51 protein-coding genes and 1 pseudogene (2 of these 52 only partly in view) are annotated in these 57,671 nt (G+C 42.6%); 31 read left to right on the top strand and 21 right to left on the bottom strand.

What is annotated here, in order from left to right; genetic code table 11:
* Positions 1-559, bottom strand: the 5' end (the start) of a protein-coding gene (gene exaC, locus J1N51_RS08465) for an acetaldehyde dehydrogenase ExaC (protein ID WP_208830351.1). The gene continues 962 nt to the left of window position 1, outside the view; the window shows 559 of its 1,521 coding nt (coding positions 1-559); the start codon lies at positions 557-559; the stop codon falls past the left edge of the window.
* Positions 560-715: 156 nt separating this feature from the next.
* On the opposite strand from exaC, the gene J1N51_RS08460 reads away from it, so the two are divergent.
* From J1N51_RS08460 to tuf, 5 genes are all read left to right on the top strand, one after another.
* On the top strand, positions 716-1,627 hold the full coding sequence (locus J1N51_RS08460) for an AraC family transcriptional regulator (RefSeq protein WP_208830349.1): 912 nt from the start codon (positions 716-718) through the stop codon (positions 1,625-1,627).
* A gap of 183 nt (positions 1,628-1,810) precedes the next feature.
* Entirely contained in the window at positions 1,811-2,185 is a 375-nt protein-coding gene (gene rpsL, locus J1N51_RS08455; protein ID WP_208830347.1) for a 30S ribosomal protein S12, read from the top strand.
* Between the two features lie 78 nt (positions 2,186-2,263).
* Complete coding sequence (gene rpsG / locus J1N51_RS08450) at positions 2,264-2,734, top strand: 30S ribosomal protein S7 (RefSeq protein ID WP_208830346.1); 471 nt, start codon at positions 2,264-2,266, stop codon at positions 2,732-2,734.
* A 36-nt stretch (positions 2,735-2,770) separates the two neighbouring features.
* The gene (gene fusA, locus J1N51_RS08445; RefSeq protein ID WP_208830330.1) at positions 2,771-4,873 is read left to right on the top strand and encodes an elongation factor G; all 2,103 of its coding nucleotides are present in this window, start codon (positions 2,771-2,773) and stop codon (positions 4,871-4,873) included.
* A gap of 59 nt (positions 4,874-4,932) precedes the next feature.
* Positions 4,933-6,117 (top strand): elongation factor Tu, encoded by a 1,185-nt coding sequence (gene tuf / locus J1N51_RS08440; protein ID WP_208830321.1) that lies wholly within the window; start codon positions 4,933-4,935, stop codon positions 6,115-6,117.
* Between the two features lie 239 nt (positions 6,118-6,356).
* On the opposite strand, the gene J1N51_RS08435 is transcribed toward tuf, so the two are convergent.
* Entirely contained in the window at positions 6,357-6,596 is a 240-nt protein-coding gene (locus J1N51_RS08435; protein ID WP_208830319.1) for a PGPGW domain-containing protein, read from the bottom strand.
* 18 nt (positions 6,597-6,614) lie between these two features.
* Entirely contained in the window at positions 6,615-7,370 is a 756-nt protein-coding gene (locus J1N51_RS08430; protein WP_208830317.1) for a DUF4097 family beta strand repeat-containing protein, read from the bottom strand.
* Between the two features lie 214 nt (positions 7,371-7,584).
* On the opposite strand from J1N51_RS08430, the gene J1N51_RS08425 reads away from it, so the two are divergent.
* From J1N51_RS08425 to J1N51_RS08405, 5 genes and pseudogenes are all read left to right on the top strand, one after another.
* Positions 7,585-8,385, top strand: a complete 801-nt coding sequence (locus J1N51_RS08425; RefSeq protein WP_208830315.1) for a M48 family metallopeptidase — start codon at positions 7,585-7,587, stop codon at positions 8,383-8,385.
* A gap of 95 nt (positions 8,386-8,480) precedes the next feature.
* Positions 8,481-10,397: a bifunctional diguanylate cyclase/phosphodiesterase gene (locus J1N51_RS08420; RefSeq protein WP_208830313.1), complete on the top strand. Its 1,917-nt coding sequence runs from the start codon at positions 8,481-8,483 to the stop codon at positions 10,395-10,397.
* A 160-nt stretch (positions 10,398-10,557) separates the two neighbouring features.
* Positions 10,558-12,795 (top strand): hypothetical protein, encoded by a 2,238-nt coding sequence (locus J1N51_RS08415; RefSeq protein WP_232842771.1) that lies wholly within the window; start codon positions 10,558-10,560, stop codon positions 12,793-12,795.
* 75 nt (positions 12,796-12,870) lie between these two features.
* Positions 12,871-13,371, top strand: a complete 501-nt coding sequence (locus tag J1N51_RS08410) for a helix-turn-helix domain-containing protein (RefSeq protein WP_208830311.1) — start codon at positions 12,871-12,873, stop codon at positions 13,369-13,371.
* A gap of 2 nt (positions 13,372-13,373) precedes the next feature.
* Positions 13,374-14,213, top strand: a pseudogene (locus J1N51_RS08405) (IS3 family transposase); the annotation flags it as partial.
* A 60-nt stretch (positions 14,214-14,273) separates the two neighbouring features.
* Here the strand turns inward: J1N51_RS08405 and ahr are convergent.
* Positions 14,274-15,287, bottom strand: coding sequence for an NADPH-dependent aldehyde reductase Ahr (ahr, locus tag J1N51_RS08400; protein WP_208830309.1), 1,014 nt, complete (start codon positions 15,285-15,287; stop codon positions 14,274-14,276).
* A 179-nt stretch (positions 15,288-15,466) separates the two neighbouring features.
* Here ahr and J1N51_RS08395 point away from each other — a divergent pair, with 179 nt between their 5' ends.
* Positions 15,467-17,098, top strand: a complete 1,632-nt coding sequence (locus J1N51_RS08395; RefSeq protein WP_208830307.1) for a methyl-accepting chemotaxis protein — start codon at positions 15,467-15,469, stop codon at positions 17,096-17,098.
* Positions 17,099-17,128: 30 nt separating this feature from the next.
* On the opposite strand, the gene J1N51_RS08390 is transcribed toward J1N51_RS08395, so the two are convergent.
* The gene (locus J1N51_RS08390; protein WP_208830305.1) at positions 17,129-17,605 is read right to left on the bottom strand and encodes a Spy/CpxP family protein refolding chaperone; all 477 of its coding nucleotides are present in this window, start codon (positions 17,603-17,605) and stop codon (positions 17,129-17,131) included.
* A 177-nt stretch (positions 17,606-17,782) separates the two neighbouring features.
* On the opposite strand from J1N51_RS08390, the gene J1N51_RS08385 reads away from it, so the two are divergent.
* From J1N51_RS08385 to J1N51_RS08345, 10 genes are all read left to right on the top strand, one after another.
* Positions 17,783-18,472 (top strand): response regulator transcription factor, encoded by a 690-nt coding sequence (locus J1N51_RS08385; RefSeq protein ID WP_208830303.1) that lies wholly within the window; start codon positions 17,783-17,785, stop codon positions 18,470-18,472.
* A gap of 3 nt (positions 18,473-18,475) precedes the next feature.
* Entirely contained in the window at positions 18,476-19,846 is a 1,371-nt protein-coding gene (locus J1N51_RS08380) for an ATP-binding protein (protein ID WP_208830302.1), read from the top strand.
* A gap of 146 nt (positions 19,847-19,992) precedes the next feature.
* Positions 19,993-21,261 (top strand): efflux RND transporter periplasmic adaptor subunit, encoded by a 1,269-nt coding sequence (locus J1N51_RS08375; RefSeq protein WP_208830300.1) that lies wholly within the window; start codon positions 19,993-19,995, stop codon positions 21,259-21,261.
* A gap of 4 nt (positions 21,262-21,265) precedes the next feature.
* The gene (locus J1N51_RS08370) at positions 21,266-21,976 is read left to right on the top strand and encodes an ABC transporter ATP-binding protein (protein WP_208830298.1); all 711 of its coding nucleotides are present in this window, start codon (positions 21,266-21,268) and stop codon (positions 21,974-21,976) included.
* Positions 21,976-24,417 carry an ABC transporter permease gene (locus tag J1N51_RS08365; RefSeq protein ID WP_208830296.1) on the top strand — a complete coding sequence of 814 codons (2,442 nt, stop codon included), beginning with the start codon at positions 21,976-21,978 and terminating at the stop codon, positions 24,415-24,417. Before J1N51_RS08370 ends, J1N51_RS08365 begins: the two co-directional genes overlap by 1 nt.
* A 23-nt stretch (positions 24,418-24,440) precedes the next feature.
* Entirely contained in the window at positions 24,441-24,962 is a 522-nt protein-coding gene (locus J1N51_RS08360; RefSeq protein ID WP_208830294.1) for a hypothetical protein, read from the top strand.
* Between the two features lie 145 nt (positions 24,963-25,107).
* Positions 25,108-26,481, top strand: coding sequence for a sigma-54-dependent transcriptional regulator (locus tag J1N51_RS08355; RefSeq protein ID WP_208830292.1), 1,374 nt, complete (start codon positions 25,108-25,110; stop codon positions 26,479-26,481).
* Positions 26,453-27,742: a sensor histidine kinase gene (locus J1N51_RS08350; RefSeq protein WP_208830290.1), complete on the top strand. Its 1,290-nt coding sequence runs from the start codon at positions 26,453-26,455 to the stop codon at positions 27,740-27,742. The genes J1N51_RS08355 and J1N51_RS08350 overlap by 29 nt, the downstream gene beginning before the upstream one ends.
* Positions 27,743-28,154: 412 nt before the next feature.
* Positions 28,155-28,289 carry a hypothetical protein gene (locus tag J1N51_RS14775; RefSeq protein WP_269802003.1) on the top strand — a complete coding sequence of 45 codons (135 nt, stop codon included), beginning with the start codon at positions 28,155-28,157 and terminating at the stop codon, positions 28,287-28,289.
* Positions 28,290-28,361: 72 nt separating this feature from the next.
* On the top strand, positions 28,362-28,958 hold the full coding sequence (locus J1N51_RS08345) for a TlpA family protein disulfide reductase (RefSeq protein WP_208830288.1): 597 nt from the start codon (positions 28,362-28,364) through the stop codon (positions 28,956-28,958).
* A gap of 114 nt (positions 28,959-29,072) precedes the next feature.
* Here J1N51_RS08345 and J1N51_RS08340 read toward each other — a convergent pair whose 3' ends face one another.
* Complete coding sequence (locus J1N51_RS08340) at positions 29,073-29,639, bottom strand: PepSY-associated TM helix domain-containing protein (protein WP_208830286.1); 567 nt, start codon at positions 29,637-29,639, stop codon at positions 29,073-29,075.
* A gap of 18 nt (positions 29,640-29,657) precedes the next feature.
* Positions 29,658-30,122: a DUF4920 domain-containing protein gene (locus tag J1N51_RS08335; RefSeq protein WP_208830284.1), complete on the bottom strand. Its 465-nt coding sequence runs from the start codon at positions 30,120-30,122 to the stop codon at positions 29,658-29,660.
* A 162-nt stretch (positions 30,123-30,284) separates the two neighbouring features.
* Here J1N51_RS08335 and J1N51_RS08330 point away from each other — a divergent pair, with 162 nt between their 5' ends.
* Positions 30,285-30,833, top strand: a complete 549-nt coding sequence (locus tag J1N51_RS08330) for a SixA phosphatase family protein (protein WP_208830276.1) — start codon at positions 30,285-30,287, stop codon at positions 30,831-30,833.
* A gap of 104 nt (positions 30,834-30,937) precedes the next feature.
* Here J1N51_RS08330 and glmS read toward each other — a convergent pair whose 3' ends face one another.
* Both glmS and J1N51_RS08320 read right to left on the bottom strand, forming a co-directional pair.
* Complete coding sequence (glmS, locus tag J1N51_RS08325) at positions 30,938-32,770, bottom strand: glutamine--fructose-6-phosphate transaminase (isomerizing) (RefSeq protein ID WP_208830275.1); 1,833 nt, start codon at positions 32,768-32,770, stop codon at positions 30,938-30,940.
* An 11-nt stretch (positions 32,771-32,781) separates the two neighbouring features.
* The gene (locus J1N51_RS08320; protein WP_208830273.1) at positions 32,782-33,543 is read right to left on the bottom strand and encodes a DeoR/GlpR family DNA-binding transcription regulator; all 762 of its coding nucleotides are present in this window, start codon (positions 33,541-33,543) and stop codon (positions 32,782-32,784) included.
* Positions 33,544-33,708: 165 nt separating this feature from the next.
* Between J1N51_RS08320 and J1N51_RS08315 the strand changes: the two genes are divergently transcribed.
* Positions 33,709-34,713: a sensor domain-containing diguanylate cyclase gene (locus J1N51_RS08315; RefSeq protein ID WP_208830271.1), complete on the top strand. Its 1,005-nt coding sequence runs from the start codon at positions 33,709-33,711 to the stop codon at positions 34,711-34,713.
* A gap of 78 nt (positions 34,714-34,791) precedes the next feature.
* The gene (locus tag J1N51_RS08310) at positions 34,792-35,256 is read left to right on the top strand and encodes a hypothetical protein (protein ID WP_208830270.1); all 465 of its coding nucleotides are present in this window, start codon (positions 34,792-34,794) and stop codon (positions 35,254-35,256) included.
* Between the two features lie 57 nt (positions 35,257-35,313).
* Here the strand turns inward: J1N51_RS08310 and glmU are convergent, their stop codons facing one another.
* Together glmU and J1N51_RS08300 are read right to left on the bottom strand one after the other, a co-directional pair.
* Positions 35,314-36,675 (bottom strand): bifunctional UDP-N-acetylglucosamine diphosphorylase/glucosamine-1-phosphate N-acetyltransferase GlmU, encoded by a 1,362-nt coding sequence (glmU, locus tag J1N51_RS08305; protein WP_208830268.1) that lies wholly within the window; start codon positions 36,673-36,675, stop codon positions 35,314-35,316.
* Positions 36,676-36,744: 69 nt separating this feature from the next.
* Entirely contained in the window at positions 36,745-38,289 is a 1,545-nt protein-coding gene (locus J1N51_RS08300; protein WP_208830266.1) for a protein adenylyltransferase SelO, read from the bottom strand.
* 174 nt (positions 38,290-38,463) lie between these two features.
* Here J1N51_RS08300 and J1N51_RS08295 point away from each other — a divergent pair, with 174 nt between their 5' ends.
* Positions 38,464-38,745, top strand: coding sequence for a c-type cytochrome (locus J1N51_RS08295; RefSeq protein ID WP_408635901.1), 282 nt, complete (start codon positions 38,464-38,466; stop codon positions 38,743-38,745).
* A gap of 28 nt (positions 38,746-38,773) precedes the next feature.
* On the opposite strand, the gene recQ is transcribed toward J1N51_RS08295, so the two are convergent.
* Positions 38,774-40,681 carry a DNA helicase RecQ gene (recQ, locus tag J1N51_RS08290; RefSeq protein WP_208830262.1) on the bottom strand — a complete coding sequence of 636 codons (1,908 nt, stop codon included), beginning with the start codon at positions 40,679-40,681 and terminating at the stop codon, positions 38,774-38,776.
* 37 nt (positions 40,682-40,718) lie between these two features.
* On the opposite strand from recQ, the gene J1N51_RS08285 reads away from it, so the two are divergent.
* From J1N51_RS08285 to J1N51_RS08265, 5 genes are all read left to right on the top strand, one after another.
* Complete coding sequence (locus J1N51_RS08285) at positions 40,719-41,174, top strand: thioesterase family protein (RefSeq protein WP_208830260.1); 456 nt, start codon at positions 40,719-40,721, stop codon at positions 41,172-41,174.
* 3 nt (positions 41,175-41,177) lie between these two features.
* On the top strand, positions 41,178-42,071 hold the full coding sequence (gene rarD, locus J1N51_RS08280) for an EamA family transporter RarD (RefSeq protein WP_208830259.1): 894 nt from the start codon (positions 41,178-41,180) through the stop codon (positions 42,069-42,071).
* Positions 42,072-42,208: 137 nt separating this feature from the next.
* Positions 42,209-43,513, top strand: a complete 1,305-nt coding sequence (locus tag J1N51_RS08275; RefSeq protein WP_232842770.1) for an OmpP1/FadL family transporter — start codon at positions 42,209-42,211, stop codon at positions 43,511-43,513.
* A 14-nt stretch (positions 43,514-43,527) separates the two neighbouring features.
* Positions 43,528-43,941 (top strand): YeeE/YedE family protein, encoded by a 414-nt coding sequence (locus tag J1N51_RS08270; protein WP_208830257.1) that lies wholly within the window; start codon positions 43,528-43,530, stop codon positions 43,939-43,941.
* A 31-nt stretch (positions 43,942-43,972) separates the two neighbouring features.
* The gene (locus tag J1N51_RS08265; protein WP_208833376.1) at positions 43,973-44,383 is read left to right on the top strand and encodes a DUF6691 family protein; all 411 of its coding nucleotides are present in this window, start codon (positions 43,973-43,975) and stop codon (positions 44,381-44,383) included.
* Positions 44,384-44,445: 62 nt separating this feature from the next.
* Here the strand turns inward: J1N51_RS08265 and J1N51_RS08260 are convergent, their stop codons facing one another.
* The 4 genes from J1N51_RS08260 to prlC all read right to left on the bottom strand — a co-directional run bounded on the left by J1N51_RS08260 (position 44,446) and on the right by prlC (position 48,590).
* The gene (locus tag J1N51_RS08260) at positions 44,446-44,919 is read right to left on the bottom strand and encodes a peroxiredoxin (RefSeq protein ID WP_208830255.1); all 474 of its coding nucleotides are present in this window, start codon (positions 44,917-44,919) and stop codon (positions 44,446-44,448) included.
* A gap of 87 nt (positions 44,920-45,006) precedes the next feature.
* Positions 45,007-45,774 carry a class I SAM-dependent methyltransferase gene (locus J1N51_RS08255; protein ID WP_232842769.1) on the bottom strand — a complete coding sequence of 256 codons (768 nt, stop codon included), beginning with the start codon at positions 45,772-45,774 and terminating at the stop codon, positions 45,007-45,009.
* Positions 45,774-46,487 (bottom strand): DNA-3-methyladenine glycosylase I, encoded by a 714-nt coding sequence (locus J1N51_RS08250; protein WP_208830253.1) that lies wholly within the window; start codon positions 46,485-46,487, stop codon positions 45,774-45,776. Before J1N51_RS08250 ends, J1N51_RS08255 begins: the two co-directional genes overlap by 1 nt.
* Positions 46,488-46,523: 36 nt before the next feature.
* A complete protein-coding gene (gene prlC / locus J1N51_RS08245; protein ID WP_208830251.1) occupies positions 46,524-48,590 on the bottom strand; it encodes an oligopeptidase A in 2,067 nt (688 codons plus the stop codon).
* 260 nt (positions 48,591-48,850) lie between these two features.
* Here prlC and gorA point away from each other — a divergent pair, with 260 nt between their 5' ends.
* The gene (gene gorA, locus J1N51_RS08240) at positions 48,851-50,203 is read left to right on the top strand and encodes a glutathione-disulfide reductase (RefSeq protein WP_208830249.1); all 1,353 of its coding nucleotides are present in this window, start codon (positions 48,851-48,853) and stop codon (positions 50,201-50,203) included.
* Between the two features lie 79 nt (positions 50,204-50,282).
* Here the strand turns inward: gorA and J1N51_RS08235 are convergent, their stop codons facing one another.
* The 5 genes from J1N51_RS08235 to J1N51_RS08215 all read right to left on the bottom strand — a co-directional run.
* Positions 50,283-51,305 carry a cupin-like domain-containing protein gene (locus J1N51_RS08235; RefSeq protein ID WP_208830247.1) on the bottom strand — a complete coding sequence of 341 codons (1,023 nt, stop codon included), beginning with the start codon at positions 51,303-51,305 and terminating at the stop codon, positions 50,283-50,285.
* 15 nt (positions 51,306-51,320) lie between these two features.
* Complete coding sequence (locus J1N51_RS08230; RefSeq protein WP_208830245.1) at positions 51,321-52,064, bottom strand: SapC family protein; 744 nt, start codon at positions 52,062-52,064, stop codon at positions 51,321-51,323.
* A gap of 8 nt (positions 52,065-52,072) precedes the next feature.
* Positions 52,073-53,650, bottom strand: a complete 1,578-nt coding sequence (locus tag J1N51_RS08225; RefSeq protein WP_208830243.1) for a tryptophan halogenase family protein — start codon at positions 53,648-53,650, stop codon at positions 52,073-52,075.
* 13 nt (positions 53,651-53,663) lie between these two features.
* Complete coding sequence (locus tag J1N51_RS08220) at positions 53,664-56,627, bottom strand: TonB-dependent receptor (protein ID WP_208830241.1); 2,964 nt, start codon at positions 56,625-56,627, stop codon at positions 53,664-53,666.
* Between the two features lie 248 nt (positions 56,628-56,875).
* Positions 56,876-57,671, bottom strand: partial view of a LacI family DNA-binding transcriptional regulator gene (locus J1N51_RS08215; protein WP_208830239.1) — the 3' portion only. Its footprint extends 203 nt past the window's final position; the window shows 796 of its 999 coding nt (coding positions 204-999); its start codon lies off the right edge, out of view; the stop codon is at positions 56,876-56,878.

The following is a 57,671-nucleotide window of genomic DNA, read 5'->3' as shown; positions in this document are numbered from 1 at the left end:
ATACCACACAATTACCTGCTGCCAGTGCCGGACCTAACTTCCACGCGGCCATTAAAATTGGAAAGTTCCAAGGAATGATCTGGCCTACGACCCCCAGAGGCTCATGGATATGATAGGCCATAGTGTGTTCGTCAAGTTCGGCTAACGAACCCTCTTGAGCTCGAATACAGCCTGCAAAGTAACGGAAGTGGTCTGCTGCCAGGGGAATATCGGCAGCTAGGGTTTCGCGTACTGCTTTACCATTGTCCCAAGTCTCGGCTACGGCCAACAACTCATTATTACTTTCAATAATATCGGCAATTTTCAACAACAGGTTAGAACGCTCAGTGACGGAGGTTTTCCCCCAGCTTTCACGAGCCTGGTGGGCAGCGTCAAGCGCTAGGTTGATGTCTTTGTGATTGGAACGTGGTATCTGACAAAAAGCCTGTCCATCTACCGGACTGACGTTATTGAAATAATTGTTATCGACCGGTGGTACCCATTCACCACCTATGTAATTTTGGTACTGATTCTTAAAGGTTAAGATAGAGCCTTCGGCTCCGGGCTTTGCATAAATCATGTTGGTGTCCTGTGTCTAAATTTGACATTAATTTTGTTTTTATTATTTGTGATTGTTTTTTGAACAGATCCGAAATAAATTAACTAAAATCAAAAGGCACTGCTTTGCTTAAAGTTCAAAAGTGTTGCTCGTCAGTACGCGAACAGGGAGAAGACAATGATTATTAATAATCCGATAAAACGGCAGCCTTCGGTTTTGGTGGAAAATAAAGTCACGTTTGCGGCGGAAGAAAGTGAGCTTGGCATATATGATACGTACAGCGCTGCAACAGGTGTCGCACTACAATCGGATCAACTTTTGTACTGCGGTATGGTGTCGGGCAGAAAGATAATGCACCTTGGTGATCAAGGCTCAATATTTTTACCGCACGAATCCTTTGTTTTGGCGCCGGACCAAAAGGTAGAGATAGATTTCCCCGACGCTAAAATCAATGAACCGACGACCTGTATAGCGATTGAAATAGCAAAAGAGCGTGTTCAAAAGGTGGCTGATCACCTTAATAGCACAACGCCGCCCGAACCTATATTTGGCGAATGGCATTATCGACACCAAGCGGTACACGCCCACCATACAGATCAAACCCAGGCGCTACTGACCAGAATAGTAGAGCTGTATACGGAAAATGCACCCGATCGCCAGTATCTAATCGATCTGGCTATAAATGAATTAAGTGCACGGCTTTTGCGGCAACAGACACGTGACTTTATTATCGCTTACAGTGAGCGCGATCCAGAAGCAAATCATATAAACGCAGTCACTCGATACATTCTTGATAATTTGACCCAACCTTTGGACATTGAGTGTTTGTGCCGAATCGCAGTGATGGGAAGGACCAAGTTTTTTAGTGCTTTTAAGCGTCATTTAGGGTGTACCCCCATTGTTTTTCAACAACAAGAAAGGTTGAAAGTTGCCGCGCGAATGTTAGAGCAGGGCCATCAAATTACCGAGACGAGTTTTTCGGTAGGGTTTTTAAATGTCAGTCATTTTAGTAAGTCCTTTAAATCTCTTTTTGGCCAAGCCCCCACTCAATACCGCCACCACAAAATGATGAATCGACGGATAAATTAATAAAACTTCAGCCCAGAACTAAAAATTTCCAAGAATTGGCTCGGAAAGCCAGTATTTTCGCTAAACAAAATCACATATTGTTGACAGTTTAAAAACTGAACATTAGAATACCGCACCCCTAAATTTAGGGGAGGCGCAATAGTGCGCCAAAATGGGTAGTAACAACTAATCAGGAGCTTATTAATGGCAACTATTAACCAGTTGGTACGTAAGCCTCGTCGCCAAAAGACAAAACGCAATATGTCTGAGGCATTGGACGCTTGTCCTCAAAGACGTGGTGTATGTACTCGTGTTTATACAACAACACCTAAGAAGCCGAACTCTGCACTACGTAAAGTAGCTCGTGTTCGTCTAACTAATGGTAACGAAGTAACATCTTACATCGGTGGTGAAGGTCACAACCTTCAAGAGCACAGTGTAATCCTAATCCGTGGTGGTCGTGTTAAAGACTTACCTGGTGTACGTTTCCACACTGTTCGTGGTGCACTTGACTGTGCGGGCGTAGCTGACCGTAAAGCGGGCCGTTCTAAATACGGTACGAAGAAGCCTAAATCATAACGGTTCTCCGTTAGTAAGGCCAAGCAAACTTAATTTATTAGTTTTGGGTTATTCCTGAAGCAAATCGGAGAATTTAAAATGCCAAGAAGAAGAGTCGTAGGTCAACGTAAAGTTCTTCCAGATCCTAAGTTCGGATCTGAGTTATTGACCAAATTCATCAACGTAGTGATGTTAGATGGTAAAAAAGCAGTAGCTGAAAAAATCATCTACGGTGCACTAGACGTAGCCGCTGAAAAAACAGGTAAAGATCACCTTGTAGTTTTAGACGAAGCACTAGATAACGTACGCCCAAGCGTCGAGGTTAAATCTCGCCGTGTTGGTGGTTCTACTTACCAAGTTCCAGTAGAAGTACGCCCTGTTCGTCGTAACACTCTAGCCATGCGTTGGTTAGTTGAAGCTGCCCGTAAACGAGGTGAGAAATCAATGGCGTTGCGTCTAGCTAACGAAATCACTGATGCGATTGACAACAAAGGTTCTGCTGTTAAGAAACGTGAAGACGTTCATAAAATGGCTGAAGCTAACAAAGCATTCGCTCACTACCGTTGGTAAGCAACACACTAATTTTGGAACATCAAAGAGGAATATATGGCGCGTAAGACACCAATTGAACGATATCGCAATATCGGTATCGTGGCTCACGTTGACGCTGGTAAAACAACAACAACTGAGCGTGTACTATTTTATACAGGTCTTTCTCATAAGATCGGTGAAGTGCACGATGGTGCTGCGACCATGGACTGGATGGAGCAGGAGCAGGAGCGTGGTATTACCATAACCTCTGCTGCTACAACCTGTTTCTGGCGCGGGATGGATGCTCAATTTGAAGAGCACCGTATTAACATTATCGACACTCCGGGACACGTAGACTTCACGATTGAAGTAGAACGTTCTTTACGAGTGCTTGATGGTGCTACCGTAGTGTTGTGTGCATCTTCTGGTGTACAACCACAAACAGAAACAGTTTGGCGCCAGGCTGATAAATATCACGTGCCGCGTATGGTTTTCGTCAATAAGATGGACCGTGCCGGTGCTGACTTCTTGTCAGTTGTCGACCAAATCAAAAACCGTCTAGGCGCAACCCCAGTTCCTGTTCAGTTACCAATCGGTGCCGAGGATAACTTCCGCGGTGTGGTTGATCTTTTCAAAATGAAAGCGATCAACTGGAACGAAGCCGACAACGGTATGACCTTTACCTACGAAGACATTCCAGCAGATATGCTTGATGACGCTGAAAACTACCGCCAAGAGATGATCGAAGCGGCGGCTGAAGCGAATGACGAGTTGATGGATAAGTATCTTGAAGGTGAAGAGCTTACTGAAGAGGAAATCAAAGATGCGCTACGCCAGCGTACTTTGAGAAACGAAATTGTTCTTTGTGCATGTGGCTCAGCATTTAAGAACAAAGGGGTACAAGCAGTACTCGATATGGTGGTGGAATTTATGCCATCGCCAGTAGATGTTCCAGCGATTAAAGGTATCAATGATGATGAGTCAGAAGGCGAGCGTCATGCAGATGATGACGAACCTTTTGCGGCGTTAGCGTTTAAAATCGCTACCGACCCATTCGTTGGTACTCTCACGTTCTTCCGTGTTTATTCAGGTGTAGTAAAAACTGGTGACAGTGTTTATAACCCAGTTAAAGGCAAGAAAGAGCGTTTTGGGCGTATCGTACAGATGCACTCAAATAACCGTGAAGAAATCAAAGAGGTTCGTGCAGGGGATATCGCAGCCGCGGTAGGCCTTAAGCAAGTAACCACAGGTGACACTCTATGTGATACTGATAATAAGATCACGTTAGAGCGTATGGAATTCCCAGATCCTGTTATTTCTGTTGCGGTAGAGCCGAAATCACAAGCCGATCAAGAGAAGATGGGTATAGCACTAGGTAAACTAGCTGCTGAAGATCCGTCATTTAGAGTTGAGACAGACGAAGAGTCGGGTCAAACCATCATCTCGGGTATGGGCGAACTTCACTTAGACATTATCGTTGACCGTATGCGTCGCGAATTTAGTGTTGAATGTAACGTTGGTAACCCTCAGGTTGCTTATCGTGAATGCATTACTAAGCCTGTCGAAGTTGAAGGTAAATTTGTACGCCAGTCTGGTGGCCGTGGTCAATACGGTCACGTCTGGTTGAAGCTAGAGCCTATGAGCATTGACAATGATGAAACTTACGAATTCGTAAATGACATTGTTGGTGGTGTTGTTCCTAAGGAATACATTCCTGCGGTTGATAAAGGTATCCAAGAGCAGATGAAAAATGGTGTGCTTGCGGGTTACCCAGTTTTAGGCGTTAAAGCAACATTATTCGATGGATCTTTCCATGATGTTGACTCTAACGAAATGGCGTTTAAAATTGCCGGTTCAATGGCATTTAAAAACGGTGCCTTGGACGCTCAACCAAAGCTTTTAGAGCCAATGATGAAAGTTGAAGTTATCACACCTGAAGAATCTATGGGTGATGTAGTAGGTGACTTAAACCGCCGTCGAGGCATGATTGAAGGAATGGAAGAAGCACCAGCAGGCATGAAAGCCGTCAACGCACAGGTGCCACTAGCGGAAATGTTTGGTTATGCCACTGACTTGCGTTCGGCAACTCAGGGGCGTGCTTCGTACTCTATGGAATTCCTAAAGTACGCGGAAGCGCCTAACAATGTTGCTGAAAAAATAATGTCAGCACGAACTTAATTATATTTTTAATATATAGGTCTACAATTAGATCACTTTAAATTTAAGGAAACTTAAAAATGGCAAGAGAAAAGTTTGAACGTACGAAACCGCACGTTAACGTTGGTACAATCGGTCACGTTGACCACGGTAAAACTACACTAACTGCAGCAATCACAAACGTACTTGCAAAAGTATACGGTGGTGAAGCAAAAGATTTCGCACAAATCGATAATGCTCCAGAAGAGCGTGAGCGTGGTATCACAATCTCAACTTCACACGTTGAGTACGACACTCCAACTCGTCACTACGCACACGTAGACTGTCCAGGACACGCTGACTATGTTAAAAACATGATCACTGGTGCTGCACAGATGGACGGCGCGATCCTAGTTGTTGCTGCAACAGACGGTCCAATGCCACAGACTCGTGAGCACATCCTACTTTCACGTCAGGTTGGTGTACCTTACATCGTAGTATTCATGAACAAATGTGACATGGTAGACGACGAAGAGTTACTAGAATTAGTAGAAATGGAAGTACGTGAACTACTTTCTGAGTACGAATTCCCAGGTGACGACCTACCATTAATCCAAGGTTCAGCTCTTAAAGCACTAGAAGGCGAGAAAGAGTGGGAAGACAAGATTGTTGAATTAGCAGAAGCGCTAGATTCATACATCCCAGAGCCAGAGCGTGACATCGATAAGCCATTCATCATGCCTATCGAAGACGTATTCTCAATCTCAGGTCGTGGTACAGTAGTAACAGGTCGTGTTGAGCGCGGTATCATCAATACTGGTGACGAAGTTGAAATCGTAGGTATCAAAGAAACTACAAAGACAACTTGTACAGGTGTTGAGATGTTCCGTAAGCTTCTAGACGAAGGTCGTGCAGGTGAGAACATTGGTGCATTGTTACGTGGTACTAAGCGTGACGAAGTTGAGCGTGGTCAAGTACTAGCGAAGCCAGGTTCAATCAACCCACACACTAAGTTCGAATCAGAAGTATACGTACTATCTAAAGAAGAAGGTGGTCGTCATACTCCATTCTTCAAAGGTTACCGTCCACAGTTCTACTTCCGTACAACAGACGTAACAGGTGCAGTTGAGTTACCAGAAGGCGTAGAAATGGTAATGCCAGGTGACAACATCAAGATGGTTGTTGAGCTAATCGCTCCAATCGCGATGGACGAAGGCCTACGTTTCGCTATCCGTGAAGGTGGCCGTACTGTAGGTGCTGGTGTTGTTGCATCAATCCTAGACTAATCTGTTATTTATAACTGATTATTGAAAAGGCTCCTTCGGGAGCCTTTTTTGTTTTGCGGTTACCGAAAACTTTGTCCTGCATTTTCGGCTTTTCCACCGTCCCTGGTGGTCAAGCTCATGTGCATTTGCACACTGCGCGCTTCTTCCTCGGTCTAACCTCATGATCGAACCCGATAGATTAAAATAAAAAAGCGCTCTTTGAGCGCTTTTTTATGTCTCTAAATTAGTGACTTGCGGAGTTAATGTTTACGTCCTTTCCACATTGCGATTTTTGCATCTAGCCACCTTGCACTAACGCTTAAAAGATTTTGACACTTTTTAAGCCAGTCTTTGGCAACGTCGTATTCGTAGCTCAAAATAAATAGTCCAGGGATCAATAACAATAACGAAGGTCCGGGAATGATGATAAACACCAATCCTAATAGAACCAGTAATCCGCCAACAATATTGATAAATAAAAATCGCACTGTTCGTAACATAAACGTATACCCTACTGGTTAATCAATAGAAACTTTTCCGTCGATATTGATGATATCTAGGTCACCACTGCCGTCATCAAGGATAGTTAATCCTTTGGTGTTTTTGACAAGGATATCGCCTGAACCATCTTCAATAACGACAGTATCTCCGGTGTTTGTTACCGAAATACTTCCGGAGTTATCATCGATGACGACTTTTCCTGTCACTTCGTCGACAGAGATATTTCCGGAGCCATCTTCAACGTCAATATTACCGATGATGTTGTTGATATCGATTGATCCAGAGCCGTCTTCAATTGTAATGTTGCCTTTAATGTTTTTTAGGTCTATCGAGCCCGAACCGTCATCGATGGTAACGTCTGATTTGATTTCACTCATAAACACATCGCCACTGCCATCATCGATTACAACCGCAATATTGTCTGGCATCGAAATCGTTAAATCGACGCTAGGAGAATTGCCATTCCACATGTTGATCCCTGATTGATAGCTGCCGATTAGGTAGGCTTTAGTACCGCGACGTTCTAGTGAGAACTCAATTTTTTCTTTATTGTCGGTGCGAATATAAGCATCTACATTGATCTCGTCCGTGAGTTCATCACCTTTGACAATGATGTCACCCGCTCCGTTATCAATAATTAGTGTCGTAATGCCTGATGAACTCAGTGCTAAGTGGTCTTCATAAGTTATATTCGCTTCTTTGCTATGCCCAACGTGAATAACACAGCCAGATAATAAAGTCGTCATGAGTGCAGCAGTCATTAATTTTTTCACGGAGTTTCCTTTTCATTCTTTTTATTTAAACTTTAGTGTCTATTCGTCACTAAATTGATTACAAAGGTTTAAAGCAAATTGCGGGCAATAATTATTAAAATTTATTTATTAATTAAATCAATGATTTATAAATGTTGGGTTTTTCATCCATGGTAGTCAGTGGTAACTTAAACTAATTATTAGGTTTTTTAGCCAAATTTATAGGAATGGGATTATGAGCAAGTTAGGGTATGCGTTGTTGTCGTGTTTGTTAATGTCGGTTATTAGTGGCTGTGCAAAGTCACCAACTGGTAGAAATCAAATTACGTTATTTTCAGAGGAAAAAATGGCTACTATGGGAGCTCAGTCTTTTGAAGAGATGAAACAGCAACTTCCTATTAGCAAGGACAAGAAATTAACTCAGTTTGTCCAGTGTGTTGCTGATGCTATCACGCCTTATGTTGCGAAAGATGCTCATAATGGTGACTGGGAAGTCGTTCTGTTCGATTCGGAACAAATCAATGCTTTTGCCTTACCTGGTGGAAAAATTGGTGTGTATACCGGTATTCTGCAAGTAACAGAAAACCAACATCAGTTAGCCGCAATTATGGGCCATGAAGTCGGTCACGTGATTGCAAACCACTCTAATGAACGTATGTCGTCTAGTTCGTTAGCTCAGACGGGACTTCAGGTAATAAATATTGGTCTCTCAACTCAAGACCCGCAAACTCAAAGTATGGTAATGGCAGGGCTTGGGCTTGGTGTACAGTATGGGGTACTGATGCCATATGGTCGTTCTCATGAAAAAGAAGCCGATATCATAGGTCAAAATCTTATGGCCCAAGCTGGTTTTAATCCACAAGCTGCAGTGAAACTGTGGCGCAATATGGCTAAAGCGAGTGCGGGCTCACCTCCTGAGTTCATGTCAACTCACCCCTCGCACGAAACGCGAATTAAAAAGTTAACCGAAAACTTAACTAAGACGGAGCCCTTATATAAGGCAAGCAAACAAAAGCCGAATTGCTCTAAGTCTTAACATTTCGTAACAAATTGACAAGAAACTTAATATTGCAACTTTAACTTGTGTTTTGCACACTAGAATTCTGTATCAATTTGATACGAGTGATGTAAATGGAAGTAATTGCAAAGATTGAATCTAACTTTTTCAGATCCGAGTTGGCGAGTAAATTACACTCGGATTTGAGAGGGTTGCCACTATTAGGAATAACGGCAGTAGGGGCTTTTTTTCTACTGTTTCTCAAAGATATTAGCACGCCGTTTTTAACCGCTTGGTTGTTGTTAATGGTCGGGCTATACGGCCGCCTCTTTTGGGCTAATTTACGCCTTAAAAAACAACCTCAGGTAGAAAACTACAAAGCTTGGACTTGGAGTCTATTCAGAGCTTTTATTGCAATTGCTCTTGGTTGGATGATGCTCCCTATGCTCGTCTTACCTACTTTAACCGGCTGGCCTGAACTTACTTTTGTGTTCATGTTATTTGTTGTTATAACTTTGCCGTTGCCTGTTTTTAGTCACTGTGTGCCCATCGCCTTTTTTAACCCACTAATTATTATCATGGGTTTGGTATTATCTTCTGCTTTTTTTGCGGAAATGACAGGTAGTGCGTCATTTACCTTGATTACACTGCTGGTTGCAACAACCTACTTTATCGTCAAGTACAATCGTCTAGCACTAGAGAAGGTTCATTCTGTTGATAGACATGACCTACTTCAACAAAATGAACATCGTATGAAGCAATTAGAGGCTGAAAATGCGTATGACGGTATCACGGGTCTAATTAATTTTAATGGCTTCACACAGGGCTTTACAGACACCTTAGATTTGGGAAGTAAAGCGTATATCATTTCTATCAAAGTAAAAAATGCCCAAAGTTATTACGCAAGCCAACACAAAAGCAGTGCTGATGAACTACTAAAATCTTGTGCGATGCGGCTATTAGCAACCAAAAGTGATTCGGAAGTGGTGAGTCATGTTGGGGTCGGGGAGTTTTTGCTTGGCGGTATTATTGAATGTGATGGTGATGCGCAATTACGGGCTGATCAGATACAAGAAGCATTTCAATCAGCGTTGCGTTTTTCAAGTAAAACAGAATTTGTTCAGATTTCGGTTGGCTTTGCAATCTACCCTGCAGCAGGTGCAACCATAGAAAACCTAGCGTTTCATGCGATGGCAGCGATGAACGAAGCTTATACCAAAGATTTGCGAAAAGCCGTTCAATATTCACCCAATATTTCTAATCAAATTTCAAATCAGTTAAGCCTATCAAAAGCCATTATTCCGGCTATTAAAAATCAAGAATTCGAAGTTTATTATCAGCCTAAATACGACGGCAGAACAGGTGAAATTAACAGTGCAGAAGCTCTTTTAAGGTGGAACAGTCCCGAGTTTGGTCCAGTGAGCCCAGTTGAGTTTATTCCTGTTGCAGAGACATCTGGTGATATTGTTGAGTTAGGCCGTTGGGCAATCGAGCAAGCTGAAGAATTACTACGTTCAACGGTTTTGCCAGAAAAGTTTTCAATTGCAGTTAATTTGTCTTTAAAACAATTGGAAGATCCAGGTTTAGTAACATTGGTTAAGTCCATCATTTCGACGTTACCAAAAGGTCGTTCTTTAGAGTTGGAGTTAACCGAAAGTACCCTATTAACCAATGATGATGGGGTTCTTAGTACCTTGTCTCAGTTAGTGGATATGGACATTAAGCTTGCATTGGATGACTTTGGAACGGGCTATTCCTCTCTTAGTTATTTGAGTCGTATTGAAGTAAATGTTGTGAAGCTCGATAAGTCATTTATCGATCCGATTTTAGAAGACGAAAAGCACAAGGTGTTGGTCTCATCGATCATTAATCTGGTTCAGAACTTAGGTTTGGAAATTGTCGCGGAAGGGGTCGAAAACCAAGCTCAATTTGACTGGCTAATCGCTAATAATTGCCCACTGATTCAAGGTTATTATGTCGCGAAACCGTTGCAACTTGACGAGCTTTTGTACGTTTTGAATCAACCGGAAAGTTTAAACTTAGCAGTTTAATTTGTTCCTAAGTTATTTACATACTCCAATGGTGACAAAGACTTACTGTTAAAAATTAGGCATTTTTTTATTCTCTTAATTAGTGGTTGTTTATTTTTTGAACTATCTTTGTTTTTAAGATAGTTCGGCGTTAAGCCTCCAACTTAAAGGGAATAAAACAATGGCGAATAAAGATACGTCCAAAGGACCAAAAAAAGAGCCTATCGAACCTACTTTTTCTGATTTGGCCGTTGATGTGGGTAGTAACGACGACAATGCAACGACTTCGGTCGAGTCGACAGCATCAAAGGCACCTCTTAAAAAGCCATCTACCGCTTTGCTTGGGCTGGACGATTACAAATACTTTACCGAGGATGACCTCAACAAAATCCTCCAAAACTTAGATATATTGCGGGGTGAAGTTTTACCCTCTACTAATCCATCCGAGTCGTCCAATTACGTCGAACCCAACTTTCCCTCTGTGTGTCTAATTGGGTTAGGTCGGTGTGGCTCTAATATCGCATTAGATGTGGCAACACTCGTACACAAAGCTCGTATATTTTATATGAGCGATTTTCAAGACGATGAGAAGAAAGCCAAAGAAAAAGATCGCAAGGCACTTAATTGGATTCAACGCAGTTTAAATATTCACTCTGATCAAGACGTCAAACCCGTATTTCTAATCGAGCCTTTAGTCATGTTAGGTGATTTAGACAAAGATATTCGGGGACGGATTCAGTTTTCAAGTAAAAGTGGCGGTGACAGCTTCTTGAAAAATTACAGCAAGCTAAAAATTATGGACTTGTCAGAAGTCCATGCTGGTGGTTCAGGTAATGCACCGATCCTCGGCCAATATTTAGCAAAGGTTATCCTAAACAAAGAAACCGATAAGTTTAGTAACGAAGAATGGAAATTTATTCATTCCTATTTGATTGATTCATGTGGGATTAAAGCTAATCAATCGAGACTGTACTTTTATATTTTCAGTGCTGGCGGTGGTACAGGCTCTGGCATGGCCTCGGAGTTTGGTCTCGCTCAGCAATATGCTTATATGAATAAAACGTTTGATATTAGAACTGAGCAAGAAATGCTGAGTCATAATCAATCTTTTGTTTTTGAACCAATATTTACCAGTGGTATTTGTATCTTACCCAATATTACTCATCGCTCAGTGGAGATGTCGGAAGCCTTACACATAAACGCTGGCCGGTTACTGTGTAAGTACTTGTCTGAAGAATGGAATTTTTCTTACAGCATGGATAATGGGGATGAGCCAACAGATGACATTATGCGCCGTATCCGACCGTGGAACGCGATGATGCTTATCTCAAATGATATCATGCGTTACGCCGAAGAATCTGACGAAGAAACTGCAGGTCAGTTCATTGATGTAAATACAATGGAAAAACACGCTAATCAGTATATTAGCCAGCAGATCTTTAATATTCTTACTGCCCAAGCTGTTACAACCGACTATGATGAAAACTACTTCCGTCGGGCGGGGATAGATATAGGTGAAACCATACGCCTTGATGCGAACGACCTATTTATGAGCTTGGCAGGTCCAATTGCAGTTGCATACGCAGAAACTGTTGTAGACGTGAAATCGTCAAACGAGCAACGCAGTGGCTTATTTGAAAGTAGCGCGCAAGAGTTAGATATTGATGATCTATTTTTCCGTTCTATCGATTTGCCTCACTTCAACAAACAAACTCAAGCAATAGAAGGTATCAGTCTGTTGCCTATAGAGTCTGACAGTTATCGCGACGCACTCAAAAAATACCGAGAAAGTGGTTATGACGGGAAGCACCTCAGAGATTTACATTTCTTCAAAAACTGCTCGTCGGTTGTATCTATAGTGTCATTGCCTAAGGACTATAAACTGTCTTACATGGATCTCAATCGCCTGAAAGTACACTTAAATAGCTTATTTCAAAATACCACACTAAAACGGTTTGCATTAGTTATTGGTGCATCTGCTAACTTGTCGCTGACCACGTTAGTTGCGAAGAGCCCATGTTTGAGTGATGACTTTTTAACTTTATTTGTTTCTTACATTAAGCGTTGTTTTGCCAAAGAGCAATTTGGTTACGATGCGACGTTGGACAACGCCATAGTAGACTTTATCAAGGCACCAACCTTTGACGAATCGAAGCTCGAAGAGATGTTAGAAAGTCATGAAAATCCGGCTAAGATCTTAGATACAAATTGGTTTGCAATAAAACCTATGTACGAGAAAAAATATCGCGAGTTAATTCATGATAAAGATAAGTTTACGTCTATCAATGATATTCGCTTGAGTATCGATAGCGTTAAACAAGCCATCTACTATTTGCGTGAAATATACCGTCATAGGATCAGTAAGACCCGAATTATCTCACTCACCAATGGTGCTCATGAGCCAGACCACAATAAGTAGTGTAAAAAGCAAAAAACCAGTGCAGAGTGAAGTGACCCCCAATAGTTGGACATTCCAATTACTGGGGGTCTTTTTATGTCCAAACACAATAGAATATTTAAAATAAAGCTCGCTCAGCATGCCGTGCAGGAAAGCTCTGTAGCTTTAAGTAAAAAGCACAATATAAGCGCTCGGCTTATTCGCTATTGGTCTCAGGTATACCAGCTAAACGGCTCAAATAGCTTTATTCATAATCAGTCACCTTATTCTAGTGAGTTCAAAGCTCATGTCCTCAAGACGATGAAAACTAACGATTGGTCATTGGGCCATACCAGTGCTCACTTCGACCTATCGTCTCCTGGTATTTTATTTCAGTGGCAAAAGCTTTATGCTCAAGGTGGTATATCCCGTCTTAAACCACAGAAAAAAGGTAGGCCAACCGTGACAAAGAGTGATTCTTCAGCAAAACCCGTAGAGCAGATGACAGAGGAAGAGTTACGAGAAGAGTTAGCGTACTTACGGGCAGAGAATGATGTTCTAAAAAAGTTAGAAGCCTTGGCTCAAGCCAGAAAGAAAAAAGCAAAGACAAGACGTTAGTTGTCGAAGAGTTCAAGGCAAAACATAGCTTAAGGCATCTATTAAAGGCCGTAGAGTTACCGAAAAGTGTCTACTATTATCACCGCTCAAGATTCGAGCAGCCGAGTGCCGACAGTGACTTACTCATAAAAATACGTGATATCTATCACAGGCATAAAGGGCGATATGGTTATCGTAGAATTACGAGTGCCCTCAGAACAGTAGGTCTACTCGTTAATCATAAACGGGTTCAACGTCTGATGAATGAACTAGGTCTAAAGTCGAAGGTAAGGCCTAAGCGCTATAAATCTTATAAAGGTGAAGTGGGCAAAATCGCCGATAATATCCTTGAGCGCGAGTTTACAGCAACGCAGCCCAATCAAAAATGGGTGACGGATGTAACAGAGTTTAAAGTCAACGACCAGAAGGTATACCTGTCACCAATGATAGACCTGTTTAATCAAGAGGTTATCAGCTATGAGGTGCGAACGTCTGTGACATTGCCATTGGTCACAGACATGCTCAAAGCTGCAACAGCGAAGCTACTGAAGCATGAGAAGCCTCTCATACACTCAGACCAAGGGTGGCAATATCAGAATAGAAAATACCAACAACACCTAAAAGAAAACGGGCTACTTCAGAGTATGTCAAGAAAGGGAAACTGCTTAGATAATGCCGTTGCAGAGAACTTCTTCGGCATATTAAAAACTGAGATGTATCACAACGAAACCTTCAAAGACGCCAATGACCTCATTGAAAATATCAAAGAATACATCCACTATTACAACAACGAACGCATTAAGCTCAAACTAAAAGGCCTGAGTCCGATACAATATCGAAATCAGGCCTTGGTTGCCGCTTAGAAATGAGTCCAACTTTATGGGGTCACTTCAGAGGCACTGGTTTTTTAATTTAGGTTAAGGTTATTTCTCTAATACGATTCTGTATCGCGCTTTACCGCTCTCTAAATGCTCTAATGCGTCATTTACATTATCAAACTTAAACATTTCGACTTGAGGCTTTATGTCGTGTTGCGTTGCAAACTCCAACATAGCCCTGATAGTTTCTGGACTGCCCACTGGCGATGACGAAATAGACCTTTGCTGAGCCATTAACCCAAAGACACTGATATCGAGTGGCTCTAGGGTTGCACCAACAAAATGCAAACGTCCTTTGGGCTTCAGGGTAGAAATATATAAGTTCCAATCGAGTTTAACGTTTACCGTCGACAATATGTAATCAAAGCGCCCTTGCGCAGCTTCGATTTCTGATTCACTTCTTGAGTTAATAGTATGGTGAGCACCTAACTGTTTAGCTTCTTCAGTTTTACTCTCACTAGAAGTGAATGCGGTTACCTCGCAACCCCACGCATTCAAAAACTGCAAAGCTAAATGACCTAGTCCACCAATGCCAATAACCGCAACTTTGTCAGTTGGCTTTACATCAAATTGAACCATGGGGTTAAACACAGTAATGCCACCGCAAAATAGCGGCCCAGCAGATTTAGCATCCATTCCGTCGGGTAATCGAACAACGGCTTGCTGGTGGGCTTTTACTTGGTCGGCAAATCCGCCGTGACGACCAACGATAGTAGACTCTGCGGTAGCACACAAATTCTGATCACCGGTGCCGCAGCTTGTGCATGATTGACAATAGCCAGAATGCCAGCCTAATCCAACTAAGTCACCCTTTTGGTGTTGAGTAACTGCACTGCCAACTTCACTAATAGTGCCGACAACTTCGTGACCCGCTACTAGTGGGTAATCGGACATACCCCACTCATTGTTGATCATTGACAGATCAGAATGGCAGATACCGCAATATTCCACATCAATCAAAACATCTTCAGGACCAAGCTCGCCAAGTTCTATTTCTATTTTTTTTAGACTGCTACCCGGTTCAGATGCAGCGTAACCGTGAGTTTTAAATTGTGTCATAACCAATCCTTGCTGTGGTAAGTAAGAGTTGTTAAGCATAGGACTAACTGGCTAAATTTACGAAGATTTAGCTTCAAAAATTAAAGGGATAAAGCAAGCTAAATACGGATTAAGGTCTATAGTTATTTTGGGATTTACCAATTCGCGATGGAGAGCACTGGATTAGACTGAGGCTACTCATGAATGTAAATAGTTTGAGATTTAAATACACTGCGACGTTTGGTGGTATTGCCGTATTCCTGGTTATTTATGTGTTGTTGACACTTAAACTGAACGCAAAGCTTGAGTCTGCAATAGACCAGGCGGGCAAGCATTTTACTCCTGCAATATCTGCAGTTATTAATGCAGATAGAGACCTTTATCAGGCTAAAGTGGCAGAGCTTAATTTATTGCGTAGTGATATTGACTCAAATACTCGTACCGCCTTTGAAGACGAATTTAATGAAAATGCTCAGCAAGCATTAGACAGAATGAATCGCTTCAAGGCACTCATGAGTGATAGACCTTCGGTTTTAGTGGCTATTAAAAACTTTGATGACGCATATGAGGCGTGGCAAACCGAGTCACAAAAGGTCTTAAGTTTGGCTGATAGTGGGCAGTATGCAGCAGCGAATGAGCAAAGTCAGGCGGGATCTGCAACCACGTTTGATGCACTTCGCGACTTTTATGATGCAGCAGGTGAAGCGGCAAACAGTCAATCTATTAAAGAAAGTGAATCCATCATCAAGTATTCGAGTACACAACAGATCATATTAAATGGCGTTGCGTTAGTTATAGTTATTGCAACAGGTTTGATTGGCTTTATGGGGCCGAAACTTATGGCTTCTTCGTTAAGAGAGCTGCAAAGCGAAATTAATGCTTTAAATTCTGGAAATGGTGATTTAACCAAACGAATCAAATCTAAACGAAAAGATGAAATTGGTGATGTGGCGAGAGAGCTAGACACGTTAATTGATGGCTTAGCTGAACTTATTCGTTCGATAGTGAATAACTCCTCAGAATTGAACAGTCAAATCTCTAAATTGAGCAATGGCGTATCAGCAATTAAATCCATTAGCCACAAGCAAACTGAATCGGTTGATAACATCTCTTTTTCCATCAGTGAAATGGCCGGTACCATTAGTGAAGTTAGCGATAATGCGAACACAACAAGTTCTGAAGTATCTAAAGTTACCGAGCTTACCGATCAGGGTAAACACATAACTCAACAAGCGGTTGCCGATATAACCAAACTTTCTGATTCGGTTGCTGATGCGGCAGAAGTTATTTCAAAACTATCAGCGGACTCAGATAATATTGCATCAGTATTGGATGTGATCAGAGGCATCGCCGAACAAACTAACTTACTAGCGCTAAACGCAGCGATTGAGGCGGCAAGAGCGGGTGAGCAAGGACGAGGCTTCGCTGTTGTAGCCGATGAAGTTCGAACCTTGGCAAGCAAAACTCAACAAAGTACTGAAGATATTCAAGCTATGATCAAAAGACTCCAAGATGGGGTCAATGGTGCGGTTAGCTCAATTAAACAGGGCAATGAAGTAACAGAGTCGACCGTCGAACTCTCTAAACAAACTTTAACGGCACTTGACCAAATTGCCGATGCCGCAGAGCGCGTATTTGATGCATCGACTCAAACCGCTAAAGCGACACAACGACAACTAGATGGTTCTGAGCAATTACAAGCTTATTTGAGTGACCTTCAGGCCGATACACAAACAAACTATGACAGTGCAGAGCTCAATCAACAAACTTCCGAAGAAACTGTTCACTTGGCCCGTACACTGTCAAATTTGGTCGCTAAATTTAAGGTATAGATTACTAGGAGCGTCTATTAAGCTTTTGGGTTAAAGGCGCTCTTCTACTACTTTGCGTTTCATTTTGTTTCTGCGCTTTTCCATCATGGCGGTTACCTTAGCCTGTTGTTCCTCCGTAAGAATGGCCATTACCTCTTTTTGCGTCTTTAATCGCTCTACTTTAAGTAGCGCTTTAATATCAGCTTGCTGATTTGCGATGTCAGTAAGTGCTTTTTCATTTAACACTGGCTGTTTAGCAAGTTCACGCCATTGAGCTTTTAGATCTTTTAATTGAGTAAATTCAGCACTGCGGGCTTTTTTTGCGTTGGAAATAATACTTTTTATTTGGCTTTGCTGCTCTGCGCTCAGTTCTAATTTGTTGGCAACCCGTTCTTTCAATAAAAAGTGCGTTTTGTCTTGGTTTTTGTGGCCGCTGCGATCCATATTCAAAGGTGCTGCGCTGATTGAGGCGGCACTGGTAATAGAGAGCGCAGCAATCGCTGCCAATAGTCGAGAATGAATAGTCATAGTAAATCACCTTGTATAGTCATTGGATATAAAGTGCGCTCTAAATGAACGTGGATTAAGAATAGCCAAAGCAATGCAAGGTTACGCCAACACTTTGCAAAGTAGTGTAAATGTACGGTGTTTTATATGAGTACTTTAATATTATACTCATCACAGAGTGAAAAATAGGTAGGTAATATGGCCAACAAGCATGTTTTAATCATCGATGACGATACGGATCTAACACAGCTATTACACGATTATTTAACCAGTAATGAGTTTGATGTCAGTATTGCCAATGATGGTCAAGAAGGACTGGACTTGGCAATAAAAAGTGACTTCGATGTCATTTTGTTGGATGTAATGTTACCGACTCTGAATGGCTTCGAAGTGTTACAGCAATTACGTCTGAGTAAATCTACACCCGTGATTATGCTCACGGCTAAGGGTGAAGACTTTGACCGTATTTATGGACTCGAAGTCGGCGCTGATGACTATATTCCTAAACCATTTAATCATCGTGAGCTGTTGGCGAGAGTAAAAGCCATGGTGCGTCGAATCGACTTGATGAGCCAGCCTTCTCACCAACATCACATTCTGTTTGAAGATATAACCCTTAATAATCAAAATCGTACAGTGAAAGTTAACGAGGCTGATATCAACCTCACAGGCACCGAATTTGAAATTCTAACCTTGTTACTTAAAGAGCCATTGGAAATCGTAAGTAAAGAAGCCATCAGCCAACAGGTTTTGGGCCGAAAACTCGCACCTTACGATCGATCAATTGACATGCACGTTAGTAATATCCGCAAAAAGATTGCCGAATTCTCTGAATACGAACGAATCAAAACGGTTCGTGGAGCCGGTTATGTAATGGTGGGTAATTAAGTTATGCGATCGTTTAGACCTTATCTTGTTTTTAAAGTCTTCAGTTACTTCTGGTTGTCTATTGTTGCCACTATTGTCATTTTGATTTTGATTAGCTCTTTGAGCTTTATCGATGCGGTAGATGAACCCCTGAGTCGCTCTAAGATTAGAGATCTTCAAAAAAAAGCACTGTTTTTATCACGTATTAACGCCAGGGCACCAACACCAAGATTACTCGAGCGCCTGGTGCACAGCTCATCAAAACGCAAGATAATATATTTAAAAGGTCCCACACCAGAACAATCCGTATCAAGTCGGCCTTTACCGGATGACGTCGATGTAAATTTACTCAATTATGTTGAAACAGACGTACCTCGTTACATACTGACTCAACACTTTCATGCTGCTGGGCCGATTCCTTTGATGCTAGCTGATGGTGAGTACTTACTGTATGAAATTAGGCTGACGCGTGAGCCCCCTCTCTTCATAAAAATTAAATTTTTACCGGTCTGGGTTAAATTAGCGGTGCCTGTGGTTATGTCACTGTTATTTGCATGGTTGTTTAGTCGATCTATCGTTTCACCGATTAGAGCTTTAAGAGATACGGCAGATAGTATCGGTAAGGGAAAGTTAGATAGCAGAGTACAGGTTCACACGGAAAGAAATGATGAGTTAGGTGAACTTATTTATGATTTTAACAACATGGCTCAGCAACTCGAATCTCTGATGGGTGGCCAAAAAAGGCTACTGGCCGATATCTCTCATGAATTGCGTTCGCCACTTACGCGTTTGTCTTTAGCGACAGGTTTAGTCAGGGATTGTAGCGAAGAAAAACGCGAAGAGTATCTAAACCGCATTGACAAAGAAGCGGGATTACTTGACGAAATGATTGCTTCGGTTTTGATGCTCTCAAGGCTTGAAAATCAACAGCAACACTTAGACAAGTCAATCATTTCGATTGCCGATCTTATTACTCCAACACTACAAGATGCTGAGTTCGAAGCTCAAGGCGTCGCAAAAAGTCTAGTGGTCGATGAGTTGCCTATGGTATCTGTTGAAGTAGATAAAAAGATTTTAGTTAGCGCTATCGACAATATTATTCGCAATGCGATTCGTCATGCTCAAAACCAAGTGAGTGTCTCAGTTCGCTGTGAGCACAATAAAGTACTATTTGTGATCAAAGACGATGGGCCAGGTGTTCCTGACTATATTCTTGAAAAGTTAACTGAGCCATTTTTCCGTCATAGTGAGTCACGAGCTCGAGCTTCAGGTGGCGCGGGACTAGGTTTAGCAATAGCACAAAAAGCGATGGTAGCCCACGGAGGAAAATTACAACTACAAAATGGTCAAGAGCGTGGTTTAGAAGTCACCATGACCTTAGACGTCGCAGGTTAAAACATGTTTCGATTTTGAAACAGTGTTGCGAAATTGATACGCTGAATTTGTAGTTAAATTCATTAAACATAAATAAAACAACAACTTACTTTCTGGCATGTTCTTTGTAATCTTTAACGAAAGAATTACAAGTTACTGGAAAAGTCATGGACGTGATGCACAACCCCGAAAGTAAGTTTGCCAAGTTTAGGCAGCCAGTGTGGGCAACAACAACTCTCTTAATTGTTGCCACACTGTTTTTTTGGTTATTTTCATCAAGTTCCGTTTCTGTGCCAATTCAACAACTACACATTCAACAGGTGCAGTTTGGTGATCTTCCATTAACTATTAATACCTATGGCAAACTAGTGTCCAAAGACACGAGGTTTTTGTCGGCCAGAACCGGTGGCACGGTGGATAAAATATGGCTTAAGCCAGGAGCCAAAGTCTCTGCAGATACCGTGATATTAGAGTTAAGCAATCCGCAATTACATCAGCAAGTAGAGTCAGCAGAGTTACGTGTCCAACAAGCAGAAAATCGATTAAAAAAAATGGAATTAGAGCTTGCTGATTCGTTACTTCAGCACCAATCAAGTATTGAACTATTGAGAGCCGAGCTCGAATCTGCACAACTTACTTACGACGCAGAAAAAAAGCTCGAAGAGTCGGGCATAGTGTCTAAGTTGCAAATTCAAACCTCACAAATCAAAGTCAAACAATTGCTTGTTCGATTAGATATAGCTGAAAAACGTTTATCTCATCTCGCTAATATTAACGAAACTAGACTGTCCGTTGAGAGAGAGCTCGTTAATTTAGAAAAAAGCCAACTTAAGTTACATCAAGACCACCTCAAGTCGTTAACGGTAAAAGCTGGGATAGATGGTGTTCTGCAACGTTTACCTGCTGAGCTAGGCGCGAACGTAGTCGTTGGAGAGCCTCTGGCTATTGTTGGGAGTGTCGAACAATTAGAAGCCGAACTCCGGGTGCCACAAAGCCAAGCGGACGACATTCAATTAGGTAATCAAGTAATGCTCAATATCGCAAATCACAGGGTAAAAGGGCTGGTAAGCCGAATTGACCCCGTTGTCACTGAAGGTTACGTCACTATAGAAGCTGAGATAAAAGAGACGTTACCCCAAAGCGCAAGACCAGACATTAACGTGCAGGGCGTTATAACGGCGGGTCAGATACCTAACACTTTGTTTATTGAAGCACCAGTAAATGTCGCAAGCCACTCAACCGTTAATTTGTTTGTTCTAGATCCTGAGAGTGAACGAGCGACATCGTCGCCTATCCAATTTGGTCAAGTAACAGGCCGGTATATACAAGTTTTATCAGGGTTAACCGAAAATCAAAAAGTCGTGATTTCGGATGCAGAAAAATGGCGCGACTTTGAGCACATCAAGGTAACCAATTCGACAGAAATACGAGGTTAACAAAATGAAAAATGTATCAACACAACAAGCCGTCATTGAGTTAGAAGGTATTTCTAGACAGTTCAGTACCCAAGATATGACAACGACCGCAGTCAGCGATATCAATCTCACTATTAATGCTGGCGATTACGTTGCGATTACTGGTCCATCTGGCTGCGGTAAATCGACCTTGTTATCCATTTTAGGTCTTATGGACACACCGACGACTGGAACGTATTGGTTGGCAGGCCAAGAAGTCAGTGGATTGTCCAATAACCAACTGGCCGAGCTACGTAATAGAGAAATAGGCTTTATATTTCAATCTTTTAATCTGATAGACGAGTTGTCAGTGTGGGAAAATGTCGCACTTCCTTTATTTTACAGCCCAAGCAAAGGAGTAGGTGCTAAACAAGCGGCATTGGCAGCCCTAGATAAAGTGGAAATGAAGCACCGATCGAATCACTTTCCGAGTCAGTTATCGGGTGGGCAACAGCAGCGTGTCGCCATCGCTCGAGCCCTAGTCATGAACCCTTCAATCTTACTTATAGATGAGCCAACTGGAAATCTAGACAGTCATAACGGTGATATTGTGATGGAGATGTTGTCAGAGTTGAATAACGCGGGTACTACATTGTGCATGGTCACGCACGACTCTAGATATGCCAACAAAGCCAAGCGGCGCATAGACTTACTCGATGGCCGGATTTTGGGTTCGACACATAGGAAGATTGCCTAATGTTTGCCTATTGGTTGATGGAGTTAAGGGTTGCCTTTCGAAGCCTGTTTAAAAGGCCTCAATTTGTAGCAACTGTGGTGTTTACCTTAGCCTTGTCTATGGCGGCGGTTATTAGTTTATTTAGTATTAGCAGCTTGTTGTTATTTCAAGCCTTACCTTATCAGGACGCAGAGCAGCAATACGCGATTAATCTAGAACTCGAGTTGGCAGGAAAACGATTTCCTTCCATACCGGCTCTACAACGACAGTTAGTTGAGCAACAAACCAGTTTTACGTCTATTGCGACGCTAATTCCAGAGTCAAAGAAGTTAACCGTCAGAGAGCGTTCATTTGATGTCGAGACTGCATTTGTCTCAGCAAATTATTTTTCCCAATTAGGAGTGCCCTTCGGGTTAGGTACCGGGTTTGGCGCTAATGAGCGTTTGGGGAGCTTTTCGCCCAAAGCGGTTTTATCCTTTGAACTATGGCAAACATTATTTTCGAAGGACCAGGCTTTAATTGGCAAGCAAGTACAAGTTGGGGACGACTTTTTTACAGTAGTTGGGGTCTTAGCTCAACACGCAGAGGCTCCAGATCATATTGTATCTGAGCAACCCTCAATATACTTGCCATTGGACTACACAGCTGCAGATTTAGACGGTACACAACAAGTGTCCTCTGGTGAGGCGCACCTGATTGGTAAAGGTATCGCGGAAAAAGAAGCTCTGTATCAGGCTCAAATACAACAGGTAGTAAACGAAATTCAGCCATCTATCAATCACCCAATCGTTGCCATGTCACAGATTAAAAGTCGGGTCTTACCTTTAAGGGAAGCAATAGTAGGTGGTGCTGAACACCTTACCTTTATTCTTTTGATGGGGGCAGTAATGTTACTGCTGGTGGCATGTACTAATTTGGCCAACCTGTTTATCGCTCGTAGTGTCGAGTCGACAAGAAAATTCGCAATACACATGGCCGTAGGAGCTAAAGACCATCAATTATTCAATAAGCTATTTATAGAAAGTGCACTGTTGATTTTAGCGTCAGGTGTTATGGCACTGTTACTGTCGGTTTGGGGTATAGAGCTTATTAAGCTGATTGCTCAAGATGCACTACCTAGATTGAGCCAGTTGAGTATCGATGGTTATACCTTGGCGTTTTCTATGGTTATTTGCTGCTTGTTAGCTCTTACGTTTTCGTATTTCCCTTATGCTATTGCAAAACAAGCTGGTTTAAGTGAAAACATGCGAGCCTCGGGTAAAGGCAGTGGTCAACAGGGCTCTAAAAAGTCGAAAAAGCTCTTACTGGTAGGGCAGTCTTGTTTAGTCGCATTTTTACTGTGTTTTTCGTCGTTGTTTTTACAATCGTCTCTAAAAGAACTCAATCGAGTGACTGGTTTTGAAACGGATAATCGATCTATTTTGACCTTAAAAAAGAAATACGAATCGACCAGTACTGGTGAGTTTACCGATGATTTAGGGCAGATCCGCAATGCCTTAAAACAGCAGGCCAATGTGACGGAAATTGCCATGAGTAACTCAAGCCCAGTGGTGATGTCCGGTGTTATTTTTCCAGTTAGAAAAGACATGAATACTGAAGAGTACATGTTGTCAGTAAATAAAGTAGAGGCAAATTTCTTTTCTACATTAGGCGTCGAATTTGAAGCCGGTCAAACTTTTTCACCAGATCAGTCTCAAGCTCAGTATTCGGTTATATTGAACCTCTCAAGTGCCGAATTATTACTGGGCAAAAACTGGCAACTTGGTCAAACCGTTGTCGTCGCAGGTCGACCCCATGAGCTAATTGGCGTCGTTAAAGACACCTTTCGTTCTCGATATTTAGCTAACCAATTTGGTGACGAGCTTGTCTTTACCCCTTATAACCGTATCAATGGTGCCATGCTGCCATCCGAACAAATCGTCCTTAATCTTCATCACAAAAACGCAGCAGACCTAGACCTCAACAAAGTGTTTTCGCTAGTCAACTCGAACAGTCAACTGCTCGAGATAGAAGAACTCAGTGGATTGGCAACACTGTTAGAAGAAGAGGTTTATGTGGCTCGAGTCACTGCAACCGTGGCGTTGAGCTTTTGTGTTTTGACCTTAATTTTGGCAACGATAGGGGTCTGGGGAATCGTCAATTATAACGCTCAAACAAGACGGTTTGAATTTGGCGTAAGAATGGCACTTGGTGCCAAAAAGCGTCACTTACTGTCAATGATGTTAAAAGAGTGCAGCCGCCCCATGGGCCTGGGACTCATTGTCGGCCTGATTGGTGCAACGTTATTGATCACACAAGTCGAGTCTCTAAAAAAGGTAATTGATGTCGTAGGTCAGTATGACCTTAACATCATAATAACAATGGTAATTATGCTTGTACTGGCCATGTTGTTTGCTGTCATTAAGCCTGTAAGCCAAGTGGTTAACGGTGCGCCGATGAGAGCATTAAAGCAGGACGATTAATTAAAAACAGAAAGGAAAATCAAATGTCATTTAAATCATCAATTTCAATAGTCGTGGCGTCGTTGGCAATCTTATTTGTGTCGACAACCGCCAATGCAGAGATCATTAAAAAAACACTTAACACATCAGATGCGATGTTATTCAAACGAATGTTTGTAGAAAAGTCAGTGACGATGCCACAACTTAAAGTATTCAATAACGACGGAGTATTGTTGTACGGTACCAATACGTTAGACAAAGAACTGGTCAAAAATGTCATGCAAGCGGTTAAAAAGGCGGATCAAAGTGGTGATAATGAGCTTGCGAAACACCTAGATGGGTTTAAAGATGAAAGTGGCACGCCGTTAAAAACCGACTCGTTTAAGGCATCTAACCTTATCATTGTCGAAAGCTATGTTGAATGGTTTGAGGGCAGTCAAACACAACGAAAAGATTTGCAACAAATTCTTGCGAGCTTATCTGATCAAAACGTTTTATGGTTAGAACTGGACGTTGATCCAAAAAAGATGAAAGGCGCAAACGTAACCGTGACAAATATTGATTAAGTTCGTACTATCAATAACATGCTTATTCTGGATAGGTCATTTTTTAAGGACATTGAATAAGCATGATTACCTGTTAGGTCGTTGATATATAGCTAAGTATTTTTATGATATCGAGCTTAAGAAAGGAATATAAAAAGGGTAACAGATGAAGTCTCAAGGAAGTTCTAACCGCAATATTCTGGTCGTCGACGATCAAGTAGACATCCGCACCACTATTCAGTTTCTTCTCAATAACAAAGGGTTTAATGTTTGGGAAGCTGAATCACCTGAACACGCCAAATCGATAATTCAAACCGTCGCCATTGATATGGTGATCACCGACATGAACTTTCAAAAGGACACCACGTCAGGCAAAGAAGGTTTGGAGTTTGTTGCCTATCTAAAACAGCACCATCCTAAATTGACCGTGCTAGTGATGACAGCATGGTCTACCGTGTCAATTGCAGTTCAAGCTATGCAACTGGGCGCTCGTGATTTTATTGAAAAGCCCTGGGAAAACAGCGACTTTTTTGAAATTGTTGAACGCCAAATTAATATTGCAGAGAGTCCAGCTCTTGCTCTTCCTGGTAATGAGTCTCTTATATCAAGTGAAATTATCGCTGAATCAGACTCCTTTAACCGAGTGCTAGAAAACGTAAAAAAAGTGGCCATGTCTCATGCCAGTGTTTTGCTGACCGGCGAAAACGGCACAGGTAAATCACTATTAGCTCATTATATTCATCAATGTTCTGGGCGAAATAACGCACCATTTGTAACGGTAAATTTAGGGGCGGTACCTGAGCAATTATTTGAAAGTGAGCTATTTGGTCATAAGCGAGGTGCATTTACTGGCGCAATAGAGGACAGGCAAGGGCGTGTATCGCTTGCTGGAAAAGGCTCATTATTTTTAGATGAACTTGCCACTACATCAATGGCGAACCAAGCCAAATTATTAAGAGTACTAGAAACAAAAGAGTTTGAGGCAGTAGGCGGTACCTCAACGGAATTTATGGGTTGCAGGTTAATATCGGCGACCAATGCTAATTTGGTAGAAGAGATAAAAGCACAGAATTTTCGAGAAGACTTGTATTACCGTCTAAACACAATTGAAATTAATATACCTGCATTAAGAGAGCGTGCTGAAGATATTGTCCCATTAGCGCACCATTATTTACAAAAAATAGGCGTTGAATACGGCAAGCCTGAACTAACATTGAGCGCTAATGCCAAAGACAAATTATTGGCCTATCAATGGCCGGGTAATACTCGAGAGTTAAAACACGTGATCGAGCGCGCGGTGATTTTTTCTGATACCGCGACCATAGAATCCAACGATTTGGCGCTTAACGCCGAATCTTCGAAACAGGTCATTCGAAATCAAATAGAACCGCTCGCCAAGGTCGAAGAAGCATTGATCATCCAAGCGCTTAAACAATCAAACGGTAACATAAACGTATCCGCAGAAATGTTGGGGATAAGTCGCAGTGCCTTATATCGAAGGATTGAAAAACATGGCGTTAAGCTCAAAAACAGCTATTAGTTTCGAAGCCAAAGTAAACAAACTTTGCGGGATTCTTTTACTTATATTGGTAATAATGACCTGTGTGTTTTTGGCTCACTCTCAGTGGACCTTAGCGCAGTCCATGAGTCTTGCCGTTCCGCTGATCGTTATTGGATTTTGGGTTTGTGCTTTGTTGCGCAGTTTTGCAGTAGATACGCTAAATACATTTTACAACTCTCTCGAGCACATCAACAAAGGTGCATTTAATACAACACCTTATCAAAAATACCAACGAGGCGTTTTGCGGTCGATTTCTTTGGAATATCAATCGATGCAAGAAAAGCTTCAAGAACTCAGTTTTGGTGAACAAAAAGATGCCTATGTGATGTACCAACTTATCGAGCAATTGGACACACCAGTATTACTTTTTGATCATCTTGGGTTGTTGATTAAAGCAAACAAAACATCGAGTTCTTTTTTAGGCAAAGATTGGCGCTTGGCCAAGGGGTTGACGTTTCAAGAAGTCGGCCTTGAGCTAGAAAATAACGGCCAAATTTATTGTTTAAATGACAGTGAAAATTGGTCAGTTAAAAGTTGTATCTCGACATCAGGCAGTAATAAATTTTATTTGGTTGTACTACAAGATATTGAACAAGAGTTACGCGAAAAAGAGCAAAGTTCTTGGCAACAGCTAATCAAGGTTGTCGGTCATGAGGTTCGCAATTCGCTCACTCCGATTTATTCTCTAAGCAGCGCTTTAGCCGAGAGCAACAAACAAGACCACTCGACATACCAAGCGTTACAAGTGATAGCAAATCGAAGCAAAAGTTTGCAGGAGTTTGTAAACAACACGACCAAATTATCTGACATTGCCAAGCCGGTTAAAGATAAAGTCGAAATTTCGGCGCTTCTCACCGATTGTTGCAATGTGATCCCAGACTTAGACTACCAGCTCAATACGTTTGATAACTTGGTTTCGTTGCCAGCGGATCGGGTTCAACTAGAGCAGGTATTTATTAACCTACTAAAAAATGCAGTGGAATCGAGCCCAGAGCCTCAAACTATTCACGTCAGTATCACTCCAGAGCGCGATGGCGTAACTGTGTCCATTAAAGACAATGGAACAGGCATATACGAAACAAATAATTTATTTACTCCCTTTTATACCACTAAGCCAGAAGGCTCAGGTATTGGTTTGCCCCTAAGCAAAAAAATCATTGAGTCTCACAATGGTCGTATTTGGGTCAATAATAATGAAGGTGAAAAAGGGGTTACCGCATCAGTTTGGTTGCCAGCTTAGTTACCTGTTAAATGTGAAAAACCAAGAGGACTCGAATGATCCTCTTAATAAAGGCATCACTCCGTAATTTTTTCTTTTTTTATTAGAATGTTTTTCATTCAAATTATCTTTATATATCTCCACTTGTTATATGTTTGATCGAAAACAGCCATCAAATTCGAAAATTTCAATTGGGCTGAAAAAGTCAATTTAGTAATCCGGCTTTAAGTTTGTTTATTAACCAATGCTCCGTATAAAAGGTGACTTAAGTTGTTCGTTTTCGGACATAAAGTGAGATATTTTTACGAAACTGGAATTGTCAGCTTTTGGTTCTATCTTTTTGAAATATATAGATTTTTATCATAGTGTTTTCGAGGTCGAGGCGACATTCATTGCCATCGATATAACAACTTAAATATAAAGGAATAACACTATGAAAACTTTAACAAATAAACTAGCTGCTCTTTCTACGTTATCACTTGTTTCATTAAACGCTGTGGCTGCAACAGCAGTGTGTGCTTGTGGTCGTGTTGGCGACACTATCGCTTGTGTTTGTGTAATTTTCTAAGAATTACCAAATCGATCAAAGCCGGCCGTCATGACTGTGGTGACGGCCGTTTCTTTTTTAAGAGAGGTGACTATGAAGCGTATCTTATTGTCTGTTCTGTTTTTGTCTAGCGTGTTTTTAATCTCCAAGTATTTCTTTTCAGGTTCGGATTTTAATGACTTGAGTTCTGAGCAACTCAGTGATTCATTAAATGCCCATCAAAAAGTCGTTGGACAAACGGTAAATCCCAACCATGTTTTATATACCTTAGAAGGTGAAGAAGTCAGATTTTCAGATTTTGTCGGTAAGCCACTCGTTGTGATGTATTGGGCACCATGGTGTAAAGCATGTAAAGAACAGCTGCCCGAAATGATTAGGGCACAACAAGCGCTACCGCATGTCAATTTTGCTTATATTGTTGTGAATTCTGACAACGAAGCCATAGCAAAATGGCAAACACCGGCGACCAAAAACATGAAAATATATCGCAAAGGTTGGAAACAAGGTGAGAGTATCTTAACGGGTAATGCATTACCTCTAACCTATGTTGTGGATGAGAGTGGGACAGTTTTAGACGAACAGTTAGGGTTCAATACCAACACCAAACTCAACTACATTTATAACGCCGTCAGTGAAGTCGATACGATTGCTCAAAGAACAGACATATCTGTGGTTAATAACGGTAATTAATTGTCATGTCAAGGGCGATCCTATGTTTCCGACAACCACACATTTATTACCTAAGCTCGAGTTGACCAAACAAGAAATAAAAGATGTTGTGGCATTTTTAAAAACGCTCTAGCGTTAAGAATAAGCTAGGATGAAAGTGAGTGGTACGGCAATACCGGCAACGACTAACCAGCCGCGTTTACCAAACGCGCCGTACCTTCCTTTAACCATGAACAGTGCTGATAGAGACAAAAATATCAGCATGACCGCATAAGCATCCGAAAAATACGTCCACGCCTTGCGCGCTTCGTTGAGGTGCAAAAAGTTGAAACTACGCAGCACGACTCTTGGTTTGACTTGTTCAACCAAAACCGAGTTGTCTGCTGTCGATACGACTATGGTGTGATCTTGTTTGGTAAAGAGTTTAAGTCGTTGAGGTGACTCCCAAAACTGAGCTTTTACGTCAGCCTCGATATGCAGTTGTTCTAACAGCCAAGGTTTAAAATTGTCTCGGTCGATTTGTGTTGCTAAACCGTCAATTTTGTACCTTTGCTGTGTCACCTCATAATTTGGGTTCCAGTCTTCGACATGATTAACGGCGATGCCCGATATAGCAAAGATCAATGTCATGCCAATACAAAAATAACCAATATCACGATGCAACGACCGATTCAATTTAAACCAATTAATAGACTTAGACATAAACGTATTTCAAAGTTATTAGTCTTGAATTGTCACACCGTGAGGCGCCAATTGATAAACCGTCATCGGCTCGGTCACCGACGCAGGGTCAAACTCTTCATTCATTTCTTCAGCTTGATAGGCAAGGTAAGACTTAGTGCGCTCTAGCGATAATGGAAACGCTTGAATTTTACCCGTGGCAAATGCCGTTTTACCCATTGCCGTCATTGGAAATACCATATCACCGTCTCGAACTTTTACGCGAAAGCTCTGAAAGCGCTTGTCCGAAGCCAACTCCATCCAACAACCACGCTTTTTACACACTTTGACAATCGTGCCTTTGATGGTCACGTCTTTGTCCATGTAAGTTTCTGGAGTTGCTAATATGTCCGAGATTTTAGAAACGTCTGAGGTATTGGCACCAGTGCCAAAGGTTTGGCTGGCGTCTACTGGATTTGCTAAAGCCAACATGAAGACAGTGGAGATAATAAACAGGGATTTCATAAATAAACCTTCCAAGTTACTTTTGTAATAAGATAGCCAACTCTTTAATAGTAATGTAGTTTTCTATCAGGTTATTGCTGAGATAACCGTTAGTGTAACTCGGCTTTAATTAAATACAAATAAGAATTGTTATCAGTTGTGTAAATTTAAGAGAGAAGTAACATGTGGTTAAAAAGAGGGTTAAGTGCGATTGTTTTTATTGGGCTAGGAATACAATCATTGATTGGAGTTGCACATGCAGAATCTAGCTATTCCATATTTTTAGTTAGGCATGCAGAGAAAAATACCCTAGAGTTTCCAAATACAAAAAATCCGCCTCTTACGCAATGTGGACTAAAGCGGGCTCAGCGATTAACCGAAATTTTGCAAGATTCACCAATTGATGCAGTTTACAGTACCGACTACGTAAGAACTCAACAAACTGCGGAGCCAACGGCGACAAAAAGGGGGCTCAAAGTCTTGAGTTATGATCCCAGGGACCTTGATGGGTTTGCTGCGCAGCTCAAACAAAAAGGACAAAACGCTTTGGTAGTCGGCCACAGTAACACAACTGGCAAACTAGCCTCTCTGTTATTAGACTCGACAGCGTCAAAGCAACGGGTTGAGATTGATGAGTCTGAGTTTGATTTATTACTCATCACAACTTTAGTTGAAGGAAAAGGCTCGTTACTCACATTAAGACAAGGGTTTGGTTGTAACTCTCCAAATTAACCCAAAGAGCATAAAAGCAGTTTTAGCTGAGGAATAGACAATAAAAAAGCGACTCTAAGAGTCGCTTTTTTGATCCACTCATATTAGAGCGGGACAATAACGAATTACTCAACCGTTACTGATTTCGCTAAGTTACGAGGTTGGTCAACGTCAGTACCTTTGATGATAGCAACGTAGTAGCTCAATAACTGTAGTGGAATTGTATATACAATTGGTGCAATTAATTCATCAACGTGTGGCACTTCCATTACACGCATTGTGTCGTCGCTCTTGAACGTCGCGTCTTTGTCTGCGAATACGTATAAGATACCGCCACGAGCACGCACTTCTTCAACGTTTGATTTAAGCTTTTCTAACAATTCGTTGTTAGGTGCCACAACGATGATTGGCATTTCTGCGTCAATCAAGGCTAATGGACCATGCTTTAATTCACCTGCAGCGTATGCTTCAGCGTGGATGTAAGAGATCTCTTTAAGTTTAAGAGCTCCTTCCATTGCGATTGGGTACTGGTCGCCACGGCCTAAGAATAAACTGTGGTGTTTGTCAGCAAACTCTTCTGCAAGCTTTTGGATGCCTTCTGACATAAGAAGGGTTTCTTCTAGCTTAGCCGGTAGGCTTGATAACGCTGATACGATTTGCTTTTGAAGCTCAGCAGTCATGCCTTTTTGCTTACCTAACGCTGCAGTAAGCATTAATAACGCTACTAACTGAGTGGTGAAGGCTTTCGTTGAAGCAACACCGATTTCTGCACCGGCGTTCGTCATTACCGCTAGGTCAGATTCACGCACTAACGATGAGCCAGGTACGTTACAGATTGAAAGACTTGCTTTGTAACCGATTTCTTTAGCTAGACGAAGCGCCGCTAATGTATCGGCCGTTTCACCTGATTGTGAAATGGTAACGATTAGTGAGTTAGCAGGCACAAATGACTTGCGGTAGCGGAACTCAGACGCGATTTCGACGTTACAGCTTACGTTTGCTAGTGATTCTAACCAGTAACGCGCAACCATACCTGAGTGGTAAGACGTACCACATGCAATGATTTGAACGTGGTCGATGCCTTTTAGGATTTCAGCCGCGTTTTCGCCAAGGTATTCTTCGATAACGGTTTCGTCATTGATTCGGTTCGCTAATGTATTACGAACTGAAATTGGTTGCTCGTGGATTTCTTTTAACATGTAGTGGCGGTATTCGCCTTTGTCACCTGCGTCGTGAGTAATGTCAGATTCTTTCACTTCACGCTCAACTGGATTGCCGTTTGCATCAAAAATGCTAACGGTTTCACGAGTGATTTCTGCTACGTCACCTTCTTCTAAGAAGATAAAACGACGAGTAACAGGAAGAAGGGCTAATTGGTCAGAAGCAACGAAGTTTTCGCCGATACCAAGACCAATAACTAATGGCGAACCAGAGCGAGCAACAACGATGCGATCTGGGTTAGAAGGCTCCATAATTACGGTACCATAAGCGCCATCTAATTCTTTAACAGACGTTTGAACGGCTTCTAATAAAGACGCTGAAGACTTGCGGTTTTCGTTTACTAAGTGAGCAATTACTTCTGTGTCAGTGTCAGAGTTAAAGGTATAACCTTTCGCTTTTAGTGCTTCACGCAGTTTTTCGTGGTTTTCGATAATACCATTGTGAACTAACGCGATTTCTTCGTTAGACATGTGAGGGTGAGCGTTCTTTTGCGTTACGCCACCGTGTGTTGCCCAGCGAGTGTGCGCGATGCCTGTGACACCATTCACACCAGATGCTTTTACCGCGTCTGCTAATGCTTGTACTTTACCAACTTCACGCTCACGCATTAATTGGCCGTCGGACTCAAGAAGAGCCACACCCGCAGAGTCATAACCACGGTACTCAAGACGTTTTAGACCTTCCAATAAAATGTTTACGATATGACGTTCTGCTACGCCACCAACGATTCCACACATAGTAAATTTCCTTAAGCTTTAATAACTTGTACGTTTTGCGCCGCAATTTTTGCTTCGCTTTCTGAATCAATGCCCGCGTCGGTCACTAAAATATCAATGTGTTCCCACGCGAGTTCTAAATTTGGGATTTTTCGTTCTAACTTTTCTGACTCAGCCATAACAATAACCTGCTGAGAAACCTCTGCCATGATCCGGCTCAAATTTGTGAGCTCGTTGAAGGTCGTTGTACCGCGTTCAACATCTAAACCCGATGCCCCTAAAAAAGCCTGGTCGAAATTATAGGCACGGAGCATGTTTTCGGCGAATTGGCCTTGTAACGAGTATGATTGTGCGTCCCACGTACCGCCTGTCATTAGCAATGTAGGTTCGTTTTCGAGCTCTAAAATACGGTTGGCGACTGAGATAGAGTTGGTCATCACGACCAAACCACGGACGTGCTGAGCATGAGTCAACAAGGCTGAAGTTGTACTTCCGCTATCAATGACAATGCGATTGTGATCTCTGATCAATGCTGCGGCAGCTTTACCTATGGCTTGTTTGTTTGCTGAAACTTCTGTGTCTGTTAACTCAGAAGACTCTTGAGGTAATGCGACCGCACCACCGTACTTGCGCAACAACAGGCCATTAGCCTCTAGTGCAGACAAATCCTTTCGAATCGTAACTTCAGATGTATTAAATTCTGCTTTTAACTGCTCAACAGACACTTCTTGAAACGCATTGACCTTTTCGACAATGGCGCGTCTGCGTGACTGAGTGTTGCGTTTTTGAACCATATTAACAGTGCATCCGAGTTGCGTTGAAAGAGTTAAATATTACGGCTTAAAGTTTCGTTTAAGTTTCGAAACGAAAGTATTATAGATAGTCAGGAACAAAAAGAAAGCACTTTTTAGGCTGTGAGCTATGTTTATTTATGAACTTTTATAGGAGTGATATTAGACATGCCATCAAAACAAAAGCTTATTGACATCATTCGAATGCAAACAGAGATTGCCAAAGTTGGTTTTGATTTAGGGTATGTGATGTGCAATGTTGTTGAATACACACTACCACTAGCTGATGCTGACGGTGCTGCGATAGAGATAGCCGAAGGTAATGAAATGGTATATCGCGCCGCATCGGGTATTGCTTCTAATATGTTGGGTTTGAGATTAAACAAAAAAACCAGTATGTCCGGGTTGTCTGTAGAGACCAATACCTTGCTAACTTGCGATGACAGTGAAACTGACCCACGAGTTGACAAAATAGCCTGCCGAAAAATCGGCGTTCGTTCGATGATAGTGATGCCATTGGAGTTCAAAGGACAATCTGTCGGTGTGTTAAAAGCCATGTATAGTCAACCAAACGGATTTCGCGACAAAGATGTCGTCGTAATGAACTTGTTGGCAGAAATGGTGGCGGCTTCAATGTATTACTCCGAACAATACAACCATGACGAGTTGTTCAAAAAAGCCACTCACGACAGTATGACGGGTTTGGCAAATAAGGCTCTATTCATGGACAGGTTGCGGTGCACATTAGAGCAAAGCAAACGCGCAGACAGCATGGCAGCACTCGTTATTGGTGATATGGATGGCTTAAAACAAATAAACGACACTATTGGCCATCGGGCAGGTGATGCCGCCATTAAAGAGTTTGCGCAGAGAATAAAAAATACTATGCGTGATACCGACACTGCAGCTCGGATTGGTGGTGACGAGTTTGGGTTTATCTTAACCCCATTAAATACAAAACAAGATTTACCCCAGGTCCTCAATCGATTTGAATCTGCTCTGATACCTCCGTTTAAATTCGAAAACAAAGAGTTTCACCTTAAAGTCAGCTTAGGAACCGCTTCCATACCACATGACGGAGATGATGTGGCTCAGGTATACGACTTAGCGGACCAGCGCATGTATCAAACAAAGCGCTTTAATAAACAGCATCACAGTAGCTTTGTTAACTAAAGGTTCTTTATTTGTTTGCGTTAATTTTGTTTGTTCTGTAGTCTTTTTTTAACGGTGATTTTAAGGAATAAAACGATAATGAATTCAACCTCTTGGATTAAGGTAGTTACTGTTTTAATGAGCGTGTTGTGGTGTAATTTAGGTCATGCAACCACAGCGAAAATTGCGAAGTTAGTGATTGATCCACATGCGGCTAATAGTGTGTATTTTGATAAAAAAATACCAGAGGGTAGTAAATTAGAGCTTAATTACTCAGGCTTGGAAAAAGGTCAGGTACTGCGTCTTCATACATGTGATAAGCAGTGTATGACAGCTAAAGAAGTCAAAACCTTTAGCCTAGTAAAAGATAATGCCAATGGCAGTGCGTCTATTTCGTTAACAGAGGGGCATTATTACATTTGGTTAGAAGATTCGACGAAAATCTTAGAGGCCTATGGCAACCCAATCAAAGTCTCAAAGGTCAGCCCATCGAATTCAGCTAAAAATACAAGTAATGTGGTCTTTACGTCTGGATTGGAATTAACTATTTCACTAACTCAATAAACAAAAAGCCGTGATGAATCACGGCTTTGTTTTATGCTTTATTTTATTTAGGGTTCGTTAGCCCTTTGTTGGACGTTGCCACCCTTCAATATTACGCTGTTTGCCACGTGCGATCGCTAAACCGTTTTCAGCGACATCTTTATTGATAGTTGAACCTGCTGCAACAAATCCATTTTCTTCAATAGTCACTGGTGCAACTAGCGTTGAGTTGGTACCAATAAAAGCGTTGTCTTTAATGTCGGTTTTGAATTTGTTTACGCCGTCATAATTGGCTGTGATCACACCTGCACCAATATTTACTCCAGCACCAATTGTTGCATCACCTAAGTAAGAGAAGTGATTTGCCTTAGAGCCTTCACCGAGCGTTGATTTTTTCATTTCGACAAAGTTACCCACTTTGGCTTTGTTTGAAACCACAGCGCCAGGGCGAAGTCTTGCGTAAGGGCCAACTTGGGCGTTTTCACCAACGCTTGCTTGGTCAACTAATGAGTTCGCTAGGATCTCTGTGTTATCACCTATTTCGCAGTCTTTTAATACAACATTAGGGCCGACGGTGACGTTATTGCCCAGTTTAACAGTGCCTTCAAACACTACGTTAACGTCTAGCTGCACGTCTTGACCAACGGTGACATCACCGCGTACATCGACGCGTTGTGGGTCACGCATTGATGCGCCGGCAAGCATTAACTTTTCTGTTTCACGACGCTGATATTCGCGCTCAAGACCGGCCAGTTGAACGCGATTGTTTGCGCCTTCTACTTCCATGCCATTGTCTGGGTGAGCGGTATTGATCAACAAACCTTGTTCGTGACACATAGCGATAATGTCAGTCAGGTAGTATTCGCCTTGAGCGTTATCACTTGATAAGTTGTCTAGCCAACCTTTTAACAGGTTACCGTTTACAGCCATGATGCCAGTATTAACTTCTTGAATAGCTAATTGTTGTGAGTTTGCGTCTTTTTGCTCAACAATACCAACTACCAAACCGTTTTCATCGCGAACGATACGACCGTAACCCGTTGGGTTATCCAATTTAACCGTCAACAAAGCGATGCCTTGCTCTGGTTTAACCGCCAATAAACGCTCTAACGTTGATGATTGAATTAATGGTACATCGCCATACAAAATTAAAATGGTATGGTCGTCAGGCATGAATTCGTTAGCCACTTTGACCGCGTGGCCTGTGCCTTTTTGTTCAGCTTGCAAAGCCCAGTTGACTTGGTTGTGAGCCAACGCTTCTTTCAATTGATCACCACCGTGGCCGTAAACCACAGTGTTATTGTTCGAACCTAATGTGCTTGCTGCATCGATAACGTGTTGCACCATAGGTTTGTGGGCAACGGGATGCAAAACTTTTGGCAAGCTTGATTTCATTCGCGTACCTTTACCGGCCGCTAGAATCACTACAGATAAACTCATAATAAACTCAATGTTTCCTTGTTAGATGCGGAGCATTATACCCACTCAAAAAGGAAAATCTTCTAAAAATTAGCTACTGCAACTGATACTGAGTTCTTCTGCCCAGCTTGGTGGATGTTTGGCGTAGTCACTAAATTCGGGCTGTTCTTTATAGGGAGTCTTAAGAATTTGATATAGCTCATTAAGTTTTTGGAGTTGGCCTTTTTCTGCTTCTTTAATCGCTTGTTGGGCTAAGTAGTTTCTTAGAATGTATTTAGGGTTCACTCGACACATGGCTTCACTGCGTTCGTTTTGGCTTAGAGGCTCAAAGTTGAGTCGGGTTTGGTACTTTTTAAGCCATGTTCTGGCTTGTTCACGATTCAAAAACAAATCCACAAAGCGCTGTTGGTGTTGGTCAAAATCGCTGATTTCACTTAGAGTTCGCCAAGTGATTGTGTAGTCGGTTTGGTTGACTTGCATGATGGCGAGTAACTCTCCGAGTAAGGCTCTGTCTTCCGTTTTATGTTTAGTTAGGCCGAGTTTAGTCCGCATTAATTCAGAATAGGTAGCGAGTATATGGGGCTCGTATTTTTCAAGCTCTTCGCGAATGGCAGCCTCTGGCATTAGATTGGATAGCGCATGACCCAAAACATTTAAATTCCACAACGCGACGCCGGGTTGTTCATCAAAAGCATAACGGCCATTGTGATCAGAGTGATTACAAATATGTTTGGGATTGTATTTATCTAAAAAACCAAATGGACCGTAGTCAAAAGTAATACCCAAAACTGACATGTTGTCGGTATTCATTACTCCGTGACAAAAACCAAAAGCTTGCCATTTTGCGATCATTTCTGCAGTTCGGCGAATGATAAACCGATACATCAATTGAGCCTCTTGGGCTAATGAGACTTTTGCCTCGCTTGCTTGCCACTGTTGTAGCTGAGCTAAATCGATGTGTTGCTGAGGCAAAACTTGGTACAAGCAGTACTTTACGAGTTGTGCTTGGAGATCTGTATCGCCCTGATGGTAAGCATATTCAAAATGACCAAAACGCAAATGACTAGGACAGACCCGAATGAGCGCAGCGCCAGGTTCGATGGTTTCTCGCTGTACTGATTCTCCTGTCGTAAATACACCCAAGGCTCGCGAGGTCGGGATACCAAGATAATGAAGCGCTTCTGAGCCCAAAAATTCACGGATCGAACTGCGAACGACCGCGCGACCGTCACCAAACCGAGAGAAAGGCGTTTGTCCGGCGCCTTTGACATGTATGTCAAATCGCCCATTGTCGGTTTCTATCTCACCAAGTAAAAGACCTCGACCATCACCGAGTTGTGGATTGTATTGGCCAAATTGGTGACCTGTGTATTTTTGGGCAACAGGCTGCGCCGAAGGATGAGTATCTATGCCAGCAAACCAATTTAGTGCTATGTCTGTCGTCAAAGAGCTACTATTTATTTGGCGGTTGGTCAGTAGGGTATCTACATCGGAACTTTTAATAAGCCAGTTTGCATTGGAAAAAGCAGTCGCTTGGACTGACGCTGATATTTCCGGCAAAAAGTGCGCGTAAGTGTTATTAAATTTTAAATTTAATGGCGATAGAGAAGGGCGTTGGTCGTGAGTTGTAGACATTTAAAACGTCGCCTTTTTTGATCTGGCTTAATATAAAGTTAGTAAAACAGTGTAGCTTATTCGCAAGTCTTTAAATTCAGTGTTACTTTTATTCACAGGAAGTAATTGTAAGCTGTATTTTAAAGTATCGACTATTCAACGTTGGAGTGTGTTATGAAAACTGCATTATTCATTATGTTAACGTCAATCGCAGCCTTTTCGACTCAGGCAAGTGCTGCTGATGTCGAAGCGGGTAAAGCAAAATCTGCAACCTGCGCGGCATGCCATGGGGCAAATGGTATCAGTGCAATACCAACTTACCCAAATTTAGCAGGTCAAAAGCCAGCCTATATTGTTCAGCAATTAAAAGCCTTCAAATCGGGTGAACGCAAAAACCCAATTATGGCACCTATGGCAGCTATGTTAACCGACCAAGATATGGAAAACTTAGCGGCTTATTACGCATCACTTAAATAGTTGTACTTGGTGGGCGTTGAAGGAGCTTTTAGCTTTCTAAGTGACGAGTAATAACCTGAATAAACGCATCACCATAACGAGCCAACTTCGTTTCGCCAACACCCGAGATAGCTAATAGTTGTCTTGGGTTGATTGGAAGGCGGCTCGCCATTTCAGTCAGGGTCGCATCACTGAACACCACAAATGGTGGAACGTCGTGCTCTTCTGCTAAAGACTTTCTCAAGCTCTTTAAACGCGCGTACAGACGCTTGTCGTAGTTAACCACGAGAGGTTTGTCGTCGTATACCTTACGGCCGATTCTAGGCTCTGCCAGCATTAACGCAATTTCACCCTTTAAAATAGGTCTTGCTTTGTCCGTCAGTAGTAACTGACTGTTTCGACTGATGTCTTGCTCAACAAAACCGCGGTGAATGAGTTGGCGAATAATACTCATCCAAAATTCATGACTCTGTGACTTACCAATGGCAAAGGTCGAGAGCTGATCGTGACCCAAATCTTTAACACGGCTGTTATGACTACCGCGCAATACATCGATGATATGACCAATACCGACGCGTTGCTCACAGCGGTATATACAAGACAGCGCTTGTTGTGCTGCGACTGTTGCATCAAATGATTTAGGTGGATCGAGACAAATGTCACAGTTACCGCAGGCTTCTTCACTGTATTCGTTAAAGTAATTGAGCAAAACTTGGCGACGGCAAGTTTGAGCGTCGGCCAGCGCAACCATTGCATTAAATCGTTGAGTCTCAACCTTAACTCTGTCTTCGTTAGGATTATCGGCAATCAAACGCTTAACTCTTGGCACATCACCCGAATCAAAAAACAGCAAGCATTCGGCAGGCAAACCATCACGACCAGCACGCCCAGTTTCTTGGTAATAGCTTTCGATGGTTTTTGGCAGATCGTAATGAACAACAAATCGAATATTGGGCTTGTTAATTCCCATCCCAAAGGCAACGGTCGCTACGACGATTTGGATGTTGTCGCGCTGAAATTGCTCTTGCACGTGATTGCGATGCGCTGTGTCATAACCAGCGTGATACGCGGCTACGCGATACCCCTTGTTCGCCAATTTATCGGTAATATCGTCAACTCGAGCGCGACTCGAACAGTACACAATGCCGGACTGATCCGTCTGGCTCTTTAAAAACATCATCAGCTGACTGAGTGGTTTAAACTTTTCTTCGATGGTGTAACGCAAATTAGGACGGTCAAAGCTGCCTGTGTGTACAAATGGTGATTGTAGTTGCAGTTGCGCAGCAATGTCATAACGTGTAGCGCGATCGGCGGTGGCCGTTAACGCCATAATAGGCACATCTGGAAATTGCGGTTTAATGCAATTTAGGCGTAAATAATCTTGTCTAAAGTCATGTCCCCAATGGGATAAACAGTGCGCTTCATCTATCGCAAACAGGCCTACACCACAAAAGCGAATATGCTCCATAAATTGATATTGCAGCAATCGCTCTGGCGACACGTACAAAATTTTGATTTCGTTGTGTTGCAGTTGATTCATTACCTGCATTTGTTGTTCGCGAGTTTGTTGGCTATTAACAAATCCTGCAGGAATACCAAGCTCTAATAGCTGATCTACTTGGTCTTTCATCAAAGAAAGTAGCGGCGTTACGACTATAGTTACTTTGTCGAGTAACAGTGACGGAATTTGATAACACAGGCTTTTACCGCCGCCTGTTGGTAGCAATACCATAGTGTCTTGACCTGATAGGCTCGCGCTGATCACCGCTTCTTGGCCGTCGCGAAACGCATCGTAACCAAATACTTGTTTCAGTACTTGTTGAGCACTGCCGTAAGTTACCGCAGATGAATCTACAGTATTAAGCTCACGCGTGGGTACAGGTTGAGTATTGGCGGTAGTATTAAAAAATTCAGACAAACTTTTACTTTTTTTGATGTGACTCTCAATGGTGCTCATTGTACCATCATCCCCTCACAACAGGGCAGGGAAAAATATGCTTTCTAACGATCAGAAAAAAGCTTGGTTAGTACAGGTTTTTAACAATTTGAATTTTAACGTCAATATTGGTCTTAACATCACTGTCTGTGAAGACGACAAAGCTGAAATTCGCTTTCAGTGGGACAACAAACTGATGGGCAATCCACTTCAAAAAATTCTTCACGGCGGAGTAACGGCAACAGCACTTGATACGGTTGGTGGAATTTTGGCGATTTACAGTCGAATAGCCAATATTGAAATGGAATCAGATAAAGAATTAGCCGAGTTCACCAAACGCGTAGGCACGATTGATTTACGCACCGATTATTTGCGTCCTGGTCGTGGTGACGAATTTATCGCTTCAGCAAAGCTCATTCGTTCGGGCAGTCGAGTTTGTGTTTGCCGAATGGAATTACACAATCAAAAAGGCGACCAGATTGCCTTTGGTACCGGTACATACTTAGTAGGATAGTTAATGAACGACCAAGCCAAACAAGGCGTTATTTATGCGATGCTCGCATACACAATGTGGGGCATTGCCCCCATCTTTTTCAAACAACTTCAATTTATGCCGTCACTTGAGATCTTGGCGCATCGAATTATTTGGTCGGCGCTATTACTCGTCGTCATTATTGGGCTTCGCAATAACCTACACAAAGTAAAAGCCATTTTTGCAAGCCGTAGGCAATTATCGATTTTGTTTATCAGTGCGAGCTTACTCGGGTTTAACTGGTGGTTATTCATCTGGGCGATTAACAATGACCATATTTTAGATGCTAGCTTGGGTTATTACATCAACCCATTATTAAACATCGCATTGGGCATGGTGTTTTTAAAAGAGCGCTTGTCTAAACTGCAGTATGTGGCTGTTGCCTTGGCCGTCACTGGTGTTGCTATTCAGTTGGTGACCTTTGGCTCGTTCCCTTATATTGCGTTAAGTTTGGCGGTGTCGTTTGCTATTTATGGATTGATCCGAAAAACGGTTTCGGTAGATGCAATGCCGGGATTGTTGATTGAGTCGTTGGTGATGATTGTTCCGGCGTTTGTGTATTGGTTTGTGTTTGCTTCTAGCAGCGCCACTAACTTACTCGACAATACTTGGACGATTAACGCCTTGATTGTGGGTGCTGGTTTAGTCACTACAGCGCCACTTTTGTGTTTTGTAGAGGCGGCACGACGCCTAAATTATTCTACCTTAGGCTTTTTCCAATACATTGGTCCAAGCTTGATGTTCATTCTTGCGGTGTTTGTGTACGGTGAAGAGTTTGGCCAAGACCGTTGGGTTACATTTGGGTTTATATGGGCCGCATTGGTGGTATATAGCTATGCGAGTTACCGAAATATCCAAAAATCAAAGACTTCCGTTTAACTCCTCTTAAGTATAAATAATAGGAATAACAAATTAGTTTTTGTTCCTTTTTGTAATATTAAATCTTACTTAAGCTATCGCTAATAAATTAGTGATTGTAAGGGCTGCAGGGAAACCTGCAGCATCAGGCTTAAGTAATGAAATCGTTAAAAAATTCAATATCTTCAAATAAAACTACGCGTTTAAAAGCGTCTACTATTGCTGTAGCAGCATTGTTATCTGTTTTTTCTTCTACGTCAGTAATGGCAACTAATGGCTACTTTACTCATGGCTACGGCATGACCCACAAAGGCATGGCCGGAGCGGGTGTTGCAGTTAGTAATGATGTTATGTCAGCGGCCAATAATCCGGCTGCATTAGCGGTTAAAGGAACACAGTTTTCTACAGGTTTAGATCTTTTCTCTCCAAGCCGAGAATACCGAGTATCTGACGTCGACTTTTTTGCTGAAGGTGGGTTTTATTTACCTGGCTCTGGCCAAAAAAGTGAAAACGACTACTTCCTAATTCCTGAATTTGCTGTGGGTTATGACCTTAACGATCAGTGGAATTTAGGCCTTACGGTTTACGCCAATGGTGGTATGAATACAGAATACGCTGCGAATGAAGGAAACCCTGGGACTTTTTACGCGGGTACAACTGGCGTTGACTTAAAGCAAGTATTCATCAGCCCTACAGCAAGTTATCAGGTTTCTGACAGTACTCGTGTTGGTTTTGCTCCAGTATTTGTGGTTCAGCAATTTGAGGCAACGGGTGTGGCGAGCTTTGCCGGATTCTCTAGCGCACCTGCATCGGTTTCAAACAATGGTTCTGACACATCTACGGGTATTGGCTTTCAATTGGGCATTCAACATCAAGTGAGCCCAGGCCTAGACTTAGGTGCGAGCTACCGCTCATCGGTTAGCATGTCTGAATTTGATAAATACCAAGGGTTATTTGCAGAACAAGGCGGGTTTGATTTACCGAGTTCTTACCAAGTTGGTGTGGCGTATCAAATCAATTCACAACACCAAATCCTATTAGATTGGCAACGCATTAATTACAGTGAGGTGGCCAGTGTTGCAAACCCAATGAGCAACATTATGGCGGCGCTACTAGGAGCCGATAATGGCGCAGGATTTGGTTGGCAAGACATGAAAATTGTTAAGCTAGGCTACCAATGGCAACGCACGCCAGAACAGGCTCTACGTGCTGGATTATCATACGGTGAGCAACCTATTCCTAACTCAGAAGTTCTTTTTAACATTCTCGCTCCTGGAGTGCAGGAATGGCATGTCACTGCAGGTTTAACGCAAAACTTGAGCGATGATGTTGCAATCAACTTTGCGGCTTTTTACTCACCGGAAAAAAACGTTAGTGGTTCGAACTTTTTGGCTCCTAACCAGCAAGTTGAGCTGTCAATGAGCCAATTTGGCTTTGGTGCTTCCATTACATGGCAACTGTAATTTAGGGGGCCAATGTGGAAACTGAATTTACTCCCGTAACAGCATTGATAGGTGGTGCGTTAATTGGCTTAGCCAGTGCCGCCTTGTTGTTACTTTATGGCAAAGTCGCAGGTGTGTCAGGTGTGCTACAGGCGCTGTTTAAGCCATTTAAATCTGATAATAGCTGGAAACTATCATTTGTTGTGGGCTTGATCACAGCGGGCGTGTTAGCCAGTGTTTTTGCACCGCAATGGATGCAAGGAGAATTGCGTTTACCTTCTTGGCTGATTGTTGTGGCTGGACTCGCTGTAGGTTTAGGAACCACTTTGGGGAATGGCTGTACGAGTGGTCACGGTGTGTGCGGTATGTCACGCTTTTCTGGCCGGTCCTGGGTAGCGACGATTGTCTTTATGGTTGTTGCTATTATCGTTGCGAACTTAATATCGTAATGACTTTGGCCTAAAGAGGGGATAGCGAGTGATAAAGCAAATAGGTACGTTTTTTATAGGTCTAGTGTTTGGATTGGGATTGATCATCAGCCAGATGACTAATCCAGATAAAGTCTTAAACTTTTTAACCTTCGGCAAAGCTTGGGATCCAAGTCTGATTTTAGTCATGGCTGGTGCCATGGTGGTGATGATGTTGGCGTGGTGGCGTGTATCAAAGCAAACTAAACCAATGTTTGGACAACACTTTGACCTGACTGAATTCAAGAATATTGATTCGAGGTTGATTATAGGCGCCGCTTTATTTGGGCTTGGTTGGGGGATTAGTGGAATTTGCCCTGGGCCGGGAGTGGTTCAGCTTGCAAGTGGTAACTGGGACTTTATCTTGTTTTTTATTGCTGTTTTGGCAGGGATGTATTTACCAAGACTAAAAAGCGAAAAGTAAAATCTTGGATCAAAAAAAGAGGCTTTTAGCCTCTTTTTTGTTTCTGTCAGATACTTTAGTTATTAAAGCTGTGCTAGCACTGTTTCGGCATCAGACACTTTAAACTCTTTTGGTGCTTCGACATTCAGTTGAGTCACTACGCCATCTTCAACGATCATCGAGTAACGCACCGCACGTACACCACCAAATGTACCAGTGTCCATGCTTAGACCAGCAGCTTCGTGAAACTCTGCACCGCCATCGGCTAACATGATTAACTCTTCTGCATTCTGTGATTTGCCCCAAGCCGACATTACAAATGCATCGTTTACCGACACACAAATAATGCTATCAACGCCTTTTGCTTTGATTTTGTCTGCGTTAGCAACAAAACCCGGTAAGTGAGCTTCTGAACACGTCGGAGTAAATGCGCCAGGTACGGCAAACATTACTACCTTTTTGCCAGCGAATAATTCTTCTGTGCTGGTGGTTTTCATTTCGCCGTTTTCCATGTGTTGGAATTGGGCAGAAGGGAGTCTGTCGTTTACTGAAATCATCTTGCTTCCTTAATAATTGATAAAAACGTTTTAACTCATGTAGATATCAAGGTAGACCACAAATGCCTACATGAGAATTAAATTGGCTTATTTCATTGCTGCTTTTACATATACGTCGAAGCGGTTCTTTTTGGTTTCGATTTTTGTGCTCGGCGTTTGATTATTTAAAAATGGCGCATAGTCGGGTCTTTTCACCACAACACGTTTAGATGCCAGCTCGTACGCTAATGGCAATAACTCATCGGCATCATCATCGGTACCAACAAACGTTTGAAATATCGCCATGTCTTTTTTGACGGCGGCGGACTTTTCTCGATGCGGAAACATTGGGTCGAGATACACCACGTCATATTGATGTTTTTGTTCAATGGCATTAGCTAACGCCTCTTGAGAAGGCGCATTGATCAGGCTCATTCGTTCGTCAAACCAAGGTAACGAGTCATCTTCTCGTGCTCGTCTAAAGCCGTCGACTAACATCATATAAACCGGGATTTGGCGCTCGACTAAAGTTACCTTACAGCCAAGCGAGGCCAGTACAAACGCGTCTTTACCCATCCCTGCTGTTGCATCAAGCACTGAAGGAGTAGCGCCTTTGTTAAGTCCGGCGGCTTTAGCAATAGCCTGGCCTTTGCCACCACCAAACTTATGTCTATGCGCATTCGCACCGCTAACAAAATCAACCGAAATTTTGCTTTTGCCATCGATCGTCAGACAAAGCTTGTCATCATCGAATACGGCGTGTAGCTCGTTTTGACCTTTTTGATACACAGGCTGGTGGCTCATTTTCTGCCAACCAAACTTATCTGCCAGTTCAATGATTTCTAACGGTGCTGACTGCCAATGATAAAATTTCATCAACGAATTCCCACCACGTTATCACCAACTGAAAACGACAAAATACGGCTCAAAGCATTGAAAGACAAGCCAGTTTCGGCTTGCCAGTGGTTAAAACAGGCTTGAATGGTGCTTTGGGATTTTTTAGTGTTAATGCCACCGTCAATCAGCTTGTAAGCCCTAAAATAAGCTTCATTGTCACGACTTATTAAAAAAGTATCCACACCCAAAAAACGAAGGGCATAAGGACCAGTATTTCCACCAAGGCGAGCGCCGTGTTTTTTGAGGTAATTCCACAGCCCAATCACATCGTCTTTTGGCCACTTAGCGACAAAACGACCAAATGAACCGTGATCTGCAGCGACTTCATAGATCATTTGGGCATTGTCTTTGATGGTCATGACTTTTTTGCCGTTGCGGATAATGCGTTCATCTTTGCATTTTTGTTCCCACATCTCGTCGTGCATCATCAGCATTTTTTCGATGTCGAAATTAAAAAAGGTGTCCTCAAAACCAGGCCATTTTTGCTCGACGACACGCCACACAAAGCCGCTTTGAAATATCTGTTTGCTAAATTGTGCGAGCCACCGGTCGTCAGGAATTTTGCTGACATCGATTTTCGGCTCGTTAGCACCTGCCATAGCCATCACAATAGAGCGACCGCCTTTGCGCTCAGCGGCGCGGGCAATAATGTCCTCAAAGGACTCTAAGTTTTTTAAGGTTTCAGATGACATTTGAATTTATTTTTATTCTTTTACAAGCAGACAGCATTACGCTGCCTGCGATTCAGTTTCGATACCAGAGTGACGCAATAGAGCATCAATCTGAGGTTCGCGTCCTCTGAACGCTTTGAACAGTTCCATTGGTTCTTGGCTACCACCACGCTCTAGGATGTTGGTTAAGAATCTATGGCCTGTCGTTTGATTGAAAATACCGTCTTCTTCGAATTTAGCAAACGCATCGGCAGACAGTACTTCAGCCCATTTGTAGCTGTAATAGCCGGCAGCATAACCACCCGCAAAAATATGACCAAAGCTGTGCTGAAAACGGTTTGTTTTAGGTGGCACGACGACGGCGACTTTTGATCTTACTTGATCCAAAATCTCTTGAATTCGAGCACCTTGCTCAGGTGAGTACTCATGGTGAATACGAAAATCAAAAAGACTGAACTCAAGCTGACGAACCATCATCATTGCTGATTGGAAGTTCTTGGCCGCTAGCATTTTATCTAACAAATCTTTTGGTAGCGGCTCGCCGGTTTCAAAATGGCCAGAGATAAAAGCAAGGGCCTCTTCTTCATAACACCAGTTTTCTAAGAATTGACTTGGTAGCTCTACGGCATCCCAAGCGACACCATTGATACCAGATACCGCTGCTTCATCTACTTGAGTCAGCATGTGATGAATGCCGTGGCCAAACTCGTGGAACAGGGTCACAACTTCGTCGTGGGTAAATAGCGCTGGTTGGTCGCCAATTGGCTGATTGAAGTTACAGGTCAAATATGCGATTGGATTTTGCAAATCTCCAGTCGAAAATTTGATTCGACCTTGGCAGTCGTCCATCCAAGCTCCACCGCGCTTTTTCTCACGGGCATAAAGGTCTAGGAAAAAGCTACCACGGTACTCTTCTTCATCATCAAAAATGTCAAAAAACTGAACGTCTTTGTGCCAAACATCGACCGTGTCGTGATGAGGCTTGACGGTTATGCCAAACAGCTTGTTAACCGTGGTAAACAAACCAGAAAGTACTTTGTCTGCTGGAAAATAAGGGCGCAATTGCTCATCAGAAATGGCGTAACGCGCTTGTTTTAGCTTTTCACCGTAGTAGGCATAGTCCCATGGATTTAATGTATCTACACCAAATTCTTGTTGAGCAAATTGACGTAGTTCTTCGACTTCTTTTTTGGCTTGTGGAACCGATTTTTCTGCTAGTTCATTTAAAAAGCCAAGTACTTGTTCAGGAGATTCGGCCATTTTAGTTTCGACCGATTTATGTGCGTAAGAGTCAAACCCCAATAAATTGGAGACTTCGTGACGCAATGCCATGATCTCTTCCATTATTTGAGTATTGTCAAACTCACCTGCGTTTGGGCCTTGTTCAGATGCTCGAGTGGTAAAGGCTGTGTACATTTCTTCACGCAGTTTGGCATTATCTGAATACGTCATCACTGGTAAATAACTTGGGAAATCAAGCGTAAATAACCAGCCGTCTAACTCTTTGTGTTCAGCCATTTGTTTTGCAGCGGCTTTTGCTGAATCCGGAAGGCCTGCTAGCTCAGATTCATCGGTGATGACTTTTTGCCACGCGTGGGTAGCATCTAAAACGTTGTTGCTGAACTGTGAACTTAGTTCAGACAAACGCGATTGAATTTCGCCATAGCGCTTTTGTTGTTCCGGTGCCAAATCGATGCCCGACAATTTAAAGTCACGTAATGCATTGGTGACAACTTTCTTTTGTGAGCCAGACAAAGTGTCGAACTCGGCTGACTGTGCAAACGCTTGATACGCCTCAAACAAGCCTTTGTGCTGGCCAACCCAAGTTCCGTACTCACTTAACATTGGTAAACACGACTCGTAAGCTTCGCGAAGTTCATCACTGCTGATCACCGAGTTCATGTGTGATACCGGAGACCACGCCTTTGAAAGAATGTTATCAGCTCGCTCAACATCTTCGACGAGTGTTTGCCAAGTGTGTTTGTCAGCACTGACGGCAGTTTCGATGGCCTTTTTGCAATCCTTTATAAGTGCTTCGATTGCTGGTTTGACGTGCTCAGGTTTGATTTGTGAGAAGGCGGGTAATGGGCTTTCAACTAATAATGGATTGACTGATTCGGACATAATGGCCTTTACCTTTTTGTTTATGTGCCTCACACAAAACTCAGAAAACGAAGGCAGATTAGATGCCAATGGGAAATAGTTTTGTGCGGTATTAACGTATACGTTGTAAATAGTAACTCTAACAGCTAATTACAAGGCTCTAACCTATAATAAAACGGGTTTAAAATGAATAATCGATGACGACTATCTAGTTTTTCTATTTGGATTTACTTAACTTAGCCCATATCCTTACGACATTGTAATTTTACAGGATCAGATTTATGACGACACATTTTGACTATATCGCAATTGGTGGCGGTAGCGGCGGTATTGCATCGGCAAATCGCGCGGCGATGCGTGGCGCAAAGGTTGCGTTGGTAGAAGCGAAAGCAATGGGTGGCACTTGCGTTAACGTGGGCTGTGTACCTAAAAAAGCCATGTGGTTTGGTGCGCAAGTAGCCGAAGCAATTCACAAGTACAGCCCGGATTATGGTTTTGATGTGACGGTAAATAACTTTGACTGGGCCAAGCTAGTTGAAAGCCGCGAAGCTTATATCAAGCGAATTCACGGTTCTTATGATCGTGTATTAGCGAACAATAATGTGACGGTAATTAACGGTTTTGCAAAGTTTGTTGACGCCAAAACGATTGAAGTAGACGGTGTGCAGTACACGGCGGACCATATTGCAATCACTACCGGTGGCCGTCCTACTTGGCCAGAAATTGAAGGCGCTGAGTTAGGTATTGATTCAGATGGTTTCTTTGCTTTGAATGAACAACCAAAACGCACAGTCGTAGTCGGTGCCGGTTATATTGCCGTTGAATTAGCAGGTGTACTCAACAGCTTAGGTACAGAAACTAAGTTAGCGGTTCGCAAACACGCACCACTGCGTAATTTTGATGACATGATCACCACGACTTTGGTCGAAATGTTAGAGCAAGATGGCATTGAATTACTGACAAACAGCACACCGAAAAAAGTAGAAAAGCAAGCTGATGGCAGTCTTGTACTTGAGTTCGAAAATGGCAACAAGGTCGAAACGGACTGTGTCATTTGGGCCATTGGTCGTACACCAAGCACGGACAAAATTAACATCGAAGCAACAGGCGTTGAGCGTGATGCGTATGGTTATATCCCGGTTAATGAACACCACGAAACCAATGTTCCGGGTATTTATGCCTTAGGTGACATCATTGGTAAAGTTGAGCTGACTCCGGTTGCAGTTAAAGCAGGCCGTATCCTAGCTGAGCGTTTGTTTAATGGTATGACAGATGTAGTGATGGACTACACCAATGTCCCGACAGTGGTATTCAGCCACCCGGCAATTGGTACTATGGGTCTGACAGAAGAGCAGGCGATTGCTCAATATGGCAAAGAAAACGTGAAAGTATATAACTCAAGCTTTGCCGCTATGTATACAGCTGTCACAGAGCACCGTCAAATGACCAAGATGAAACTTGTGTGTGCGGGAGACAACGAGCGCGTTGTTGGTTTGCATGGCATTGGTCTTGGTATGGATGAGATCCTACAAGGCTTTGGCGTTGCGATTAAGATGGGGGCGACTAAAGCAGACTTTGATGCGTGTGTGGCTATACACCCGACTAGTGCGGAAGAATACGTAACTATGCGCTAAAAGAATGAGATAAAAGCATGCGCTAAAAGCATGCGATAAAAGCTGTGCGCTAGCAACGGTAAGCTAGCGGCACGCTTTATTATCGGTTTAAATTTTTGAGCAGCTCGGTACGTAAGTACCGAGCTGTTTTTTCATCCATCTCAGCAAGACTTCCACGAACTGATTCTGGAATGTGCTCCCAATCATCGTTCAACAACCAATATTCTATCATGGTTAACCAAGCTTGCTTTTGTTCTTTCGAGAGTGGTTTGACACTCAATAAAGCGTGCTTGATTGCATCCATTGGCTGTCCGACGTGGGCGCCTACATCTTGCCACCAGTAATTAATCAGTAGGTTTACGCGCTCAAGTGCCTCGACGTTATGCCACCACATACTTGGAATAAACAGTGCGTCACCTGGTTCTAATTCAACTTGATACGCATGTTGTAACGCTGTTTTGAATTTTGGGAATCGTTCAAAATCTGGATTCGTTAAATCGACAAGACTGACGGGTTGTCCTGCAGGAGTATAGTCGATGGGTCCAATATACAAATTAGCAATTTGTTCCGGTGGAAATAAGGTAAATCTACGTCGACCGAACACATTACACGCAAGGTTGTCAGGGACATCAAAATGAGTGGCAGCGATAGACGGTGTCCCTAGCCACGCTGAAATGAGAGGATTGTCCAGCTCTAGGTTAAGAGGGTGTTCAGTAGCCCAACCGGGTAAACAATAATCCACACTCGTCGAAGCCATATATCGGTAGGTCGAGTTTTTTTCAGTTTCTTTATATGTCATCAGGTGTGACAAAAACTCATCGAACGATTGTGGTGTTTGCGCAAAGTTTTTGTTGCTCAGAGTTTCGTCATAAAAAAAACGCGGCGAGTTGTTCAGTGACTCGTTCACAAAGACAGGCTGCTGAGTTGCAAATTGTTTTAAATATTCAATGTTGTCGTTAAGTTCAGCGCGTTTTTTTTCACAATTAGAATCAGTATTAACGGCAACTCTGACGCTTGGCCAATTGGCTAAAGCGCCTTTAATGACAAGCGGACGAGTACGGCCTTTTAACCAAGAGGTTAAATCATCTTGAGGAGTTAAAACAACCGTCTCTGGAGTGAGCATATTTAGTTCTTAGTATTAAAAAGTGGCCGTTTGTTGGTTTCTTAACTCAACTAACTTACGGACGTTTGTTAGTGATGCCAACATCATATAGATTGGCGCTAGATACTGTTTCTCGTGCAAGTCGGCTACTACTTCTTTTGATAAGTCTTTGAGTACTTCTTCGTTGATAGTCATCAAGCCAGACACGTTAAGCTGCTCACCGTTGTCGAACGTTACTGACAAGCTGAGAGGTTCGAGCAATTGATACTGTGTAAGTGCTGCTAAGAAGCTATCAGCTTGCTGTTTACCTTCCAAAATACCCATTAAAACAGACGACTTGTGATTCAAAAACTCGGTCGTACCGCCGTGCTCTAAAAACAGTGCTTCGCCTTCTGTACCGCCTGGTTCTTGCACTACTTTAGGGTGATCCATATCGATATGTACCACTGGGTTTTGCTTTGGAATGCCGTTTTCTTGAGTTTGCTCAAAGCCGATTAAAAAAGGCGCACGTTGCATGGTTAAAGGCAGGTAACTTGCTTGCCAACCTTGGTCGGTTAAAAATAAGTTTTTACCCGCTTCTAGACTGTAAAGAGCGATTATCTCAAGCGAGTCCGAGTCATCACTACTTTGTTTAACAACAATAGGAAACTCACCTTGAGCAGCAGCAAACTCTGCCGGAAAAACGTGACTAAATCCTACATTGTCACCCAAAGATGGACTTAAACGATTGATGACACGGACCGATTTGTGAACTTCGTTGTTTAAGGCTTGGTGTCCCATTTGACTTCCTATTTATTGGTTTGGTTTGCGTTGTAATGGTCAACAATTGACTCTAGCAAGTCTCGGTTGGTTGGTAAACGCTCAGCTAACTGCTGACTTTGTTGTCTGAGTTGCTGTTGTTCTTGTTGAGTTCTGGTTTGTTGTGATGGCATTGACGAGCTTGGGATATTGAACTCTGTTTTATTCGCCATACCTGCAAGTACGTATTGATAGCTGGCCGCCGAGAATATTTCGTCGTGATGCCAAAAATCACTGTGTTCTGGGCCTTTGTTTTGCCACAAGGTCATCAACGCTTGCAAGGATTCTGGAATAGAACTCGACTCGCGATGAGCCTGCCAATAAGCGCTAGTTCTGTCGCTCAATACATAATGATATTTAATGAAATCGATAATACGTTGCCAACGGTAGGTAAAAAGTTGATTAAAACGCTGAGCAACGACCGGAATTTGTTTTTTGGTCATTGGCAGGTGCCGGCAAATGTATTGGCTCGATAACTCTACCATGACAATTGCAGACGCTTCTAATGGTTCGATAAAGCCCGAAGACATACCAACCGCGACACAGTTTTTGTGCCAAAACTTTTCTCTGTATCCTGGCTCAAATTGAATTTTTCGAGCGCTAAGCGAATCGACATCAAGGTTTCCGCTTGTGTCTACAAGGTACTTTCGCAAACGTGCTTCGGCTTCCTCATCAGAGCAATATTGATCCGAATAGACAATTCCGGTACCTCGCCTGTTTCGCAAGCTGATATCCCAAACCCAGCCAAAATCCGTTGCAGTAGAGCGAGTACTGGACGGAATCGGACTATTGTCTTTTTCATAAGGTGTTTGGATAGCAATCGCTCTGTTATTAAACAGTACCGAAGACTGAGCTTGCCATTTAACTTTGTAGTGTTCACCTATCAGGACGCTTTTAAGTCCTGAACAATCGATAAACAAATCTCCACTTAACTCACCGTGTTTTTGTAAAACCAGTCGGTCAATATCGCCGGTTTGAGATTCGACAACACCTTCCACATGATCAGAAAGATAAGTCACACCGAGCAGTTCACGACAGTGAGACTTTAATAATTCGCCAAGTTTGTCGGCATTAAAGTGAAAACCGTAATTTACAAAACCTGCATAACTTGGATCGTTTAGAGTTTTTGGGGCTTTGTCAAAATCACATAATAAAGCTTGAGGAGAACTGAACTTAGCAAAGTCTAACGTATCTGACCCGAGCCATTTAGCGATAATATCGGTGTCGGTGGAATAACAATATGGAACGGTAAAAGGGTGATAATAACGGTCTTGACCTGAGGAATTTGGTTTTCCTCGCCAGCCGATAAATTCGGTACCTTGTTTAAAGGACGCATCGCATGTGGAAACAAATCTGGCTTCATCGATACCGATTTGAGCCAGGGTAGAACGCAATGTTGGCCATGAGCCCTCACCGACGCCAATGGTTTTGACGTCAGGAGACTCGACCAGCACAACCTCGGTTGTGTTGTTCGCGACTTGTTTGAGCCTAGAGGCAATCAGGCCGGCTGCGATCCAACCTGCACTGCCTCCGCCCAACACAACAACGCGTTGGATAACATCGGTCATGTAAATAACTCACTTAGAAGCTATAACGTGCACCTAGGTTATAACGAGCACCGTATTGTGCGCCACTTAAGAATTGTTCTTCGTAACGGACGTAGACTCGCTGTGTTTCTTCTGTGATGTTCAAGCCTTCAAAAAACACTGTGAAGTTTTCGGTAACTTGATAGTTCACGTTTAAATCTACTTGAGCGTATGCCTCTGTGAATACTGGTGAAGAGTGCTGATCAAAGCCTGATAGGAACTCGTCACGCCAGTTATAAGAGATACGGACAGATAGATCGTCTTTATCATAAATTGCAGAGAAGTTAGCTGAATCACTCATACCAACTAGGGCAAATTGTGCATCTGTAATGTCACGATTAACTTCAACGTCACCACTTACAAACGTCGCATTAGCTTGGAAGCCAAAACCCGTTTCACCAAACATATGTTGAACGGCTAGCTCCCAGCCTTTTAGGCTTGATTCGTTTAAGTTAACGTCACGAGATACATCAAAGATTGCCAGAGGATCGTCGGCATTAGCACCGATACGCGTACCTGTTGGTGTACCTTGGTTTTCGTTTATACGGTCGTGGATTGCTTGGTCAGAGGGTTGAATACCTTCTGCAATAAGCTCTTGGCGAGCTTGCTCTGCACGTGGACCGATGAACGGGTCACGGATACCTGCGACTTCTTCTTTTGTCGTTACATTGACTAAGAAGTTGTCTACGTTTTTATGGAAATAACCAATCGACGCGTAGCTGCCCTCATCGTAGTAATATTCAAATGACAAGTCGAAGTTATCTGCAACATAAGGTTTAAGAGCAGGGTTACCTACTGCAACTTTACGTTGATTAACTTTTGGGTTACCTAGGAATGCTTTTGTTGAACCTAGTGCACCAATCGGAGGACGAGTTAAAGATTTAGAGTAAGAGAAGCGTGCGATCATGTCTTCTTCGACTTCCATACTCATATCTAAGCTTGGAAGAAACTCTTTAGTTTCACCTGTGCCTTCAGAGAAGCTTTGTTCTTCAGCGTATACGTATTCCCACTCGTTGCCGTTTACCCATTCCATTGCGGTAGCTGGAACTTCTAAACCGTTAGAGGTTACGTCAGTGATTTCATAACGTGCACCAACAATGACATCAAGAGTGCGGTCAAACACGTCAAACATTAGCGCTGCTTGTGCGTACAACGACGTTGTTTCTTCTTTTACACGGCTATCTGAGTCGATAGGGCCTGATTGGAATTTACCATTTACTTCAGTTGGCCAACCTGCATTGTAAATATCAGGTGCAATTGGATCGTCAATAGTTTCGAAGATGTTTAAAACTTCGTCAAAGTCTGCTGTGACGTAGTAATCGATCGCTTTATCGCCACCGTTAGAGAAGGCATCAAATAAACTGTTGATACCAACGCGAGTAAACATATCATCAGCGAAGTGAACTGCAGACCAATTCCACCAACCCGCTGGCAAGTTTTGAGAGTAGGCGTTAGTTGAACGGAAATTCATTTCTGTACGAGCTACACCAAAGTCAACTTGACCAAGTACACCATCGCCCTGAGGAACCCACTTACCTTTAAGTTGGAATTGGGTCATTTCGTTTTCGTTGAAGCCTTTGGTTACCGCACCAAATAACGAGCCCATGTCGGCACCCGTCAATTCGTCTTGAGGATTACCGTTGCCATCGATCAGGTCAAGACCCCAAATCGGAATGCCATCAGCGCCGAAGTGTGCATCTTTGATGTTGATGTTTGCAGTATTAGGACCAAAATCTGGACCTGCATCTCCACAGAAACCACAGAAGGTATTACCAATGATCAAGAAAGCATCATTACCTAGACCAACACCTTGGCTAACCGCAGAAGAGTCATGAGCGTCAAAAGTTAGCGTTAGGCCATCGTTGACTTGCCACTCTAGGTTAAAGCCTAGTGATTTGTTTTCGTTTTCACTTTCACCGCGGGCTAGGTTAGTCGCGTAGTCACCGCCGATTTCAGCAACGTGGGTGTAAGTACCGTTTTCATTGATGGTTGCACTGCTAACGTTACCACCGTTGTTAAACCATACACCAAAGCTGTTGCGGTTTGATTCGAACTCAAGTTTCGAATAGGTGTAGTCTAGAGTCGCCGTTACGTTTTCTACTGGACGGTATTGGAATACCAACTGACCATTTGTACGAACACGTTCGTTGTCATTGATTGAGTAACCCGCGTTTTGTGGGTACCAAGTCGTGCCGTCTGCGCGCTGGTTGTTGTCAGTCAATTCAAGGTTTGGAGAAGCTGAGATGTTGACGTTTGGGATCCAGTTATCAACCGCTGCACGTTGCTCACGATTGTTACGCTCTTGGTGTGCAAATGACGCTAATACACCAAAGGTATCATCAGCAAAAGTATTACTGATTAAACCAGAAATCTCAGGAGTAACGTCGTCACCGGTTTCGTTACTAGTTTCCATCACACCTTTAAGACCGACCGAGCCTTTTAGACCAGGGAAAGCTAGAGGCTTGGCAGTAAGCATGTTAACAGTGGCGCCGATACCACCACTTGGTAAGTCTGCGCGTGTTGTTTTGTACACCTCGACAGAGCTAACGCCTTCTGTCGCAATGTTACCGAAATCGTAGGAACGGCCGCCAACGGTTGGCATTTGACGACCATTCAAAGTCACGAGGTTAAACTCAGGTCCCATACCACGTACTGTGATGCGGCTACCTTCATTATTTGAGCGATCGATAGAAACACCAGAGATACGCTGCAAAGATTCGGCAAGGTTGGTGTCGGGGAATTTACCAATGTCTTCAGAAGAAATGGCTTCAACAACACCGCGTGACGAACGTTTAACATCCATCGACTTGACCATACTGCCACGGATACCTTTGACCTTAATGACCTCGACATCTTTGGCTTCATTTTCATCAGCCATTACATGGCTGCTAATGGTACCTGTAAGGCCAAGCGTAATGCTGGCAGCTAACAGAGACTTGTTAAATTTTTTGGCTTTCATGTTGTATCCCCAACGCTTAACCGTGCTGATATAAGTAAACTTTCTAATTATTAATTTAGTTTCATTGAAGCTTTAAAAATATTCAATGTAAGCGCTTACAAGTCTATTCCAAAAAAAACCAGACAGCGAGTTTGGTTTTGTAAGCGCTTACAAAAAATATGACAAATCGATTAAATCGTCAACTAAAAATTGGAGTTGAACTCTAATTTGGGGCTTTTTTATCCAAAACAGTGCGACGTGAATGTACTTTAGAGGTTAACACACGAGTCTCGTTCAATTAGTCGAGGCGTAAATTCTGTTGTCAATTCACCTGTTTCTATGCGGTAGGTATTGGCTAAAATTAATTTTGCGGCCATTTGTCCCATTTTTTGAACTGGGTATTCAATCGTGGTTAGTTTAGGAAATAGATAATCAGCATAAATGATGTTATCAAATCCGATTATGGAGAAGTCATCAGGTACACTTAAGTCTGCTTCACGTGCTCTAGTTATTGCACCGCTGGCCATTTCATCGTTGCCGCAGACTAATGCTGTGAAAGGTAAGTTTGCTGATAGACATTGCTCTAAGCCATAACGCCCCCCACTTTGTTGGAAGTTTCCTTCAACGAGTAATTTAGGGTGTTGCGTTAAACCTTGCTCTGCAAGGGCGCGTAAATGACCTGCATATCTATCTCGGGCGTCTTTTTTCCAGTTTGGTCCTGACACATAAGCAAACTGAGTATGACCTTTTTCAATCAGGTATTTAGTTGCTAGATAACCACCGTGTTCGTTATCCAAGCTAATACAGTGCTCTTCAATACCAGGAACGATGCGGTTAATGATGACAAATGGCGTCGTACCTTTACTGAGCTCTAGTAAAAATTCATCCGAAACCGCTTCGGCATGCAATATCAGCGCATCACACTTGCGGCCCACTAAAAACTCAATACTGTCTTGTTCGGTTTTTTCATCTGAGTGACCAGAAGCAATAATGGTGTGTTTACCTGCGGCTCTTAACTCGGCCTCTATACCGCTCATCATAGCCCCAAAAAAGGGTCCGTGTAAC

Source organism: Psychrosphaera ytuae, assembly GCF_017638545.1.
In the GTDB taxonomy this organism is placed as follows: domain Bacteria; phylum Pseudomonadota; class Gammaproteobacteria; order Enterobacterales; family Alteromonadaceae; genus Psychrosphaera; species Psychrosphaera ytuae.
Note: the sequence above shows the minus strand (reverse complement) of the source record. Positions and strands in the feature narration are given on the sequence as shown.

What these genes read in the sequence shown, in the direction of transcription:
- J1N51_RS08460 (WP_208830349.1), top strand. Translation starts at nt 716, where the DNA reads ATGATTATTAATAATCCGATAAAACGGCAGCCTTCGGTTTTGGTGGAA.
- rpsL (WP_208830347.1), top strand. Translation starts at nt 1,811, where the DNA reads ATGGCAACTATTAACCAGTTGGTACGTAAGCCTCGTCGCCAAAAGACA.
- rpsG (WP_208830346.1), top strand. Translation starts at nt 2,264, where the DNA reads ATGCCAAGAAGAAGAGTCGTAGGTCAACGTAAAGTTCTTCCAGATCCT.
- fusA (WP_208830330.1), top strand. Translation starts at nt 2,771, where the DNA reads ATGGCGCGTAAGACACCAATTGAACGATATCGCAATATCGGTATCGTG.
- tuf (WP_208830321.1), top strand. Translation starts at nt 4,933, where the DNA reads ATGGCAAGAGAAAAGTTTGAACGTACGAAACCGCACGTTAACGTTGGT.
- J1N51_RS08435 (WP_208830319.1), bottom strand. Translation starts at nt 6,596, where the DNA reads ATGTTACGAACAGTGCGATTTTTATTTATCAATATTGTTGGCGGATTA.
- J1N51_RS08425 (WP_208830315.1), top strand. Translation starts at nt 7,585, where the DNA reads ATGAGCAAGTTAGGGTATGCGTTGTTGTCGTGTTTGTTAATGTCGGTT.
- J1N51_RS08420 (WP_208830313.1), top strand. Translation starts at nt 8,481, where the DNA reads ATGGAAGTAATTGCAAAGATTGAATCTAACTTTTTCAGATCCGAGTTG.
- J1N51_RS08415 (WP_232842771.1), top strand. Translation starts at nt 10,558, where the DNA reads ATGGCGAATAAAGATACGTCCAAAGGACCAAAAAAAGAGCCTATCGAA.
- J1N51_RS08410 (WP_208830311.1), top strand. Translation starts at nt 12,871, where the DNA reads ATGTCCAAACACAATAGAATATTTAAAATAAAGCTCGCTCAGCATGCC.
- ahr (WP_208830309.1), bottom strand. Translation starts at nt 15,287, where the DNA reads ATGACACAATTTAAAACTCACGGTTACGCTGCATCTGAACCGGGTAGC.
- J1N51_RS08395 (WP_208830307.1), top strand. Translation starts at nt 15,467, where the DNA reads ATGAATGTAAATAGTTTGAGATTTAAATACACTGCGACGTTTGGTGGT.
- J1N51_RS08390 (WP_208830305.1), bottom strand. Translation starts at nt 17,605, where the DNA reads ATGACTATTCATTCTCGACTATTGGCAGCGATTGCTGCGCTCTCTATT.
- J1N51_RS08385 (WP_208830303.1), top strand. Translation starts at nt 17,783, where the DNA reads ATGGCCAACAAGCATGTTTTAATCATCGATGACGATACGGATCTAACA.
- J1N51_RS08380 (WP_208830302.1), top strand. Translation starts at nt 18,476, where the DNA reads ATGCGATCGTTTAGACCTTATCTTGTTTTTAAAGTCTTCAGTTACTTC.
- J1N51_RS08375 (WP_208830300.1), top strand. Translation starts at nt 19,993, where the DNA reads ATGGACGTGATGCACAACCCCGAAAGTAAGTTTGCCAAGTTTAGGCAG.
- J1N51_RS08370 (WP_208830298.1), top strand. Translation starts at nt 21,266, where the DNA reads ATGAAAAATGTATCAACACAACAAGCCGTCATTGAGTTAGAAGGTATT.
- J1N51_RS08365 (WP_208830296.1), top strand. Translation starts at nt 21,976, where the DNA reads ATGTTTGCCTATTGGTTGATGGAGTTAAGGGTTGCCTTTCGAAGCCTG.
- J1N51_RS08360 (WP_208830294.1), top strand. Translation starts at nt 24,441, where the DNA reads ATGTCATTTAAATCATCAATTTCAATAGTCGTGGCGTCGTTGGCAATC.
- J1N51_RS08355 (WP_208830292.1), top strand. Translation starts at nt 25,108, where the DNA reads ATGAAGTCTCAAGGAAGTTCTAACCGCAATATTCTGGTCGTCGACGAT.
- J1N51_RS08350 (WP_208830290.1), top strand. Translation starts at nt 26,453, where the DNA reads ATGGCGTTAAGCTCAAAAACAGCTATTAGTTTCGAAGCCAAAGTAAAC.
- J1N51_RS14775 (WP_269802003.1), top strand. Translation starts at nt 28,155, where the DNA reads ATGAAAACTTTAACAAATAAACTAGCTGCTCTTTCTACGTTATCACTT.
- J1N51_RS08345 (WP_208830288.1), top strand. Translation starts at nt 28,362, where the DNA reads ATGAAGCGTATCTTATTGTCTGTTCTGTTTTTGTCTAGCGTGTTTTTA.
- J1N51_RS08340 (WP_208830286.1), bottom strand. Translation starts at nt 29,639, where the DNA reads ATGTCTAAGTCTATTAATTGGTTTAAATTGAATCGGTCGTTGCATCGT.
- J1N51_RS08335 (WP_208830284.1), bottom strand. Translation starts at nt 30,122, where the DNA reads ATGAAATCCCTGTTTATTATCTCCACTGTCTTCATGTTGGCTTTAGCA.
- J1N51_RS08330 (WP_208830276.1), top strand. Translation starts at nt 30,285, where the DNA reads ATGTGGTTAAAAAGAGGGTTAAGTGCGATTGTTTTTATTGGGCTAGGA.
- glmS (WP_208830275.1), bottom strand. Translation starts at nt 32,770, where the DNA reads ATGTGTGGAATCGTTGGTGGCGTAGCAGAACGTCATATCGTAAACATT.
- J1N51_RS08320 (WP_208830273.1), bottom strand. Translation starts at nt 33,543, where the DNA reads ATGGTTCAAAAACGCAACACTCAGTCACGCAGACGCGCCATTGTCGAA.
- J1N51_RS08315 (WP_208830271.1), top strand. Translation starts at nt 33,709, where the DNA reads ATGCCATCAAAACAAAAGCTTATTGACATCATTCGAATGCAAACAGAG.
- J1N51_RS08310 (WP_208830270.1), top strand. Translation starts at nt 34,792, where the DNA reads ATGAATTCAACCTCTTGGATTAAGGTAGTTACTGTTTTAATGAGCGTG.
- glmU (WP_208830268.1), bottom strand. Translation starts at nt 36,675, where the DNA reads ATGAGTTTATCTGTAGTGATTCTAGCGGCCGGTAAAGGTACGCGAATG.
- J1N51_RS08300 (WP_208830266.1), bottom strand. Translation starts at nt 38,289, where the DNA reads ATGTCTACAACTCACGACCAACGCCCTTCTCTATCGCCATTAAATTTA.
- J1N51_RS08295 (WP_408635901.1), top strand. Translation starts at nt 38,464, where the DNA reads ATGTTAACGTCAATCGCAGCCTTTTCGACTCAGGCAAGTGCTGCTGAT.
- recQ (WP_208830262.1), bottom strand. Translation starts at nt 40,681, where the DNA reads ATGAGCACCATTGAGAGTCACATCAAAAAAAGTAAAAGTTTGTCTGAA.
- J1N51_RS08285 (WP_208830260.1), top strand. Translation starts at nt 40,719, where the DNA reads ATGCTTTCTAACGATCAGAAAAAAGCTTGGTTAGTACAGGTTTTTAAC.
- rarD (WP_208830259.1), top strand. Translation starts at nt 41,178, where the DNA reads ATGAACGACCAAGCCAAACAAGGCGTTATTTATGCGATGCTCGCATAC.
- J1N51_RS08275 (WP_232842770.1), top strand. Translation starts at nt 42,209, where the DNA reads ATGAAATCGTTAAAAAATTCAATATCTTCAAATAAAACTACGCGTTTA.
- J1N51_RS08260 (WP_208830255.1), bottom strand. Translation starts at nt 44,919, where the DNA reads ATGATTTCAGTAAACGACAGACTCCCTTCTGCCCAATTCCAACACATG.
- J1N51_RS08255 (WP_232842769.1), bottom strand. Translation starts at nt 45,774, where the DNA reads ATGAAATTTTATCATTGGCAGTCAGCACCGTTAGAAATCATTGAACTG.
- J1N51_RS08250 (WP_208830253.1), bottom strand. Translation starts at nt 46,487, where the DNA reads ATGTCATCTGAAACCTTAAAAAACTTAGAGTCCTTTGAGGACATTATT.
- prlC (WP_208830251.1), bottom strand. Translation starts at nt 48,590, where the DNA reads ATGTCCGAATCAGTCAATCCATTATTAGTTGAAAGCCCATTACCCGCC.
- gorA (WP_208830249.1), top strand. Translation starts at nt 48,851, where the DNA reads ATGACGACACATTTTGACTATATCGCAATTGGTGGCGGTAGCGGCGGT.
- J1N51_RS08235 (WP_208830247.1), bottom strand. Translation starts at nt 51,305, where the DNA reads ATGCTCACTCCAGAGACGGTTGTTTTAACTCCTCAAGATGATTTAACC.
- J1N51_RS08230 (WP_208830245.1), bottom strand. Translation starts at nt 52,064, where the DNA reads ATGGGACACCAAGCCTTAAACAACGAAGTTCACAAATCGGTCCGTGTC.
- J1N51_RS08225 (WP_208830243.1), bottom strand. Translation starts at nt 53,650, where the DNA reads ATGACCGATGTTATCCAACGCGTTGTTGTGTTGGGCGGAGGCAGTGCA.
- J1N51_RS08220 (WP_208830241.1), bottom strand. Translation starts at nt 56,627, where the DNA reads ATGAAAGCCAAAAAATTTAACAAGTCTCTGTTAGCTGCCAGCATTACG.